The sequence below is a fragment of the Pseudomonas sp. 2(2015) genome, assembly GCF_000955865.1.
Classification (GTDB): domain Bacteria; phylum Pseudomonadota; class Gammaproteobacteria; order Pseudomonadales; family Pseudomonadaceae; genus Aquipseudomonas.
Genome location: NZ_JYOF01000002.1, coordinates 1 through 57,671 on the forward strand (window position 1 = coordinate 1; position 57,671 = coordinate 57,671).

51 protein-coding genes and 1 riboswitch (1 of these 52 running past the window's edge) are annotated in these 57,671 nt (G+C 63.2%); of the genes, 14 read left to right on the forward strand and 37 right to left on the reverse strand.

All coding sequences use genetic code 11. The annotated features are described in order from the left end of the window. Positions 1 to 58: 58 nt before the first annotated feature. The 12 genes from UB48_RS01635 to UB48_RS01690 form a co-directional block, all read right to left on the reverse strand. Positions 59 to 1,993: a methyl-accepting chemotaxis protein gene (locus UB48_RS01635; protein WP_045193979.1), complete on the reverse strand. Its 1,935-nt coding sequence runs from the start codon at positions 1,991 to 1,993 to the stop codon at positions 59 to 61. A gap of 138 nt (positions 1,994 to 2,131) precedes the next feature. Continuing rightward, positions 2,132 to 3,424, reverse strand: a complete 1,293-nt coding sequence (locus UB48_RS01640) for an adenylosuccinate synthase (protein ID WP_010221599.1) — start codon at positions 3,422 to 3,424, stop codon at positions 2,132 to 2,134. A gap of 54 nt (positions 3,425 to 3,478) precedes the next feature. Continuing rightward, on the reverse strand, positions 3,479 to 4,666 hold the full coding sequence (locus UB48_RS01645; RefSeq protein WP_045193730.1) for an ATP phosphoribosyltransferase regulatory subunit: 1,188 nt from the start codon (positions 4,664 to 4,666) through the stop codon (positions 3,479 to 3,481). 275 nt (positions 4,667 to 4,941) lie between these two features. Beyond that, positions 4,942 to 5,811, reverse strand: a complete 870-nt coding sequence (gene hflC, locus UB48_RS01650; RefSeq protein WP_045193732.1) for a protease modulator HflC — start codon at positions 5,809 to 5,811, stop codon at positions 4,942 to 4,944. Continuing rightward, a complete protein-coding gene (gene hflK / locus UB48_RS01655; RefSeq protein ID WP_045193733.1) occupies positions 5,811 to 6,971 on the reverse strand; it encodes an FtsH protease activity modulator HflK in 1,161 nt (386 codons plus the stop codon). Before hflK ends, hflC begins: the two co-directional genes overlap by 1 nt. 96 nt (positions 6,972 to 7,067) lie before the next feature. Then, a complete protein-coding gene (gene hflX / locus UB48_RS01660; RefSeq protein ID WP_045193735.1) occupies positions 7,068 to 8,369 on the reverse strand; it encodes a ribosome rescue GTPase HflX in 1,302 nt (433 codons plus the stop codon). Positions 8,370 to 8,381: 12 nt separating this feature from the next. Further along, entirely contained in the window at positions 8,382 to 8,642 is a 261-nt protein-coding gene (gene hfq / locus UB48_RS01665; RefSeq protein WP_010221594.1) for an RNA chaperone Hfq, read from the reverse strand. A 96-nt stretch (positions 8,643 to 8,738) separates the two neighbouring features. After that, positions 8,739 to 9,710 carry a tRNA (adenosine(37)-N6)-dimethylallyltransferase MiaA gene (gene miaA, locus UB48_RS01670; protein ID WP_045193736.1) on the reverse strand — a complete coding sequence of 324 codons (972 nt, stop codon included), beginning with the start codon at positions 9,708 to 9,710 and terminating at the stop codon, positions 8,739 to 8,741. Between the two features lies 1 nt (position 9,711). After that, a complete protein-coding gene (mutL, locus tag UB48_RS01675) occupies positions 9,712 to 11,613 on the reverse strand; it encodes a DNA mismatch repair endonuclease MutL (protein WP_045193737.1) in 1,902 nt (633 codons plus the stop codon). Next, entirely contained in the window at positions 11,610 to 13,034 is a 1,425-nt protein-coding gene (locus UB48_RS01680) for an N-acetylmuramoyl-L-alanine amidase (protein WP_213602626.1), read from the reverse strand. Before UB48_RS01680 ends, mutL begins: the two co-directional genes overlap by 4 nt. A gap of 3 nt (positions 13,035 to 13,037) precedes the next feature. After that, on the reverse strand, positions 13,038 to 13,508 hold the full coding sequence (gene tsaE, locus UB48_RS01685) for a tRNA (adenosine(37)-N6)-threonylcarbamoyltransferase complex ATPase subunit type 1 TsaE (protein ID WP_045193739.1): 471 nt from the start codon (positions 13,506 to 13,508) through the stop codon (positions 13,038 to 13,040). Next, on the reverse strand, positions 13,496 to 14,356 hold the full coding sequence (locus tag UB48_RS01690) for an NAD(P)H-hydrate dehydratase (RefSeq protein WP_045193740.1): 861 nt from the start codon (positions 14,354 to 14,356) through the stop codon (positions 13,496 to 13,498). The genes tsaE and UB48_RS01690 overlap by 13 nt, the downstream gene beginning before the upstream one ends. A 62-nt stretch (positions 14,357 to 14,418) precedes the next feature. Between UB48_RS01690 and queG the strand changes: the two genes are divergently transcribed. After that, positions 14,419 to 15,516, forward strand: coding sequence for a tRNA epoxyqueuosine(34) reductase QueG (gene queG, locus UB48_RS01695; RefSeq protein ID WP_045193741.1), 1,098 nt, complete (start codon positions 14,419 to 14,421; stop codon positions 15,514 to 15,516). Between the two features lie 46 nt (positions 15,517 to 15,562). Here queG and UB48_RS01700 read toward each other — a convergent pair whose 3' ends face one another. Together UB48_RS01700 and orn are read right to left on the reverse strand one after the other, a co-directional pair. After that, the gene (locus UB48_RS01700; protein WP_038997454.1) at positions 15,563 to 16,174 is read right to left on the reverse strand and encodes a trimeric intracellular cation channel family protein; all 612 of its coding nucleotides are present in this window, start codon (positions 16,172 to 16,174) and stop codon (positions 15,563 to 15,565) included. A gap of 100 nt (positions 16,175 to 16,274) precedes the next feature. After that, positions 16,275 to 16,817, reverse strand: a complete 543-nt coding sequence (gene orn / locus UB48_RS01705; RefSeq protein WP_045193742.1) for an oligoribonuclease — start codon at positions 16,815 to 16,817, stop codon at positions 16,275 to 16,277. A gap of 91 nt (positions 16,818 to 16,908) precedes the next feature. On the opposite strand from orn, the gene rsgA reads away from it, so the two are divergent. Together rsgA and UB48_RS01715 are read left to right on the forward strand one after the other, a co-directional pair. Then, positions 16,909 to 17,940 (forward strand): small ribosomal subunit biogenesis GTPase RsgA, encoded by a 1,032-nt coding sequence (gene rsgA / locus UB48_RS01710; RefSeq protein ID WP_045193743.1) that lies wholly within the window; start codon positions 16,909 to 16,911, stop codon positions 17,938 to 17,940. Positions 17,941 to 18,198: 258 nt separating this feature from the next. Beyond that, entirely contained in the window at positions 18,199 to 18,681 is a 483-nt protein-coding gene (locus tag UB48_RS01715; protein WP_045193744.1) for a TIR domain-containing protein, read from the forward strand. Between the two features lie 66 nt (positions 18,682 to 18,747). Here the strand turns inward: UB48_RS01715 and motB are convergent, their stop codons facing one another. Beyond that, entirely contained in the window at positions 18,748 to 19,770 is a 1,023-nt protein-coding gene (gene motB / locus UB48_RS01720) for a flagellar motor protein MotB (RefSeq protein WP_045193745.1), read from the reverse strand. A gap of 3 nt (positions 19,771 to 19,773) precedes the next feature. Next, positions 19,774 to 20,625: a flagellar motor stator protein MotA gene (motA, locus tag UB48_RS01725; protein ID WP_038997459.1), complete on the reverse strand. Its 852-nt coding sequence runs from the start codon at positions 20,623 to 20,625 to the stop codon at positions 19,774 to 19,776. A gap of 131 nt (positions 20,626 to 20,756) precedes the next feature. On the opposite strand from motA, the gene UB48_RS01730 reads away from it, so the two are divergent. The 3 genes from UB48_RS01730 to asd are packed head-to-tail and all read left to right on the forward strand — an operon-like array spanning position 20,757 to position 24,021. Then, on the forward strand, positions 20,757 to 22,292 hold the full coding sequence (locus UB48_RS01730; RefSeq protein WP_045193746.1) for an HDOD domain-containing protein: 1,536 nt from the start codon (positions 20,757 to 20,759) through the stop codon (positions 22,290 to 22,292). Between the two features lie 46 nt (positions 22,293 to 22,338). After that, on the forward strand, positions 22,339 to 23,148 hold the full coding sequence (locus UB48_RS01735; RefSeq protein ID WP_045193748.1) for a rhodanese-like domain-containing protein: 810 nt from the start codon (positions 22,339 to 22,341) through the stop codon (positions 23,146 to 23,148). 9 nt (positions 23,149 to 23,157) lie between these two features. After that, positions 23,158 to 24,021: an archaetidylserine decarboxylase gene (asd, locus tag UB48_RS01740; protein ID WP_045193749.1), complete on the forward strand. Its 864-nt coding sequence runs from the start codon at positions 23,158 to 23,160 to the stop codon at positions 24,019 to 24,021. Positions 24,022 to 24,077: 56 nt separating this feature from the next. Here the strand turns inward: asd and serB are convergent, their stop codons facing one another. Continuing rightward, positions 24,078 to 25,292 carry a phosphoserine phosphatase SerB gene (gene serB, locus UB48_RS01745; RefSeq protein ID WP_045193750.1) on the reverse strand — a complete coding sequence of 405 codons (1,215 nt, stop codon included), beginning with the start codon at positions 25,290 to 25,292 and terminating at the stop codon, positions 24,078 to 24,080. A gap of 135 nt (positions 25,293 to 25,427) precedes the next feature. Here serB and UB48_RS01750 point away from each other — a divergent pair, with 135 nt between their 5' ends. Continuing rightward, positions 25,428 to 26,930, forward strand: a complete 1,503-nt coding sequence (locus UB48_RS01750) for a HAMP domain-containing protein (RefSeq protein ID WP_045193751.1) — start codon at positions 25,428 to 25,430, stop codon at positions 26,928 to 26,930. 204 nt (positions 26,931 to 27,134) lie between these two features. Here the strand turns inward: UB48_RS01750 and UB48_RS01755 are convergent, their stop codons facing one another. From UB48_RS01755 to UB48_RS01795, 9 genes are all read right to left on the reverse strand, one after another. Further along, on the reverse strand, positions 27,135 to 27,842 hold the full coding sequence (locus UB48_RS01755) for a membrane integrity-associated transporter subunit PqiC (RefSeq protein ID WP_045193753.1): 708 nt from the start codon (positions 27,840 to 27,842) through the stop codon (positions 27,135 to 27,137). Between the two features lie 176 nt (positions 27,843 to 28,018). Beyond that, positions 28,019 to 30,277 carry a DNA topoisomerase IV subunit A gene (gene parC / locus UB48_RS01760; protein ID WP_045193754.1) on the reverse strand — a complete coding sequence of 753 codons (2,259 nt, stop codon included), beginning with the start codon at positions 30,275 to 30,277 and terminating at the stop codon, positions 28,019 to 28,021. Positions 30,278 to 30,287: 10 nt separating this feature from the next. Continuing rightward, positions 30,288 to 30,806 carry a TIGR02281 family clan AA aspartic protease gene (locus tag UB48_RS01765; RefSeq protein ID WP_045193755.1) on the reverse strand — a complete coding sequence of 173 codons (519 nt, stop codon included), beginning with the start codon at positions 30,804 to 30,806 and terminating at the stop codon, positions 30,288 to 30,290. Beyond that, complete coding sequence (locus tag UB48_RS01770; protein WP_045193756.1) at positions 30,803 to 31,789, reverse strand: esterase-like activity of phytase family protein; 987 nt, start codon at positions 31,787 to 31,789, stop codon at positions 30,803 to 30,805. Before UB48_RS01770 ends, UB48_RS01765 begins: the two co-directional genes overlap by 4 nt. Next, positions 31,786 to 33,690, reverse strand: a complete 1,905-nt coding sequence (parE, locus tag UB48_RS01775) for a DNA topoisomerase IV subunit B (RefSeq protein WP_045193757.1) — start codon at positions 33,688 to 33,690, stop codon at positions 31,786 to 31,788. The genes UB48_RS01770 and parE overlap by 4 nt, the downstream gene beginning before the upstream one ends. A 36-nt stretch (positions 33,691 to 33,726) precedes the next feature. Further along, positions 33,727 to 34,335: a YqiA/YcfP family alpha/beta fold hydrolase gene (locus UB48_RS01780; RefSeq protein ID WP_045193759.1), complete on the reverse strand. Its 609-nt coding sequence runs from the start codon at positions 34,333 to 34,335 to the stop codon at positions 33,727 to 33,729. 102 nt (positions 34,336 to 34,437) lie between these two features. Continuing rightward, positions 34,438 to 35,253, reverse strand: a complete 816-nt coding sequence (cpdA, locus tag UB48_RS01785) for a 3',5'-cyclic-AMP phosphodiesterase (protein ID WP_045193761.1) — start codon at positions 35,251 to 35,253, stop codon at positions 34,438 to 34,440. A gap of 84 nt (positions 35,254 to 35,337) precedes the next feature. Further along, positions 35,338 to 35,790: a DUF1249 domain-containing protein gene (locus UB48_RS01790; RefSeq protein ID WP_045193762.1), complete on the reverse strand. Its 453-nt coding sequence runs from the start codon at positions 35,788 to 35,790 to the stop codon at positions 35,338 to 35,340. Further along, the gene (locus UB48_RS01795) at positions 35,781 to 36,401 is read right to left on the reverse strand and encodes an NUDIX domain-containing protein (RefSeq protein ID WP_045193763.1); all 621 of its coding nucleotides are present in this window, start codon (positions 36,399 to 36,401) and stop codon (positions 35,781 to 35,783) included. The genes UB48_RS01790 and UB48_RS01795 overlap by 10 nt, the downstream gene beginning before the upstream one ends. A 186-nt stretch (positions 36,402 to 36,587) precedes the next feature. On the opposite strand from UB48_RS01795, the gene UB48_RS01800 reads away from it, so the two are divergent. Next, a complete protein-coding gene (locus tag UB48_RS01800) occupies positions 36,588 to 37,334 on the forward strand; it encodes an RsiV family protein (RefSeq protein WP_045193764.1) in 747 nt (248 codons plus the stop codon). Here the strand turns inward: UB48_RS01800 and cytX are convergent. Further along, a complete protein-coding gene (cytX, locus tag UB48_RS01805; RefSeq protein ID WP_045193765.1) occupies positions 37,303 to 38,595 on the reverse strand; it encodes a putative hydroxymethylpyrimidine transporter CytX in 1,293 nt (430 codons plus the stop codon). The genes UB48_RS01800 and cytX overlap by 32 nt on opposite strands. A gap of 135 nt (positions 38,596 to 38,730) precedes the next feature. Then, a complete protein-coding gene (gene thiC, locus UB48_RS01810) occupies positions 38,731 to 40,617 on the reverse strand; it encodes a phosphomethylpyrimidine synthase ThiC (RefSeq protein WP_045193766.1) in 1,887 nt (628 codons plus the stop codon). Positions 40,618 to 40,774: 157 nt separating this feature from the next. Beyond that, positions 40,775 to 40,879, reverse strand: a riboswitch (TPP riboswitch). A 141-nt stretch (positions 40,880 to 41,020) separates the two neighbouring features. Between thiC and UB48_RS01815 the strand changes: the two genes are divergently transcribed. After that, positions 41,021 to 42,454, forward strand: coding sequence for a TolC family outer membrane protein (locus UB48_RS01815; RefSeq protein ID WP_045193767.1), 1,434 nt, complete (start codon positions 41,021 to 41,023; stop codon positions 42,452 to 42,454). 88 nt (positions 42,455 to 42,542) lie between these two features. Here UB48_RS01815 and waaA read toward each other — a convergent pair whose 3' ends face one another. Then, complete coding sequence (waaA, locus tag UB48_RS01820) at positions 42,543 to 43,811, reverse strand: lipid IV(A) 3-deoxy-D-manno-octulosonic acid transferase (RefSeq protein WP_045193768.1); 1,269 nt, start codon at positions 43,809 to 43,811, stop codon at positions 42,543 to 42,545. A 14-nt stretch (positions 43,812 to 43,825) separates the two neighbouring features. After that, positions 43,826 to 44,716: a LysR family transcriptional regulator gene (locus tag UB48_RS01825; RefSeq protein WP_045193769.1), complete on the reverse strand. Its 891-nt coding sequence runs from the start codon at positions 44,714 to 44,716 to the stop codon at positions 43,826 to 43,828. A gap of 86 nt (positions 44,717 to 44,802) precedes the next feature. On the opposite strand from UB48_RS01825, the gene UB48_RS01830 reads away from it, so the two are divergent. The 4 genes from UB48_RS01830 (at position 44,803) to UB48_RS01845 (ending at position 48,194) form a co-directional block, all read left to right on the forward strand. Further along, a complete protein-coding gene (locus tag UB48_RS01830; RefSeq protein WP_028945643.1) occupies positions 44,803 to 45,135 on the forward strand; it encodes a multidrug efflux SMR transporter in 333 nt (110 codons plus the stop codon). 67 nt (positions 45,136 to 45,202) lie between these two features. Further along, the gene (locus tag UB48_RS01835; protein WP_045193772.1) at positions 45,203 to 46,378 is read left to right on the forward strand and encodes an FAD-binding oxidoreductase; all 1,176 of its coding nucleotides are present in this window, start codon (positions 45,203 to 45,205) and stop codon (positions 46,376 to 46,378) included. Continuing rightward, the gene (locus UB48_RS01840) at positions 46,375 to 47,184 is read left to right on the forward strand and encodes an aldo/keto reductase (RefSeq protein ID WP_045193774.1); all 810 of its coding nucleotides are present in this window, start codon (positions 46,375 to 46,377) and stop codon (positions 47,182 to 47,184) included. Before UB48_RS01835 ends, UB48_RS01840 begins: the two co-directional genes overlap by 4 nt. Positions 47,185 to 47,231: 47 nt before the next feature. Further along, positions 47,232 to 48,194, forward strand: coding sequence for a hypothetical protein (locus UB48_RS01845; protein ID WP_045193775.1), 963 nt, complete (start codon positions 47,232 to 47,234; stop codon positions 48,192 to 48,194). Between the two features lie 33 nt (positions 48,195 to 48,227). Here UB48_RS01845 and hldE read toward each other — a convergent pair whose 3' ends face one another. The 3 genes from hldE to UB48_RS01860 all read right to left on the reverse strand — a co-directional run bounded on the left by hldE (position 48,228) and on the right by UB48_RS01860 (position 52,780). Beyond that, positions 48,228 to 49,649, reverse strand: coding sequence for a bifunctional D-glycero-beta-D-manno-heptose-7-phosphate kinase/D-glycero-beta-D-manno-heptose 1-phosphate adenylyltransferase HldE (hldE, locus tag UB48_RS01850; protein WP_045193776.1), 1,422 nt, complete (start codon positions 49,647 to 49,649; stop codon positions 48,228 to 48,230). A gap of 131 nt (positions 49,650 to 49,780) precedes the next feature. Continuing rightward, on the reverse strand, positions 49,781 to 51,589 hold the full coding sequence (msbA, locus tag UB48_RS01855) for a lipid A export permease/ATP-binding protein MsbA (protein ID WP_045193777.1): 1,809 nt from the start codon (positions 51,587 to 51,589) through the stop codon (positions 49,781 to 49,783). Between the two features lie 15 nt (positions 51,590 to 51,604). Then, on the reverse strand, positions 51,605 to 52,780 hold the full coding sequence (locus UB48_RS01860) for an O-antigen ligase (protein ID WP_045193778.1): 1,176 nt from the start codon (positions 52,778 to 52,780) through the stop codon (positions 51,605 to 51,607). Between the two features lie 99 nt (positions 52,781 to 52,879). Between UB48_RS01860 and UB48_RS01865 the strand changes: the two genes are divergently transcribed. Further along, a complete protein-coding gene (locus UB48_RS01865) occupies positions 52,880 to 53,482 on the forward strand; it encodes a toluene tolerance protein (protein ID WP_045193779.1) in 603 nt (200 codons plus the stop codon). Positions 53,483 to 53,487: 5 nt separating this feature from the next. Here UB48_RS01865 and UB48_RS01870 read toward each other — a convergent pair whose 3' ends face one another. The 4 genes from UB48_RS01870 to UB48_RS01885 form a co-directional block, all read right to left on the reverse strand. Beyond that, entirely contained in the window at positions 53,488 to 54,582 is a 1,095-nt protein-coding gene (locus UB48_RS01870; RefSeq protein ID WP_045193780.1) for a glycosyltransferase, read from the reverse strand. A gap of 48 nt (positions 54,583 to 54,630) precedes the next feature. Further along, positions 54,631 to 55,404, reverse strand: coding sequence for a glycosyltransferase family 2 protein (locus UB48_RS01875; RefSeq protein ID WP_045193781.1), 774 nt, complete (start codon positions 55,402 to 55,404; stop codon positions 54,631 to 54,633). Positions 55,405 to 55,471: 67 nt separating this feature from the next. After that, positions 55,472 to 56,428, reverse strand: coding sequence for a glycosyltransferase (locus UB48_RS01880; protein WP_045193782.1), 957 nt, complete (start codon positions 56,426 to 56,428; stop codon positions 55,472 to 55,474). Positions 56,429 to 56,479: 51 nt separating this feature from the next. Next, positions 56,480 to 57,671, reverse strand: the 3' portion of a protein-coding gene (locus UB48_RS01885) for a PIG-L deacetylase family protein (protein ID WP_045193783.1). 209 nt of this gene lie beyond the right edge of the window; 1,192 of the gene's 1,401 nt are visible here — the last part of the coding sequence; its start codon lies off the right edge, out of view; it ends in the stop codon at positions 56,480 to 56,482.

Below are 57,671 nucleotides of genomic sequence, written 5' to 3' on the forward strand. Positions count from 1 at the left end.
ATTCCAACCTCAAGACACAAGCGGCGGTGCGACGACTCGACTTGCCCCGCGATTACTCTCACGCGCGGAACTGCCCCAGGCTGGCCTTGAGCTGCGCCGCCAGGTCATCGAGCACCTTGCTGCTGGCGGTGGTTTGCAGCACCACCTCGGCAGCCCGCTCGGCCTGGGCGTGAATGGTCTGCACCCGACCACGCACGGCCTGCGCGCCATGAGCCTGCTGCTCGGCCGCACGGGTAGCCAGGCCAATCGCCGCATGCACCTGCTCAACCGATGCCTGCACCGATTGCTGCAAGCGCGCGTTGTCGCGCAGCACCAGCAGGCCTTCGCTAGCCTGGCGCCCGGCCTGGCTGATCGCCGCCACTGCCTCTTTGGCACCCTGCTGCAATGCGCCGATGTGCGCCTGGATATCGCCGGTCGAGCTTTGGGTCTTGCTCGCCAGTGCTCGCACCTCATCGGCCACCACGGCAAAACCGCGCCCGGTTTCCCCGGCGCGCGCCGCTTCGATGGCAGCGTTGAGCGCCAGCAGGTTGGTCTGTTCGGCAATGCCGTGAATTACCGTCAGCACCACCTCGATCTGCTCACTTTGCTGGGCCAGGCGCTCGATGACCTTGGAGCCGGTCTCGACCTGCCCGGCCAGGTCTTCGATAAGCTTGGCCACCTGGGTGGAAGTGCGGCTGTTCTCGTCAGTGGCCTGGCGAATATCCACCACCTGCTGCAGGGCCGATTGCATCGCCTGGCTTTCGGCCTGGGCCTCATCGGCCATACTCGACAGGTCGCGCAGGCTGGCGGCAACTTCATCACGCTGCAGCTCGGCAGCAGCATCGGCGCCGGCATTGCGCTGGGTCATGGCGCCGATCTCGATGCCGGTACGCTGGGCCACTTCGCCAGCCTCACGCACAATAGGCTGCAGCTTGGCGACGAACTGGTTGACCGCCGCCGCCATGTCGCCGATCTCGTCGCGACTGTCGATGGAAACACGCTTGGTCAGATCACCCTCACCCGCCGCCAGGTCGTTCAGTGCCGCAATCAGCAGGCGCAGCTTGTTGACCACGCGCCGCCCCAGCACCACGGCGACCACCAGCAGCACGCCCAGGCCGACCAGGGCCAGCCCCACGCCGATGTTCCAGCGCAGGATCGCGGCCGCGTCCTGAACGCTTTGCGAGGTGTTGGCCTGCATACCGGCAGCACTGCCCTGCGCTGCTTCCAGGCGCGCGCGCAAAGCCTTGTTGCTGTCGGCGGCGGCACCCACCAGGCTGTCGCCGACCAACTGATCACCGCTGGCGATCAACGCCGAGAAGCGCTTGTCCAGCGCCACCAGCTCGTGGTCGACCACGGCCGTGGAAACGCCCATCAATACCTTGCCGATCTCGACCCCGTTAGGGTTGATCGAGGCCTCGACGAAGTACACCGAAGGGTCGTTGCGCGCGGCGTCCAGTACCTTGTCCAGCGCCCGCTCGCCCTGGCCCTTTTCCAGCAGCGCCTGGTTGATCGGGTTCTGCCGGTTGAGGTAGCGGGTCAAGTGCTGACCCTGGGCGTCGTCGTACACCACGAACAGCACGCTAGGGTTGCGCTGGGCCCGGCGGGAGAACTCCGACAGGGTCGGCACGTCGTTGTCCCACATGGCCCGTGGCGCCACCGAGGCGAGCAGTTCGGCCATGTCGTTGGCCGAATCCTTGAGGTTCTTTTCCAGGGTCGCGCGCAACTGCGCCTGCTCATCCTGCAAACGCGTGGACAAACCTGCGGTCAGGCGCTGGCGGGTACTGGCGGAGAGGCTGTCGAGCCCGGAGCTGACTTCGCGCCCGGCCTGCTCAAGCTCGGCGGAAAGTTGCTGGCTGTCGGCGGCCAGACGCTTGCCCAGATCGGCCTCAAGGGCTGTGACCGTGCTCCGGGTCAGCGCGACCGCGACCAGCACTTGCACCAAAAGAGCGATACCGAGGGCAACAAAGACAGGCCGCAACAGGCGGCTTCGTAACAGTGAGAGAACGGCGGACACGAAAGAACCCTCTACTTCTGGGGCCATTAAAGTGATGGCACCACTGGAGTGATTCTTACAGCAAAGGTTGTGCCGATCAGCCGACAGAAACGACAAAGGCCCCTATCAAGGGGCCTTTGTCTTTACATCAGTCGCGAATCAGGCGAACGGATGACGCAGCACGATGGTCTCGTTGCGGTCCGGGCCGGTGGAGATGATGTCGATCGGCGCGCCGACCAGCTCTTCCACACGCTTGATGTAGGCACGGGCGTTGGCCGGCAGTTCTTCCAGGGTCTTGGCACCCAGGGTCGACTCGCTCCAGCCCGGCATTTCTTCGTACACCGGCTCCAGGCCGATGTAGCTGTCGGCGTCGGTCGGGGCATCGATGACCGCACCGTTCTCGTTCTTGTAGCCAACGCAGATACGGATGGTTTCCAGGCCGTCGAGCACGTCCAGCTTGGTCAGGCACAGGCCGGAGATGCTGTTGACGTCGATGGCGCGACGCAGGATCACGGCATCGAACCAGCCGCAACGGCGGGCGCGACCGGTGGTGGCGCCGAACTCGTGACCACGCTTGGCCAGGAAGGCACCGACGTCATCGAACAGTTCGGTCGGGAACGGGCCCGAGCCAACGCGGGTGGTGTAGGCCTTGGTGATACCGAGGATGTAGTCCAGGTACATAGGGCCAACGCCCGAACCGGTAGCGATGCCGCCAGCGGTGGTGTTGGAACTGGTCACGAACGGGTAGGTACCGTGGTCGATGTCCAGCAGCGAGCCCTGGGCGCCTTCGAACATGATGTCCTTGCCGGCACGACGCAGGTTGTGCAGCTCGGCGGTGACGTCGAGCATCATCGGCTTGAGCAGCTCGGCGTATTCCATGCACTCGTCCAGGGTCTTCTGGAAATCGATTGCAGGTTCTTTGTAGTAATTGACCAGCACAAAGTTGTGGTAGTCCAGCAGCTCGCCGAGCTTGGCAGCGAAACGCTCGCGGTGGAACAGGTCACCGATGCGCAGGCCGCGACGGGCAACCTTGTCTTCGTAGGCCGGGCCGATGCCGCGACCGGTGGTGCCGATCTTCTGCTCGCCACGGGCTTTTTCACGAGCCTGGTCGAGGGCCACGTGGTAGGACAGGATCAGCGGGCAGGAAGGGCTGATGCGCAGGCGCTCGCGCACCGGTACGCCTTTCTCTTCGAGCTTGTTGATTTCACGCAGCAGGGCGTCCGGTGCTACCACCACGCCGTTGCCGATCAGGCACTGCACGCCTTCGCGCAGCACGCCCGACGGGATCAGGTGCAGCACGGTCTTCTCACCGTCGATCACCAGGGTGTGGCCTGCGTTGTGGCCACCCTGGTAGCGCACTACGGCGGCAGCATGTTCGGTCAGCAGATCAACGATCTTGCCTTTGCCCTCATCACCCCACTGGGTGCCCAGGACTACGACATTCTTACCCATAACACTTGTCCTCATTCGCGCAAACTTGGCGCCGGCTCGTGCCGGCGGGGAATCTCAAATGGCCAGCGGCAGAACCTGCCAAAGCCCGTTTTGCTGAATCAATTGCCGATCGCAATCCGCCTCTACGGCGGCAGTCAATGGCTGCCCAGGCAAGGCCTGAACCACCCGCTGACCTTCACTGCGCAATTGGCAGACCAACTGCCAGAGTGCCGCATCGCTGCTGTCGGGCATCCAGATCCCGCCAGACGGCAATACCACCTCGGCTCGCCCCAGTGTGACCAGGGTCTTCAAATCCGTGGAGAAACCGGTGGCCGGGCGTGCCCGGCCAAAGTCCGCTCCGATGTCGTCGTAACGACCGCCCTGGGCGATCGACTGACCGACACCCGGGACGAACGCGGCAAACACCACACCGGTGTGGTAGTGGTAGCCGCGCAACTCGCCCAGGTCAAAATACAGCGGCAGCCCGGGATAACGCGTGGCCAGCCGCTCGGCGATCGCCATCAGGTCATCCAGTGCCGCCAGTACCGCAGCCGGTGCACGACCCAGGCGCACGCGCGCCTCGGCCAGCACTTCACGGCCACCGCACAGCTCGGTGAGCGAGCGCAACATAGCGGCGAGGTCCGCTGGCAGCTTGGCAGTCAGCTCGATCACTTCGTCGACGGCCTTGCGCTGCAGGGCATCGAACAACTGCTGCTCGATTGCTCCGGACAGACCGGCGGCGCGGGCCAGGCCACGGTAGATACCGACATGACCGAGGTCCATGTGCACGTCCGGCACATCGGCCAGTTGCAGCATGGCCAGCATCAGGCTGATCACCTCGACGTCGCTGACCGGGCTGGCGTCGCCGTACAGCTCGGCACCGAGCTGGATCGGGCTGCGCGACGTCGACAGCGCCCGCGGCAAGGCGTGCAGCACGCTGCCGGCATAGCACAGGCGGCTCGGGCCTTCACGACGCAGGGTATGCGCATCGATGCGCGCAACCTGTGGAGTGATGTCGGCACGGAAACCCATCTGCCGGCCCGATTGCGGGTCGATGACCTTGAAGGTCCGCAGGTCCAGGTCCTGGCCGGCACCGGTGAGCAGCGATTCCAGGTACTCGATATGTGGGGTCACGACAAAGTCATAACCCCAGCTCTGGAACAGATCCAACACCTGCCGACGCGCGATCTCGATGCGCGCCGCCTCAGGTGGCAGTACTTCTTCGATGCCATCTGGCAGCAGCCAGCGGTCTACCGTTGCCATTACGCCATTTCCCCTATGGTCCGGGCGGCTTGCCCACGGGCGAGCCTTGAGTGAAGCAGGTATCGGCAAACAATGGCGCGCAGCACCGATTCCAGCGCTACCGCCGTGCCTATACCCTCGAATACCTTGGGCTGCTCTGTAGACCCGAACCGGGTTTGAACCGTTCGATCTTGCAGACGCAAAAAAGCCGGGAATTTCCCGGCTGCCGCATCATACACCCGTTTTCTCGCGGGATCACCCCGCCAGGCGTTTTAGCCGCCCGGCGGGGTAGATGCTTATGGCTTGGACTTGCCCATGAAGCGGAAGAAGTCGCTGCTCGGATCGAGCACCAGCACATCGCTCTTGTCGGCAAAGCTCTCGCGGTAAGCCTTGAGGCTGCGATAGAACGCGTAGAAGTCCTGGTCCTGACCGTAAGCCTTGGCGTAGATCGACGCCGCCTGGGCATCACCGTCACCGCGGGTTTCTTCCGATTCCCGGTAGGCTTCGGCCAGCAGAACCCGGCGCTGACGATCGGCGTCGGCACGAATGCCTTCAGCCAGCTCGTTACCCTTGGCACGGTGCTCGCGGGCTTCACGCTCACGCTCGGTGCTCATGCGCTCGAACACGCTGCGGTTGACTTCCTTGGGCAGGTCGATGGCCTTGACGCGAACGTCGACCACTTCAATACCCAGCTCCTTGCTGGCCATGCGGTTCAACGAGGCAGTGATGTCAGCCATCAGCGCGTCACGTTCACCGGAGACCACTTCGTGCAGGGTGCGTTTACCGAACTGGTCACGCAGGCCGCTTTCCAGACGGCGCGACAGACGTTCGTCGGCAATCTGCTTGAGGCCCGAGGTTGCAGTGTAGAAACGCTCGGCATCCTTGACCCGCCACTTGGCGTAGGCATCGACCATCACCGCTTTCTTTTCCAGGGTCAGGAAGCGCTGGGTCGGGGCGTCCAGGGTCATCAGGCGGGCGTCGAACTTGCGCACCTGGTTGACGTAAGGAACCTTCACATGCAGGCCGGGCTGGACATCTGCCTGGACCACACGACCAAATTGCAGGAGTACCGCACGCTCGGTCTGGGCCACGATGTAGAAGCTGTTCCAGGCCACGATCCCCAGCACCACGGCCACGATCAGGGCGATCAGCGATTTATTGCTCATCAGCGGCTCTCCCTAGTACGCAACTGTGTTTGCTGCTGTTGCAGTTCCGCCGCACGGGCCGCATCAGCGTTGGCCGAAGGCGCAGCGCTGGTGGTCGGCGCAATACGCGAACCACTGTTCTGGATCATCTTGTCGAGCGGCAGGTACAGCAGGTTGCTCTGACCGTCCTTGCCGGAGACCAGGACCTTGCTGGTGTTGCTGTAGACTTCCTGCATGGTGTCCAGGTACAAGCGCTGACGGGTCACTTCAGGGGCCTTGCGGTACTCGGCGACCAGCTTGGTGAAGCGGTCGGCCTCACCCTTGGCGCGCGAGACGACTTCGTCGCGGTAACCGTTGGCGTCCTCGATGATCCGCTGGGCCTGACCACGGGCTTCTGGCACCACGCCATTGGCGTAGGACTCGGCCTGGTTGCGGGCACGCTGCTCGTCTTCACGGGCACGGATCACGTCGTCGAAGGCTTCCTGCACTTCACGCGGGGCTGCCGCGCTCTGTACGTTGACCTGGGTGACGGTGATACCGGTACGGTAGGTATCGAGGAAACGCTGCAGGCGCTCCTTGATTTCCACGGCCATCTGCTCACGACCTTCGGTCAGTACCTTGTCCATTGCGGTGGAACCCACCACATGACGCAGGGCGCTGTCGGTCGCGTGCTGCAGGCTGACTTCAGGCTGATCGACGTTCAGCACGAAATCCTGCAGGTTGGTGATCTTGTACTGCACGGTCAGCGGCACCTCGACGATGTTCTCGTCTTCGGTCAGCATCTGCCCCTGCTTGGTATAGGCACGTTCGCGGGTAACGTTCTCCATGTACTTGCGATCGATCGGCGGGAAGTAGATGTTCAGGCCCGGCCCTACGGTTTCGTAGTATTTGCCGAAGCGCAGCACGACTGCCTGCTCCTGTTCGTCGACCACGTACACGGCGCTGTACAGCCAGATAGCTGCAAGCACGGCGAGACCGATGCCGAGCAGGCCGAAGCCACCGCCCTTGCCGATGCCGCCATCACCACCGCGTTTCTTGCCACTGCCGAACATGCCGTTCAGGCTGTCCTGCAGCTTGCGGAAGGCCTCGTCGAGATCCGGTGGCCCTTTCTTGTCGCCACCACGGCGCCCGCCCCACGGATCCTGATTGTTCGAGTTGCCACCCGGCTCATTCCAAGCCATAGCGCTCTCCATCTGATAAAGCAAAGACGCGCCCACGGCGCGCCGTCCAATGCTACAGAATGCCTGTCACGGCTGCCCGACCGCGTCGCCGGGCATTTATTGCAAAGTATGTTGCTCGATGAACTCCAGCGGCTGCAAACCTTCGCGGCTGACCAGGCGGTTCAACTCCACCCGCGGCAGTCGCACAGCCAGCAGGCTGCTGCCTTCATCGTCATGCTCTTCGCTCTGCACCGCGCCCAGTTCAAAGAACTGCGCGCGCAGCCGGGCAAAACGCTGCTCAAGGCGCAAGGTACCGACAAACAGGTCATCCCCCAGCAATTCGGCGACCGCCTGCCCCACCAGCTCCAACCCCCGACCATCGCGGGCCGAGACCCAGACCCGTTGCGGCTTGCCATCGGCATCGCGCTGAATCTGCGGCTCGACGCCTTCAAGCAGGTCGAGTTTGTTATAGACCTCGAGGATCGGCAAGCCTTCTGCACCGATCTCTCCCAGTACCGCCATGACCTGCTCGATCTGCGCCATGCGCTCGGGCTCATGGGCGTCGATCACGTGCAGCAGCAGGTCGGAGTTGCTCGACTCTTCGAGCGTAGCCCGAAATGCCTCGACCAGCTTGTGCGGCAGGTGACGAATGAAGCCCACGGTGTCGGCCAGCACGATCGGCCCGAGGTCGTCGAGCTCGAGCCGGCGCAGGGTCGGGTCGAGGGTCGCGAACAACTGGTCGGCGGCGTAGACGTCCGACTGGGTCAGGGCGTTGAACAGGGTCGACTTGCCGGCGTTGGTATAGCCGACCAGCGAAACCGAGGGGATATCTGCCCGTTTACGGCCACGGCGGGCCTGCTCACGCTGGCTACGGACCTTTTCCAGGCGCGCCTTGATCTGGCGCAGGCGTACCCGCAGCAGGCGGCGGTCGGTTTCCAACTGGGTTTCACCCGGGCCGCGCAGGCCGATACCGCCTTTTTGCCGCTCAAGGTGAGTCCAGCCACGCACCAGCCGCGTGCTCATGTGCTCGAGCTGGGCCAGTTCGACCTGCAGCTTGCCTTCATGGGTACGCGCCCGCTGGGCGAAGATATCGAGAATCAGACCGGTGCGATCAAGCACGCGACACTCGAAGACTCGTTCGAGGTTACGTTCCTGACTGGGGGTGAGGGTGTGATTGAAAATCACCAAATCTACCTGTTCGGCGTTGACCAGGTCGCGTAACTCTTCGACCTTGCCGCTGCCAATCAGGTATTTGGCGGTGGGCTGATGTCGCGCCACATTGGCGAACGCGACAATATCGGCCCCAGCCGACAGTGCCAGCTCCTGAAACTCCTGCGGATCTTCGCGCGCCTCAGGGTTCTGACCTTCCAAGTGAACGAGGACTGCCCGTTCACCACCACCGTGGCGCTCAAAGAACAAAGCAGACTCCTATCAGGCGTTACCTGGCTCAGCGTCGCCTTGCTCGGATTCGGTTGCGCTAGGCAGACGGATCGGACGCACAGGGACAACTGTCGAGATGGCGTGTTTGTAAACCATCTGGCTGACGGTGTTCTTCAGCAGAATCACGAACTGGTCGAAGGATTCGATCGTGCCTTGCAGCTTGATGCCGTTAACCAGATAGATCGAAACCCCAACTTTTTCTTTTCTCAAAGTATTCAAGTAAGGGTCTTGTAGCGAATGCCCTTTTGACATATGCCGCACTCCTGTAAGGATCAATAGTAAAAAAATCAAAGAAAAACTGATGGCTCAAGCCGCCCCACCCCAAGGATAGACGGCAATTGCAAGGACTCAGCTCAATATGGAGACCGATCCAAGGTATTTCAAGGTGCGAGACAGATTGTCGCAGTCCAGGCTGTCCAGCCAGTGCAGGTCAGCCCAACTACGCAACCAGGTGAACTGCCGCTTCGCCAGTTGGCGAGTGGCAATAATGCCGCGCTCCTGCATTTCAACTGAAGTCAACTTGCCATCAAGGTGATCCCAGACCTGGCGATAACCAACCGCCCGTATAGACGGCAGCCCCGCGTGCAAGTCACTTCTGGCTCGCAGCAATCGGACCTCGTCAACGAAGCCCTGTTCCAGCATTTGCCCGAATCGTAGCGCAATCCGCTCGTGCAGTATGTGCCGATCGGTTGGCGCAATGGCCAGGCTGGCGACAGTATAGGGCAATTGTCCCGCTGCGGACGCGCCTGCGGCGCTACTTTGCGCGGATTGACGCTGACGATGTTCGGTCATCGTCAGGCCGCTGACCCGGTAAACCTCCAGCGCGCGGATCAGCCGCTGCGGGTCATTGGGATGAATACGCGCCGCCGACTCCGGGTCGACCGCCGCCAGTTGCTGGTGCAGGGCGTGCAAACCCAGGCGCTGAACCTGCTCTTCGAGCTCGGCACGCACGTGCGGGTCGGCCGCTGGCATGTCCGCCAGGCCTTCGAGCAATGCCTTGTAATAAAGCATGGTGCCGCCGACCAGCAGCGGAATCTTGCCGCGCGCGGTGATCTCGGCCATGGCCTCCAGGGCATCACGACGAAAATCGGCGGCCGAATAGCTTTCGGCCGGGTCGAGGATGTCGATCAGCCGGTGCGGATGGGCGGCGAGGATCTCTTTCGACGGCTTGGCGCTGCCGATGTCCATGCCACGGTAAACCAGCGCCGAATCGACACTGATCAGCTCGCACGGCAACACCTTGGTCAGTTCGATGGCAAGGTCGGTCTTGCCCGCCGCAGTCGGGCCCATCAGGAATATCGCGGGGGGTTTGCCGCTCATGTCATCGACCGCGCAAAAACAGTTTGTCCAGATCGTCCAGGCCCATCTGGGTCCAGGTCGGCCGGCCATGGTTGCATTGACCGCTACGCTCGGTGTTTTCCATATCGCGCAGCAGGCCGTTCATTTCAGCGATGGCCAGGCGCCGGTTGGCGCGGATGGCGCCGTGGCAGGCCATGGTTCCGAGCAGTTCGTTCAGGTGCGCCTGAATGCGGTCGCTGGTGCCGTACTCCATCAGGTCGGCCAGTACGTCCTGGACCAGGCGATTGGCCTCGGCCTGCTTGAGCAGCGCCGGAATCTGCCGGATCGCCAGGCTTTCCGGGCCCAGGCGCTGCAACTCGAAGCCCAGGCGCTGGAACCACTCGGCGTGCTCTTCGGCGCAATCGGCTTCGCGCTGGCTCAAGGCCAGGGATTCGGGCACCAGCAGCGGTTGGCCGCTGAGGCCTTCGCTGGCCATGGCCACCTTGAGGCGCTCGTACATGATCCGCTCATGGGCGGCATGCATGTCCACCAGCACCAGGCCGACGGCGTTTTCAGCCAGGATATAGATGCCCTTGAGCTGGGCCAGGGCGTAGCCCAGCGGCGGGATGTCGCCCTGGCCTTCGGGCAAGGCTGGCGGTGCTGCCTCGGCCAGCGGCGCGAAAAATTCCCGGTACACACCCTGGGCCTCGGCCGCAGGCAATGCCTGGGTCGGCCTTGGCGTGTACTGGTATTGATAACCGGCGCCACTGCCATTGCTGCCCACGGACGGGCGCAGGCCCGGTTCAGCGGGCGGCTGCTCCAGCAGATTGGCGGCCAGGCGCATCTCGCCCTGGGGGCCGAATTCACCGGCCTGGATACCGCTCGGGCGGACGATCTCGCTGCTGGCAGCGGGCGCGGCCAGTTGGTCTTCCGGGCGTACATCGGCCAGGGCGCGGTGCAGGGTGCCGTACAGAAAGTCATGGACCATGCGCCCGTCACGAAAGCGCACTTCGTGCTTGGTCGGGTGCACGTTGACGTCGACACCGGTAGGGTCGACCTCGAAAAACAGCACGAAAGTCGGGTGCCGGCCGTTGAACAGCACATCACGGTAGGCCTGGCGCACGGCGTGGGCGACCAGCTTGTCGCGCACTGCGCGGCCGTTGACGAAGAAGTACTGCAGATCAGCCTGGCTGCGCGAGAAGGTCGGCAACCCGACCCAGCCCCACAGGTGCAGGCCGTTGCGCTCGACCTCGATCGGCAGTGCCTGCTCGAGGAAACCCGGGCCGCAGATTGCCGCGACACGGCGAGCGCGCGCGGTATCGTCATGGGCTTCATGCAGGCTGAGGATGCTCTTGCCGTTGTGGCGCAGGTGAAAACCCACATCGAAACGCGCCAGCGCCAGGCGGCGGATCACTTCCTGCAGGTGATCGAATTCGGTTTTCTCGGTCTTGAGGAACTTGCGCCGGGCCGGGGTATTGAAGAACAGGTCGCGCACTTCCACCGAAGTGCCGACCGGATGCGCCGCCGGCTGCACCCGCGGGGCCATGTCGCGGCCTTCGGTTTCCACCTGCCAGGCCTGTTCGGCGTCGCGGGTACGCGAGGTCAGGGTCAGGCGGGCGACCGAGCTGATCGAGGCCAAAGCCTCACCGCGAAAACCCAGGCTCATGACCCGCTCAAGGTCTTCCAGGTCGCGGATCTTGCTGGTGGCGTGGCGGGCAAGGGCCAGCGGCAGGTCGTCGGCGGCGATACCGCCACCGTCGTCGCGAACGCGCAGCAACTTGACGCCGCCCTGCTCGACTTCGACGTCGATGCGCTTGGCACCGGAGTCCAGGCTGTTTTCCAGCAGCTCCTTGATCACCGAAGCCGGGCGTTCGACGACTTCACCGGCGGCAATCTGGTTGGCCAGCCGCGGGCTGAGCAGCTCGATCCGGGCACTGCTGCTCATTGCTGGGCCGCCAGTGCCGTGGTCGGGATGTTCAGGTGCTGGCCGACTTTCAGTTCATCGGTCTTCAGGCTGTTGGCACTGCGCAGGCTGGCGACGCTGACCTGATAACGCACGGCGATCATCGCCAGGGTCTCGCCTGGGCGCACCGAGTGCTCGCGCGGGCCCTGGGCGATCTTGCCGCTGTCACGCAACCAGGCCACATAGGTGCCCGGCGGCGGGTTCTGCTGGAAGAACTGGCGTACGCCACTGTGAATCGAACGCGCCAGCGACTGCTGGTGGCTTGGGGTGGCCAGCTTGGCCGCCTCGTTGGCGTTGGAGATAAAGCCGGTTTCCACCAGGATCGACGGGATGTCCGGCGATTTCAGCACCATGAACCCGGCCTGCTCGACGCGCTGCTTGTGCAGCGGGGTGATGCGGCCCATGTTGCCCAAAACCTTCTGGCCGACGTTGAGGCTGGAGCTCAACGAAGCGGTCATCGACAGATCAAGCAGCACGCCGGCGAGCATGCGGTCCTTGTCATCGAGACTGACGTTACCGGCGCCACCGATCAGGTCGGAGCGGTTTTCGCTATCGGCCAGCCAGCGTGCGGTTTCCGAGGTAGCGCCGCGATCGGACAGGGCGAACACCGAGGCACCGAACGCGGCCTTGGACGGCGCGGCGTCGGCGTGGATCGAGATGAACAGGTCAGCGCCCTTCTTGCGGGCAATCTCGGTGCGTTTGCGCAGCGGGATGAAGTAATCGCCGGTACGGGTCAGCTCGGCGCGGAAGCCCTTCTCGGTGTTGATCTGGCGCTGCAACTCCTTGGCGATGGCCAGGACGATGTCTTTTTCATGCTGGCCGCGCGAACCGGAGGCACCCGGGTCTTCACCGCCGTGACCGGCGTCGATGGCGATGACGATGTCACGTTTGCCATTGGGCACCGGGGTCAGCTTGATCGCCGGTTGCGCCGGCGTGACCGGTACCGCAGGGGTGGTTGCCACCGGCGGTGTGGGCGGTGGCGGCGCGGCATCGGCTTCCTGGTCGAACAGGTCGACTACCAGGCGGTTACCGTACTGGGCATTGGGCGCCAGGGTGAAGCTCTTGGGCGTCACTGACTTTTTCAGGTCGACCACCACGCGCAGGTCGGTCGGCGTACGCTGGGCCGAGCGCACGCTGGTAATCGGGGTATTGGAGGTGGACACCGACAACGGCGCAGCCAGGGTCGCGCCATTGATGTCGATCACCAGGCGGTCCGGGGCGGTCAAGGTAAACACGCTGTGCTGCACAGGGCCCGAGAGGTCGAAGACCAGCCGTGTGTTATCGGGCGCTCGCCATAAACGCACACTTTTGACTTGCGTGACGGCCAGAGCGTTAACGGTCACTACCGTAAGCAGCAGTCCTACGACAGAAACCAGTGCGCGAATGCGCATACCTATCCCCATTTTCTATTTGAATTCCAAGGCCAGAGCGGCACACCAGGCTTCGCCACGTGCCCCCTGCGGCGACAGGTTGAGCGAACGACCGCCCGCCTGGGGGCTTATGGTAATGGTCAGGTCGGGCTTTGGCAAAATGCCTGCCCCTTTTTGCGGCCACTCGAACAGGCACAAGGCGTCACCTTCGAAATAATCGCGGATGCCCATGAATTCCAGCTCCTCCGGATCGACCAGGCGATAAAGGTCGAAGTGGAAGGCACGAACATCACCAATCTCGTACGGCTCAACCACAGTAAAGGTAGGACTTTTTACCGCACCTTGGTGCCCAAGGCCGCGAATAATGCCCCGCGACAGGGTGGTCTTGCCGGCCCCCAGGTCCCCTTCAAGAAAAATCACGCCGTGGCCTTTGGTCACTTCGGCAATACGCTTGCCCAAATTCACCATGGCCTCTTCATCGGCCAAAAACAGGGTTATGCCAGACACGCTGAATGTTCCTCCAATAACTGACGAATTGCCGGGACCATGTCGCTGGCGGCCAGGCCACGGCCCTGCGCGCCCAGGCGCTCGCCAGCGCAGGCATGCAGCCAGACGCCCAGGCAGGCCGCGTCCCAGGCTGACATGCCCTGGGCCAGCAAAGCACCGAGCACGCCGCTGAGCACATCGCCCAGACCGGCGCCGGCCATGACCGGATGACCGCGCGAGCATAGCGCCAACTGCCCGGCCGGATCGGCGACCAGGGTGCCGGCGCCTTTGAGCACGCATACGACCGCGTATTTGCGTGCGAGTTTGCGCGCCGCCCCGGGCCGGTCGGCCTGTACCGCTTCGGTCGATACACCGAGCAGGCGCGCAGCCTCGCCCGGGTGCGGGGTAATGATGCTGCCCTTGGGCAGCGGCAAGGGTTGGCGCGCCAGCAGGTTGAGGGCATCGGCGTCCCACACTTGAGGCAGTGGGCTGCTGGCCACCGCCGACAACAGGCTGCGCCCCCACGCCGCCTGGCCCAGGCCTGGACCTGCCACCAGCACCGAGGCCCGCTCGATCGGCGCCATCAGCTGGTTGGCCGAATGCACGCCCAGGCTCATCACCTCGGGCAGGCGGGCCATGGCCGCAGGCACATGCTCAGGCCGGCTGACCAGCGATACCAGGCCGGCGCCGCAGCGCAACGCCGCTTCGGCGCTGAGCAGCACCGCGCCGCCAGTGCCGCGATCACCACCCACCACCAGCACATGGCCGAAGTCACCCTTATGGGCGTCAGCAGAACGTGGCGCCAGGGGCGCAAGGGTGACGCTGGTGAGCCGATGGGACTCGTTTGCGGGGTGTTTGGTCTGAGGCATGGGTCAAAGGCTCTGATGTCTGGCAGAATTATACGCACCTGAGTCCGTATTGCCTTATTCCCATGTCTGCTTCTGCCCCCGATCTACCTGCGCTGGCCCAATCGATCAAGGATTGGGGCCGAGAGCTCGGTTTTGCCCATGTCGGCATCACCGGGGTGGACCTGGGCGAGCATGAAAAACATCTGGAACGCTGGCTCGAGGCCGGCTACCACGGCGAAATGGATTACATGGGCGCCCACGGCAGCAAGCGCTCGCACCCCGATGAGCTGGTGCCCGGCACCTTGCGCGTGGTGTCGCTGCGCATGGACTACCTGCCGGGCGATACGCGCATGGCTCAGCAACTGGCGCAACCAGAAAAAGCCTACATCTCCCGCTACGCCCTGGGCCGCGACTACCACAAGCTGGTGCGCAAACGCGTACAGCACCTGGCCGAGCGCATCCAGAAGGATATCGGCCCGTTCGGCTTCCGGGCCTTTGTCGACAGCGCCCCGGTGCTGGAAAAGGCCATTGCCGAGCAGGCTGGCCTGGGCTGGATCGGCAAGAACACCCTGCTGCTCAACCGCAAGGCCGGCAGTTACTTCTTTCTTGCCGAGCTGTTTGTCGACATGCCGCTGCCGGTCGACCCGCCGCAGGCCAGCGAACACTGCGGCCGCTGCAGCGCCTGCCTGGACATCTGCCCGACCCAGGCCTTTGTCGGCCCCTATGTGCTGGATGCCCGGCGCTGTATCTCGTACCTGACCATCGAACTGAAAAGCGCGATCCCGGAAGATCTGCGACCGTTGATCGGCAATCGGGTATTTGGCTGCGATGACTGCCAGATCGTCTGCCCATGGAACCGCTTCGCCCGACCGAGCGGTGAAAACGACTTCAAGCCCCGGCACAACCTCGACAGCGCCGGGCTTGCCGAGCTGTTCATGTGGGATGAACAGACCTTCCTCGACAGCACTGAAGGCTCGCCGCTGCGCCGTGCCGGCTATGAGCGCTGGTTGCGCAACCTGGCGGTGGGGCTTGGCAATGCGCCGTCGACCATCCAGGTACTGGAGGCGCTCAAGGCGCGGCAGGATTTTCCGTCGGAGCTGGTGCGTGAGCATGTGCAGTGGGCACTGGGGCAACATGCCATGAAAACAGCGGCAAGCACCAAGCCACAAGCGTCAAGCTGATCGCCTCGACTTGCAGCTTGTGGCTTGCCACTTGCCGCTTAAGCCTTCAATGCTCGTCGTTGTAATGAAACTTGGGCATTTCCCAGTGGAAGCGAATCGCCAGCAGGCGTAGCAGGAAGCCGCCGAACAGGGTCAGCAGAATCGCCTGCTCGCCTGGCACATTGAAGTACACGCAGCCCAGGTAAAACCAGGCCGCGGCGAACGACACACTGGCATACAGCTCCCGACGGAAGATCAGCGGAATATCGTTACAGAAGATATCCCGGAGGATCCCGCCGAACACCCCGGTAATCACCCCGCTGATCGATGCCACCAGCATGCCCTGGCCCATTTCCAGCGCGGTCATGCAGCCGATCAGGGTGAAGGCCACCAGCCCCAGGGCATCAAGCACCAGGAACAGCGAGCGCAAGTGGCGCATCAAAGGCGCGATAAAGATCGTCATCAGCGCTGCGAAACTGGTCAGCACCAGGTATTCCGGGTGCTTGACCCAGGTCAGCGGGTAATGCCCCAGCAGCACGTCGCGCACCGAACCACCGCCCAGGGCGGTGATGCAGGCGATCAGCACCACGCCGAACCAGTCCATGCCGCGGCGCCCGGCAGACAGCGCGCCAGTCATGGCTTCGGCAGTGATAGCAATGAGGTAGAGCATCAACAACATGGCGCAGATCCGTGCAAAGGGGCGCGCAGTCTAACCAGTTGCCACAGGCACCAAAAGGGGGCGCCGCGCGGATTGTCTGTACAAGCCGGCGGCGTTGCGATCAGAACTTGATGAAGTGCTGGCGATAGTGGCGCAGTTCGTTGATCGACTCGCGGATATCGTCCAGCGCCAGGTGGGTGCCGCCCTTCTTGAAGCTGTCACGCACTTCAGGGGCCCAGCGTGCTGCCAGCTCCTTGAGGGTTGAGACATCAAGGTTGCGGTAGTGGAAGTAGTTTTCCAGGCTGCGCATGTGGCGATAGAGGAAGCGGCGGTCCTGGCAGATGCTGTTGCCGCAGATCGGCGACTTGCCCTTTGGCACCCACTGTTCCAGAAAGGCGATGGTCTGCGCCTCGGCTTCGGCCATGCTGACGCGGCTGTCCTTGACCCGCTGGGTCAGGCCGGAGGCGCCGTGGGTGCGGGTGTTCCACTCGTCCATGCGCGCCAGCACCTCGTCACTGTGGTGAATGGCGATCACCGGACCTTCGGCCAGGGTATTGAGGTCGCTGTCGGTGACGATGGTGGCCATTTCGATAATGACGTCTTGATCCGGATCCAGACCGGTCATTTCCAGGTCGATCCAGATCAGGTTCTGTGGGTTCTGCATGATTCTGCTCCTCGGTAGGTGCGCAGTTTAGCCTAGTGGAGCGTGCTAAACTCCCCGCGGTTAAATATTGCCTCCCGAACACGGAACCTTCATGGCCAAACGCCAGCTCAATCGACGCCAGAACTGGCGCATCGAAAAAATCCAGGGTGAACGCGCTGCCCGCGCCGCCAAACGCGAACAACAGACCCTGAAGGAGCTCGAAGGCGGTGACCTCGGCCCGGAGCAAATGGGCCTGGTCATCGCTCACTTTGGCGTGCAGGTCGAAGTCGAAGCCCAGGACGGCGACGTTACCGGCCAGGTGTTCCGTTGCCACCTGCGGGCCAACCTGCCGGCGCTGGTCACCGGCGACAAGGTAGTCTGGCGCGCCGGCAACCAGGGCATTGGCGTGATTGTCGCGCAGATGCCGCGCCATACCGAGCTGTGCCGCCCGGACAGCCGTGGCCAGCTCAAACCGGTAGCGGCCAACGTCGACCTGATCGTGATCGTCTTCGCCCCGGCGCCAGAACCCCATGCCAACCTGATCGACCGCTACCTGGTCGCGGCCGAGCATGCCGGCATCCGCCCCTTGCTGCTGCTGAACAAGGCCGACCTGATCGACGAGCAGAACGCTCCGGCGCTCAATGCATTGCTGGCAGTGTACCGCCAGCTTGGCTACCCGTTGCTGGAAGTGTCGGCGCACCACGGCAACGGCATGGAGCAACTGCAGGCCCAGCTCGACGGCCATATCAGCGTGTTCGTCGGTCAGTCCGGGGTTGGCAAGTCGTCGCTGGTCAACAGCCTGCTGCCCGAGGTTCAGACCCGCGTCGGCGATCTGTCGGAATGGTCCGGCCAGGGTACTCACACCACCACCACCGCCCGTCTTTACCACTTCCCCGGTGGTGGCGAGCTTATCGACTCCCCGGGCATCCGCGAATTTGGCCTGGGCCACGTCAGCCGCGCCGATGTCGAAGCCGGCTTTATCGAGTTCACCGACCTGCTCGGCACCTGCCGCTTTCGCGACTGCAAGCACGACCGCGAGCCGGGTTGTGCGCTGCTCAAGGCCCTCGAAGACGGCCGCGTGCAACAGCAACGGATGAACAGCTACCGCTCGATCATCGCCAGCCTGCCGCAAGACACTTACTGAAACATCTGAGGCCCGGAAACGGGCCTCAAACAGTTCAAAGTAGGACGCATCCGTAGGATTTATTACCCAGCAAAGCAGGAAGCATCTGCTTTGCTGGTCGTACCTTGCTGTGCGAAAGACTTTCGCTGATTGTCACCTTTCAAGATTCGCCGCCATGAAGCGAATCGACCCCATGCCCTGCGTATGAAAGGAATCAACCATGACAATTCAGCTATTGCGCATCAACGCCACTCCCTCCAGCGTGGGAGGGCACTTCTGATGCCAGTCTTTATCAGTTATCGCCACAGCGAACGCCTGGACGCCTTCATCATCAATGAACGGCTCAAGCTTGAAGGCATCAATACCCAGCTGGACCTGTTCGACAGTGAGGCCCAGCAGACCACCGACGACATCAGCGGAATCATCCGCCGCAACATCAGCCAGTGCACCCACCTGATTGCCGTGCTCGCACCGGAAACCGCCGAGGCCTGGTGGGTGCCCTTCCAGCTTGGCGCCGCCACCCTGGTCAATCGCCGGGTAGCCTTTTACCAGTGCGGCGAGGCCACGCTGCCGGGGTATCTGGAGAAGTGGCCAACCATGACCAACCGCGAACACATCGACCTCTACGTGCGCGCCTACCATGACGAGCAGACCTTCAAGCGCTCGATCGACAGCGAAGCCTGCGAGGCCAATGCCACCAACCGCTCCAACGCCGACTTCTTCCATGCCGACCTCAAGGCCAAGATCCGCCGCGGCTTTTAGCCGGTAGCGCCAAGCAAAACGCCCGTGGGCATCGCTGCGCACGGGCGTTTTTTTCAGCTAGCAGGCTTACTGCTTGTTTTCGTCCATCTTCAACACACCGTCTTCGAAGATGTTCAGCTTCTGGCGCAACTCCCGTGGCTGCATCGGCTCTGGCTCGGCCGCCGGGGCTGGCTCCGGGGTCGTCCCTGGAGCCGGCGTCGCGGCGCCTGGCTGGCCGGCTTCGGGGGCGGCAGGCTGGGTCTGCTCGCCTTCGATGGTGCGCTGGGCCTTCTTGGTCAGGACAATGATGTCGATCCGGCGGTTGACCGGGTTGAGCGGGTTCTGCCGGTCGAACAGCGACGACGAGGCATAGCCGACCACCCGCGCCACCTGGGTATCCGGGTAGCCACCGGCGACCAGCGCGCGGCGTGCGGCATTGGCGCGGTTGGCCGACAGTTCCCAGTTGCCGAAGTCGCCGGTGCCGGCGTATGGCTTGGCATCGGTATGGCCACTGATGCTGATCTTGTTCGGCACCGCCTTGATGGTGTCGGCCATGGCCAGCAGGATGTCCTCGAAGTACGGCTGCAGGCGCGCGCTGCCAAGATCGAACATTGGCCGGTTCTCGGCATCCATGATCTGGATGCGCAGCCCGTCCTGGGTGATCTCGAAGAGGATCTGGTCCTTGAACTTCTGCAGTTGCGGGTTCTCTTCAACCTTGTTCTGCAGCTCCTGCAGGAGCAACTCGAGGCGCTCGCGCTCAACCTGCTCGGCCATGTTCTCGACCGTATTCTGGTCGATCGGGATGCTGGTCTCAGGCGTTGGCTCGGACTTTTCTTCCGGGTTGATGGTTTTTTCCGGGGCGAGCTGGGGCGAGCCGCCCAGGTCGATGATGTACGGCGTGCCGCTTTCGGAAAAACCGATCGGATCCTTGAAGTAGCCGGCAATGGCGATCTTCTGCTCCGGTGTGGCCGTCGACAGCAGCCACAGCACCAGGAAGAACGCCATCATCGCCGTAGCGAAGTCGGCGAAGGCAATCTTCCAGGCGCCACCGTGGTGGCCGTCGCCAAAGCGCTTGATGCGCTTGACGATAATGGGCTGATTGTTCTCCATGGCTTAGCGACCGCGAACTGCTTGTTCCAGCTCGGCGAAGCTCGGGCGGTGGGCCGGGAACAGCACCTTGCGCCCGAATTCCACGGCCAGCGATGGCGGCATGCCCGAGGCCGAAGCCACCAGCGAGGCCTTGATCGCCTCGTAGACGTTCAGCTCTTCCTTGGCGTCATGGCGCAGGGAAGTGGCCAGCGGGCCGAAGAAGCCGTAGGCGGCGAGAATACCGAAGAAGGTACCGACCAACGCCGCACCGACGTGCAGGCCGATCGACTTCTGGTCGCCATCGCCCAGCGAGGCCATGGTCACCACGATACCCAGTACCGCGGCAACGATACCGAAGCCGGGCATGCCGTCGGCGATGCCGGTCACGGCATGGGACGGGTGTTCGAGCTCTTCCTTCATGCTCAGCAGTTCCATGTCGAACAGGCCCTCAAGCTCGTGCGGGGCCATGTTGCCAGTGGACATGATGCGCAGGTAGTCACAGATGAACGCAGTCATGCGCTCATCACCCAGTACCGCCGGGTACTTGGCGAAAATCGGGCTGGCAGCGGCGTCTTCGATATCGGCTTCGATCGCCATCATGCCTTCGCGACGGGATTTGTTGAGAATCTCGTAGACCAGGCCCAGCACCTCGATATAGAAGGTGTGGGTAAAGCGCGTGCCGAACATCTTCAGCGACTTCTTGATTACATGCATGGTCATGTAACCAGGGTTGGCCTGGAGGAACGCACCGAAAGCAGCACCACCGATGATCAGCACTTCGAAAGGCTGGATCAGGGCCGCAATCTTGCCGTGGGAAAGTACATATCCGCCGAGCACACTCGCGAATACGACGATGATGCCGATAATTTTAGCCATAGATAGAAAGCACTTACTGTCGTGGTCAGGGTCGTGAGCGGAAGTTAAAAAAACTCTTCTTCTACTTATCGGCAGAACTGCGCCAGACTATAGTCAGTCAAGGCGAAAAGCCAGTTCGGCCTACCTCCAGCATGCCTATTGAAACCATCGTGCCAAGTCAAACACCAAAAACACTCGATGCCTGGGTCAAGCTCCTCGATAGCGTGCGCCTGCCGGTTCCGCTGGCCAGCTACGAACGGGTCAAAGCCGCCATTGGCGACAGCCGCCGCTCGTTGCGCGACATCGCTGAACTGATGCAGGACAGCCCGGCGCTGGTGCTCAGCGTCATGCGCGAGGCCAACCACCACAGCAATACCGGCCTGGGCGAACCGGCCGAGAGCCTGGAGATCGCCCTCAACCGCCTGGGGCTGGCGCGTACCGCAGAACTGCTGGAGCGCCTGCCGGCGCTGCCCGAAGCCGAAATTGCCCCGACCCTGCGTCAGCTGCAGCTGGTCAGCCAGCACGCCAGCCAGCAGGCCAATGGCCTGTTCGCCAGCCGCCTGGCGCGGCTGTGGCAGGAAATCCATTGGGGCAGCCTGCTGTTTCTGTCACCGCTGTGGCCCCTGGCGCTGACTCACCCCAAGCTCCTCGATGAGTGGGAGCTGCGTGTGGTGCACAAAGGCGAATCGGCACTGCGGGTGGAACAAGAGCTGTTCGGCGTGCGGGTCATGAGCCTGTGCAAGGCCCTGGCCGAACACTGGCGCCTGCCGGACTGGGTAACGCGCGGTTACCATTTACTTCAGGAGGAGCGCCGGCTACTGGCCCAGGCGATCCTCATCGCCCGTGACCAGGACAGCCTGCACCAGCAGCAGCGCCTGGACGATCAACCAAGCCTGCGCCGCTGGTTCAACCAGCCGGCCAATACCGTGCTGCTGGCCAACGGCCTGGCCCTGGCCTCGCAGGTTGGCTGGACCAATGCCCATGTGCAGCGCTGGCAACTGCTCACCAGCCTTTACCTGCAAACGCCGCTGGATGATGTCCAGCAACTGGTGCACCAACAAGCGGCAATCAGCGCCCGTCATCACGCCTGCCCTGGCCTGTTCCACCCGGCCGAGGCGCTGCTGTGGCCATGGCACCAGCAACGCCTGCATCAGGGCCAGATCGCCCCGCCAACGCCTTCAGCCCAGGCCCTGGGTACCTGGCGCAAACTCTGCGGGGAGCTGCTGACCGAGCCCAGCCCGTTCAGCAATGCTATCCACCTGACGACGTTGGCTCGCGACGCGCTGGTCGCCTGCGGCATGCAGCGGGTGATGCTGCTGATGACCGACAAGACCCTGAGCCAGCTGCGCGTCCACCAGATTGCCGGCCTGCCGGCGGAAGCCGCCAGCCTGGTGCTGCCGATTGAACAAAGCAAACTGCTGCAACGGTTGCTGAGCAAAGCGGCGCAACTGCGCCTGACCCCGGAAAACCACGCGCAGTTCTCAGCCCTGCTGCCGCCCAGCCTGCGCGCCCTGTTTCGCAGCGAACACGTGCTGCTGCGCTCGCTGTCGAGCAATGGCCGGGTGGTGATGCTGCTGGTCGCCGACCAGGGCGGCAAGCCGTTGGCGGACGTCAGCGTGCAAGCCTTCGGCAAAACCGCGCAATGCATCGAGCGGGCCCTGACCGCCTTCAGCAACCGCAGCGCCTGAGCCATGCGCTACAATCGCCCCCTCTGTTCCGCCCTGGAGACTCTGGATGACTGACTTTTCTGGCCTGCCCCTGGTTATCGAGCCGGCAGACCTGCTAACCCGCCTGGATGCGCCAGAGTTGATCCTGGTCGACCTGACCAGCCCCAACCGCTATGCCAGCGGGCATATTCCGGGGGCGCGCTTCGTCGACTTCAAGCGCACCCAGCTAGGCCAGCCTCCTGCGCCGGGCCTGTTGCCGGCCAAGGCCGACCTGGAAAAACTCTTCGCCGAGCTCGGCCATAACGCCAATGCGGTCTATGTGGTCTATGACGACGAGGGCGGCGGCTGGGCCGGGCGCTTCATCTGGTTGCTGGATGTAATCGGTCACTCCCGTTACCACTACCTCAACGGCGGTGTCCACGCGTGGCCAGCGAGCAACCTCAGCACTGAAGTACCCGACGCTGCCAGCGGCACGGTCAACCTGACCCTGCACGAAGAGCCTACGGCCACCCGCGAATACCTGCAAAGCCGCCTCGGCGCCGCCGACCTGGCGATCTGGGACGCGCGCAGCCCGGCCGAATACCGCGGCGAGAAAGTTCTCGCAGCCAAGGGCGGGCACATTCCCGGCGCAGTCAATTTCGAATGGACCGCCGGCATGGACCTGAACGATCACCAGCGCATCCGCAAGGACATGCCCGAGATCCTCGAGCAGCTGGGCATCAGCAAAGACAAGGAAGTGGTCACCCACTGCCAGACCCACCACCGATCCGGCTTTACCTACCTGGTGGCCAAGCATCTGGGCTACCCTCGGGTCAAAGCCTACGCCGGATCCTGGGGCGAATGGGGCAACCACCCCGACACCCCTGTCGAAGTTTAAGGAAACCCAATGAAATCCCGCTTGTTTATCATCAGCCAGTACCTGCTGCCCCACCACCTGCTCTCGCGCCTGGCCGGCTGCGTTGCCGAATGCCGCGTGCGCTGGTTCAAGAACGCCTTCACCAGCTGGTTCGCCAAGCGCTACCAGGTGGACATGTCCCAGGCCCTGGTCGAAGACGTTACCGCCTACGAGCACTTCAACGCCTTCTTCACCCGCGCCCTCAAGCCCGGTGCACGTCCGCTGGATGAAACCCCGGGGGCAATCCTCTGCCCGGCCGACGGTGCCGTCAGCCAGCTCGGCCCGATCGAGCACGGCCGCATCTTCCAGGCCAAGGGCCACAGCTTCAGCGCCCTCGAGCTGCTGGGTGGCGATCCGGCCAATGCCGCGCCGTTCATGGGTGGCCAGTTCGCGACCATTTACCTGTCGCCCAAGGACTACCACCGCGTGCACATGCCGCTGGCCGGCACCTTGCGCGAGATGATCTACGTACCGGGCCGGTTGTTCTCGGTCAACCAGACCACTGCCGAAAACGTTCCGGAGCTGTTCGCCCGCAACGAGCGCGTTGTCTGCCTGTTCGACACCGAGCGCGGGCCGATGGCCGTGGTACTGGTGGGTGCGATGATCGTCGCCTCGATCGAAACCGTCTGGGCCGGCCTGGTAACGCCACCCAAGCGTGAACTGAAGACGGTGCGCTACGACGAAGCCAGCCGCGCGCCGATCCACCTGGAAAAAGGCGCGGAGCTGGGCCGTTTCAAACTCGGTTCGACGGCCGTGGTGCTGTTCGGGCCAGAGCAGGTGAAATGGGCCGAAGAGCTCGGCGCCGGCTCTGCGGTGAGCATGGGCGAGCGCCTGGCACTGCCGGCACAGGCCTGAAACTGAAAAAGCCCGCAGCGATGCGGGCTTTTTTGTACCTGTGGGAGCCAGGTCCGTCAGGCGCGAGCGTCGCGATCGCGAAAACCCAGCAGGTAAAGCACACCATCGAGACCCAGGGTCGAGATCGCCTGTTTGGCCGACTGCTTGACCAGCGGCTTGGCCCGGAACGCCACGCCCAGGCCGGCGATCGCCAGCATCGGCAAGTCGTTGGCGCCATCGCCGACGGCAATGGTCTGCTCCATCTGCAGGCCTTCTTTGCGCGCCAGCTCACCCAGCAGGTCAGCCTTGCGCTGGGCGTCGACGATCGGCTCGACCGCCACGCCGGTCACCTTGCCATCCACCACTTCCAGCTCGTTGGCGAACACGTAGTCGATGCCCAGCTTGGCTTGCAGCTGCTTGGCAAAGTAGGTGAAGCCACCGGAGAGGATGGCGGTCTTGTAACCCAGGCGCTTGAGTTCGGCGAACAGCGTTTCGGCGCCTTCGGTCAGGCGCAGCGACGCACCGATCTGGTCCAGCACGCCAACGTCCAGGCCCTTGAGCAGCGCCAGGCGCTCCTTGAAGCTGGCACGGAAATCCAGCTCGCCACGCATGGCCCGCTCGGTGATTTCCGATACCTGCTCACCGACCCCGGCAGCCTTGGCCAGCTCGTCGATCACTTCGGCTTCGATCAGTGTCGAGTCCATGTCGAACACCGCCAGGCGGCGGTTGCGGCGGAACAACGAATCCTGCTGGAAGGCGATGTCGACGTTCAGCTCCTGGGCGACGCTGAGGAACTCGGCGCGCAGGGCTTGCGGATCAGCCGGCTCGCCACGTACCGAGAACTCGATGCAGCCTTTGCTCTGCTCGGCCGGGGTGTCCAGCGCGACACGACCCGAGAGGCGATCGATATGGTCGATGTTCAGCCCGTACTTGGCGGTGATCGAGCTGACCCGCTGCAGTTGCTCGGCAGTCACCCGCCGGGTCAGCAGGGTGACGATGTGCCGGGCTTTGCCCTGGCCTTCGACCCAATTCTGGTAGTCGGCCTCGGAAACCGGGGTAAACCGCACCTGCTGGTCGAGTTCGTTACCCGCAAACTGGATGTTCTTGAGCACCGACGAGGCCTTCTCGGTATCCGGAATTTCGACCAGGATGCCAAAGGACAGGGTGTCGTGAATCACCGCCTGACCGATGTCGAGGATGTTCACTCCACCCTGGGCCAGGACGCCGGTGATGGCGGCGGTAAGACCCGGGCGGTCTTCACCGGTGATGTTAATCAGAACGATTTCGCGCAAGACGGGCTCCGACTCGTTGAAAAAAAGCGCATTCTACCGATTTTCGCTGACCATCGGGCGCAGTCGATACTTTGCCCGCCCCTGAGCGCTCGCTATACTGCGCAGCAACTTCTCCGACATAAAGAGCCGCGCTCTGTGAACCGGCCCACGCCCGTTAAGACCGACAACTTCTTCCTGCTGATCTTCCACGCCCTGCGCCAACGCCGAATACCGCTGGCGCTGCGTATCGCCTGCCATAACGTGTTCCTGGTGGCACTGGCGCTGGTGATCTACGCCTGCGTGATGGGCCTGCAGTTCAAGGAAGCCATGCATGAGCAGGCCGATGCCCTCGGGCAGAGCCTGACCACCCAGACCGCCACCTCGGCCACCGAGCTGCTGGTGTCCAACGACATCCTCAGCCTCAACGTGCTGCTGGGCAACCTGGTGAAGAACCCGCTGGTGGCCCATGCGGCGATCTACAGCGTCGACAACCGGATCCTCGCCGAAGCCGGCCAGCGCCCGAAAAACGGCCTGCTGGGTGAAGCCGAAGGCCTGTACCAGACCAAGATCACCTTCCAGGACGTGACCGCCGGGCAACTGCGCATCAGCCTGGACATGAGCCAGTTCCAGCAGCCGCTGACCATCAGCCTGCAGAGCATGGGCATCCTTGCCGGTATCCTGCTGGCCCTGGCGCTAGCCATGAGCCTGCGCCTGGGCCGCTACATCTCCACGCCGCTGTTGCAGCTGCGGGTCTGGCTGCGCGACATCAACGAGTTCACCCCGGCCATCGAACGCCAGGATGAAATCGGCGACCTGGCGCGTCAGCTGCACACCCGCCTGGCCCCGCCGCCACGGGAAATCGAGCCGGAAGAAGAAGAGTCCTTCGATGAGGATGAGGATGAGCCGGAGTTCGAAGTGCGCAACCTGCGCGACCCGAGCTTCGACGAACAACCGGCTGTGGCCAAGGCCGCCAAACCGGTCAAGCCTGTAACGGACGACGACAGCGATGACGCCTTCGCCGACCTGCTCGACGAGGACCACAGCCCCGCCCCTGCCCCGGCAGCCCCGGTCAACCGCGAGCCACAGGCCAGCGCCGTGCTGGCGGTGCAACTGGGCTCCCAGGAGCAACTGCGACGCCTGCCGCGCACGCGCCTGACCGAGCTGCTGGAACGCTACCGCGACTGCCTCGACCAGGCAGCTTCACTGTATGAAAGCGAAGTGCATACCCTCAACGACGGCAGCACCCTGCTGTTGTTCCACAGCCAGGACAGCGGCGAGGACTACCTCACCAATGCCATCTGCTGTGGCGAGCTGCTGCGTGCCCTGGGCCATGAGCTGCAAATCGAAGTGGCCGACAGCGGCATCACCCTGCAACTGCAGCTGGGCCTGGCCCTGGGTGAAGACCTGCACGGCCTGAGCCAGATCGACCTGCTGCTGACCGAAAAAGCCCAGGACGCCCTGGCCCTGTCGCAGCACAGCCGCAACCTGCTGCTGGTCGAGCGCAAGATCAGCGACGACGCCCTGGTTCGTCAGCGTGCGCGGATTCGCCCGATCGCCAGCCCCGAAGGCGCTTGCTGTGTCGAGCGTCTGATGGAGCCGTACCCATCGATGCTGGAGCGGCAACTGGCGCGGATGCATGAGCGCCGGGTCAAGAGCTGACCCCTTGGCAGAGCAAAAGCCCGCAGTGATGCGGGCTTTTTTATTGCTGACCTGTGGGAGCTGGCTTGCCAGCGATGAGGACAGACCGGTGCTGGCTGACTTACGACCGCTTCACGGCCGATCGCTGGCAAGCCAGCTCCCACAGGCAGGATCAGCGGGCACAAAAAAGCCCGCATCGCTGCGGGCTTCTTGTAAGTCCTCGACTTAGAAGCGGAACACTTCCAGGTCGGTACGAATCGGCGTAGCCAACGGGATCTTCGGCTTTTCCGGCTCTTTGCGCACTTGTACCGGTGCAGCTTTCTTCGGTTGTTGTTCTTCCACCACTGCCGGCTGGTTGGCCAGCGGCTTCAAGGCAATGCTCAACTGCTCGGCGAGCTTTTGCAGCAACTGGCCCTGGGCTTGTACCTGGGCGCTCTCGCTACCCTGGTGCTGCTGCTCCAGGTGCACGATGCGGTTGTCACGGACCTGGCCACGGCGATCGAGCAGGCGCCACTGGGCGTCGAGAATCGCTGGCTGGTTGGTGCCGGAGTCCAGCCGGGTAATCGACAGCAGCACTTGTACATCCGGGGTGAAACCGGTGCTGGCCGGGGCCAGGACCACACGTTGACTGTCCAGACGCCAGGCCAGCTGACGGACCAGCAACTGGTCGATGTCGGCCGACAGGCTACCGGCCCAGCGGCCATCGGTGGCTGCCGTCAGGCTGCCATCGGCCTGGCGTTGCAGCAGGGTCTCGCGTTGCAGGTAGTCGGCAATCGACACAGGGCCGAGAACCACTGCCATACCCGCGCTTTGCTTGGGTTGGCCAGGCTCACCGCTGTCGAGCTGATACAGGGATACCGGTTGGTGCATGCTGCAACCAGCCAGTCCGAGCACGCCACACAGCAGAACCAACGGAAGGCGCAGAAATTTCATCATCCCATCCAGGCGGTCGCCACAAGGCAAACCGCAGTGATACTCATATAGATTCGTTCGGATACACAGCCACGCTGGTACCGCAAGGGGCCTATCATCCGCGAAATAGCGGCTCGACTCCAGTGTTTCAACCGCGAACGGGCACGAAAATACCCGTTCAGGCTGTCTAACCCGGCTTATCCGGGAATTTCGACCAACAGCGCGTCAACCCGCTGGAAGCCACGGGGCAATTTGTTGCCCCGGCGCCCACGTTCGCCCTTGTAATGCTCAAGGTCGTCCGCCTTCAGAGACAGGGTACGCTTGCCGGCCTGCAATACAAGGGTCGCGCCGTCGGGAATGACCGCCAGATCAGTGACAAATTCTTCACGCGAGGCCACCCGGTCGCCCGGGATGCCGATGATCTTGTTGCCCTTGCCCTTGCCCAGTTGCGGCAGGTCGCTGACCTTGAAGATCAGCAGGCGGCCTTCGGTGGTCACCGCCGCCAGCCAGTTGTGCTCGCGATCGGCGACCGGGCGCGGGGCAATGACCTTGGCACCGTTGGGCAGGCTGAGCAGGGCTTTACCGGCCTTGTTCTTGGCCTGCAGGTCCTCGCCCTTGACCACGAAGCCGTAACCGGCGTCGGAGGCGATCACATACAGGGCGTCGTCTTCGGGCAGCAGCACGCAGTCGAAGCTTGCGCCCGGTGGAGGCGTCAGACGGCCGGTCAGCGGCTCGCCCTGGCCACGGGCCGATGGCAGGGTATGGGCGGCCAGCGAGTAGCTGCGGCCGGTGGAGTCGATCAGCACGGCAAACTGGTTCGAGCGCCCGGCAGCGGCGGCCTTGAAGCCATCGCCAGCCTTGTAGGAAAGGCCCGTGGCGTCGATATCGTGGCCCTTGGCGCAACGCACCCAGCCCTTCTCCGAGAGCACCACGGTGACCGGTTCGGTCGGCATCAGCTCGTTTTCCGACAGGGCCTTGGCTTCGGCACGGGCGACGATTGGCGAGCGGCGGTCGTCGCCGTAGGTTTCGGCGTCCTTGATCAGCTCGGCACGCACCAGCTTGCGCAGCTTGGTTTCGCTGCCCAGCAGGGCAATCAGCTTGGCTTGTTCCTTGGCCAGTTCGTCCTGCTCGTTGCGGATCTTCATCTCTTCCAGGCGCGCCAGTTGGCGCAGGCGGGTCTCGAGGATGTACTCGGCCTGGGTTTCAGTAAGGTCGAAGCGGGCAATCAGCGCAGCTTTCGGCTGGTCCTCGGTGCGGATGATGTGGATAACTTCATCCAGGTTGAGGAAGGCTACCAACAGGCCTTCGAGCAGGTGCAGGCGGCGCTCGACCTTGTCGAGGCGGAACTTCAGCCGGCGGCGCACCGTCTGCACGCGGAATTCCAGCCATTCGACCAGCAGCGCCCGCAGGTTTTTCAGTTGCGGGCGGCCATCCAGGCCGATGATGTTGACGTTGACCCGGTAGCTGGACTCAAGATCGGTGGTAGCGAACAGGTGCTGCATCAGCTCGTCGAGGTCAACCCGGTTGGAGCGGGCGATGATGACGATACGGCACGGGTTCTCGTGGTCCGATTCGTCGCGCAGGTCGGCGACCATCGGCAGCTTCTTGGCCTGCATCTGCGCGGCGATCTGCTCCAGCACCTTGGCCCCGGAGACCTGGTGCGGCAGCGCGGTAACGACGATATCGCCGTCCTCAATGCGGTAAACCGCGCGCATGCGCACCGAGCCACGGCCACTTTCGTAGATTTTCAGCAGTTCGGCACGCGGGGTGATGATCTCGGCTTCGGTCGGGTAGTCCGGGCCCTGGATGTGCTCGCAAAGCTGCTCGACCGTGGCCTTGGGCTCATCGAGCAGGCGTACGCAGGCCGAGGCGACTTCGCGCAGGTTGTGTGGCGGCACGTCGGTGGCCATGCCCACGGCGATACCGGTGGTGCCGTTGAGCAGGATGTTCGGCAGGCGCGCCGGCAGCACCGCAGGCTCATCGAGGGTGCCGTCGAAGTTCGGCACCCAGTCCGCAGTGCCCTGGCCCAGCTCGCTGAGCAGTACTTCGGAGTAGCGCGACAGGCGCGCCTCGGTGTAGCGCATGGCGGCGAAGGACTTCGGATCGTCCGGCGCACCCCAGTTACCCTGGCCGTCGACCAGGGTGTAGCGGTAGCTGAACGGCTGCGCCATCAGCACCATGGCTTCATAGCAGGCCGAGTCGCCATGGGGGTGGAACTTGCCGAGCACGTCACCGACGGTACGCGCCGACTTCTTGTGCTTGGAGTCGGCGTCCAGGCCCAGTTCGCTCATGGCATAGACGATGCGCCGTTGCACCGGCTTCAGGCCGTCGCCGATATGCGGCAAGGCGCGGTCCATGATCACGTACATGGAGTAGTTGAGGTAGGCCTGTTCGGTGAAGTCAGCCAGTGACCGGCGCTCTACGCCATCGAGGCTGAGATCAAGGGAGTCGCTCATGCGGGCCTCATCATTTCAGGTTCTGGCGCAGCAGCAAGGTGCCGCCACGCTGGGTAAATTCGAGTTGTTTCAGGGCACTCATGCCCAGTAATACCTGTTCGCCATCGAGCCCCGGCACCACCAGCGCGCGCACATTGCGCAGGAGGATATCGCCCAGCTGCAGTTGGTCCAGGCGCGTGCGGTAGCCCTGGGTGCGGCCATTGGCGGTGCTCAACATCACCGGCGCACCACGCTCCAGGCCTAGCTTGCCGGCCAGGGCTTCGGGGATCGCCACATCGGTCGCCCCGGTATCGAGCAGAAAATGTACCGTCTGGCCGTTGATCCGGCCATCGGCGACGAAATGCCCCTGGCCGTTGCCGGCCAGTTGCACTTCGATGTAACCCTCGCCGTGTTGCGAGGTGACCACGGCATTGGGGTTGGCCTGACGCTGCTCCCACTCGCCGAAAAAGCGCGTGGCCAGGAACAATCCGGCCGCCCAGGCCAGAATCAGCAGTACCCGGCCAGCACGCTTGCCCGGCGGCTGGCTCACGATTTGCCACTCCAGCCGCCGGCCGGCGCGGCAAAGCGCCAGACAATCGGTCGCGATTCGCCGTCCTGGCGGGTCGCACCGTTGTTGTCCAGGCCAATCCAGGCGCCCTTGTCATCGATCACCAGCGCCTCGGCCAGGCCGAATGGCTGCGAGTAACGCCGGGGTTCGGCCAAGGCATCGGCGGCAAACGACCAGCAGCGCTCGACCTTGGCTGTCTGCGCATCACGCCGGCAAATGCGATAGGCGTTGCGCTCCAGGGTAAAGAGCTTGTCGTTGAACAGGGCCAGGTCGGCAAAGTCGCGCGACACCGGGCGCGGCCTGGGCATCTGCGGCGGCTGCATCTCGACCCCGGCTTCGCTGAGCAGCACGCAACCGTTGCCGCAGTTCCAGGTGGTCTGCTGGCGGTTGATCAGCAGCAGGCCGCGGCGCTCGCGCTCGGCCGCCAGCCAGATACGGTCACCGGCCGGGCTTACCGCCAGGCCTTCGAACAACGCATTGAAGTGCAGCAGCATGCCGCTGGCGCGCGCCTGGCGGACCATGCTCGGGTCGATTTTCAGCCAGTTGGGCGCGCCTTCCATTGGTACCTGCAGCACGGCCGCATGGGCTTCACTGACCAGGTAATGGTTGCCGGCGGCATCACAGCTGATGCCTTCGAAGTCCAGCTCGCCGCCGCGCACCTGCGCGGCAGCCCAGGTGCGCGAGCGCAAGCCCCAGGGCAAACCGCTGTCCGGTACCGGCGGTACCTCCATGTGCAGCGCTTCGGCTTGCCAGACGGCAGCCGAGGTATCCAGGCGGTAAAGCAGCTCGTCATCGCGGTCGGAAACCGCCCACAACCCGCCTCGGCATTCGCTCAGGCCAGACAGATTGCCGCCACGCATGCCCTCGACCGGGTGTTCGGCGACCAGCTTGAGCTCCGGCCACGGCGCGGCCAGTGCCGGAAGCGTCAACAGCGCCAGAGCCGCAGTCAGGGCCACACGTATCAAGCCAGGACCTCGGCCAGGTTGCCTTTGGATTCCAGCCAGCTCTTGCGATCGCCGGCGCGCTTCTTGGCCAGCAGCATGTCCATGATTTCGCGGGTGCCGTCCAGGTCGTCGAGGGTCAGCTGGACCAGGCGTCGGGTATTCGGGTCCATGGTGGTTTCCCGCAGTTGCGGCGGGTTCATCTCACCCAGGCCCTTGAATCGGGTGACCTGCGGCTTGCCGCGCTTCTTCTCGGCCACCAGGCGGTCGAGGATGCCGTCGCGTTCGGCTTCGTCGAGGGCGTAGTAGATTTCCTTGCCCAGGTCGATGCGATACAGCGGTGGCATGGCCACATAGACGTGGCCGGCTTCGACCAGCGGGCGGAAGTGCTGGACGAACAGCGCGCAGAGCAAGGTGGCGATGTGCAGGCCGTCGGAGTCGGCGTCGGCAAGGATGCAGATCTTGCCGTAGCGCAACTGGCTCATGTCGGCAGCGCCGGGATCGACGCCAATGGCCACGGCAATGTTATGCACTTCCTGGCTGGCCAGGACTTCGCCGCCATCGACTTCCCAAGTGTTGAGGATCTTGCCGCGCAGCGGCAGGATGGCCTGGAACTCTTTGTCCCGCGCCTGCTTGGCCGAACCGCCGGCCGAGTCACCCTCGACCAGGAACAGCTCGGCGCGCATCGGGTCCTGGCCGGCGCAGTCGGCCAGCTTGCCCGGCAGTGCCGGCCCCTGGGTGACGCGCTTGCGCTCGACCTTCTTGCTCGCCTTCAGGCGCCGGCCGGCGTTGTTGATCGCCAGCTCCGCCAGCTGCATGCCCACCTCCGGGTGAGCGTTGAGCCACAGGCTGAAGGCATCCTTGACCACGCCAGAAACGAACGCGGCAGCCTCGCGCGAGGACAGACGCTCTTTGGTCTGCCCGGAGAACTGCGGCTCCTGCATTTTCATCGAAAGCACGAAGCTGATGCGCTCCCAGACGTCTTCCGGCGCCAGCTTGACGCCGCGCGGCAGCAGGTTGCGGAACTCGCAGAACTCGCGCATGGCATCGAGCAGGCCCTGGCGCAGACCGTTGACGTGGGTACCGCCCTGGGCCGTGGGGATCAGGTTGACGTAGCTTTCCTGGACACTGTCGCCGCCTTCGGGCAGCCACAGCAGGGCCCAGTCGACCGCCTCCTTGTTACCGGCCAGGCTGCCGCAGAATGGCTCGTCGGGCAGGCGCAGGAACTCGCTGACCGAGTCGACCAGATAGGAGCGCAGGCCGTCTTCGTAGTGCCACTCGACCTTCTCGCCGGTGCCTTTGTCTTCGAAGCTGACCAGCAGCCCCGGGCACAATACGGCCTTGGCCTTGAGCACGTGCTTGAGGCGGCTGATGGAGAATTTCGGCGAATCGAAATACTTGGGGTCCGGGGCGAAGTACACGCTGGTGCCGGTGTTGCGCTTGCCAACGCTGCCGACTACTTCAAGCTCGGTGGCCTTGTAGCCATCGGCGAAGGTCATCTGGTACTCGTTGCCGTCGCGCTTGACCTTGACCCGCACCTGGCTGGACAAGGCGTTGACCACCGAAATACCCACCCCGTGCAGGCCGCCGGAGAACTGGTAGTTCTTGTTCGAGAACTTGCCACCCGCGTGCAGCTTGGTGAGGATCAGCTCGACCCCGGACACGCCCTCTTCAGGGTGGATGTCCACCGGCATGCCGCGACCATCGTCGGACACTTCCAGGGAATGGTCGGCGTGGAGGATCACCTGCACCGACTTGGCGTGCCCGGCCAGGGCTTCGTCGACACTGTTGTCGATCACTTCCTGGGCCAGGTGGTTCGGCCGGCTGGTGTCGGTGTACATGCCCGGGCGCTTGCGCACCGGGTCAAGGCCGGAGAGGACTTCGATGGCGTCTGCGTTATAGGCACTAGCGCTGGGAATGGCCATGGGTTCTCGTCGTCAGTCGTGGGTGAAAATAGGTTATCAAAATACAGAAAAATCGAGTGTTTGATACTGCTGCGGGGCAATGCCGGCAAAGCTCAGCAGGGCTGGCAGGCGTTCGGCAAAGCCCTGGAAGCTGTGATCGCCACCGGCCTGGATGCGCAGTGCACAGGCACGGTAGAACTGCTCGGCCTGGCGGTAGTCCAGGGTTTCATCGGCGGTCTGCAGCCACACTTGAAAGCGCCCGGCATCGGTCGGCGCCGGCACTTCCAGCTCGGCCAGAGCCTGCACGTGGTCCAGGGTCAGTTCCCAGGTTTCGCCGGTATAGAGGTTCTGCTGCGGCCCCAGGTAGCCGTCGAACAGCCGGTGCGGGTTGATCGCCGGGTTGACCAGCAGGGCCTTGAGCCCGTGGCGCTCGGCCAGATGGGTGGCATAGTAGCCGCCGAGCGAGCTGCCGACCAGTAATGGCGATTCGAGCTCGGCAATCGCCGCCTCAAGCTGGGCGATGGCCTGGCGCGGGTGATGATGCAGGGCCGGCACGCGCAGGCGCTCGGCCAGCCCCAGCTGGGCCATGACTGCTACCAGCTGGCTGGCCTTCTTCGACGACGGCGCGCTGTTGAACCCGTGAATATAGAGAATCGAACCCGACATGCCGCCCCCGATGCGCCTTGAATGCCTGGATCGCCAGGCAGGAAAGCGCGCATTTTAGCCTGTTAGACGGCAGATGCAGCAGTTTCAGCGATTTGGCAACACTTAATAGCCGTCGCCTTCGTAGTCGACGGTGAATTCGAAGTCGCTGACCCGTGACACGCCGGTGTCGATCGAGCCGTCCGCCTGCAGGCGCAGCCAGCGGTAGCCGGGGGCCTGCTCGCCGACTTTGAAGTCTTCGCTGCGCGGCTCGAACTGGATGCAGGTCGAGGGTGAGGCCAATAGCCGCACGCCGTCGCGAACCTGGTCCCACTCCTGGTGAATATGGCCCCAGAGCAAGGCCCGTACCTGTGGATAACCTTGCAGCACAGCAAACAGTGCGTCGGCGTTGCGCAAGCCGATCGGCGCCATCCAGGCGCAGTCGATAGATACCGGTTGGTGATGGAAACAGATCAGGTAATGGCGCTCGGGCGCTTCGTCCAAGGCGCTCTTTAGCAACCTGAGCTGGCCGTCATCGAGCAAGCCCGGCACCGAACCGGCCACCGCCGAGTTGAGCATGAGGATTCGCCAATTGCCGATATCCACCTGCGGATCAAGCAAATCAGTGCCCTGCGCCGCCTGCTCCATTGGCAGCGGCTCGTCATGGTTGCCGGCGAGCCAGCGCGCGGGGGCCTCAAGGCTCGCGGTCAGGTCACGAAAACAGCGGTAGGACTCGACCGAACCATCCTGGGACAAATCGCCGGTGGCCAGCAGCAGGTCGATCCGCGGCTGCTCGTCGCGTACCCGCTCGATCACCCGCTGCAGGCTGTCGCGGGTATTCATGCCCAGCAGCGTGCCTTGCGCGTCGGCAAACAAATGACTGTCGGTCAGTTGCACCAGGTACACCGGCGCGTCGCTAGGGGGGATCGATGGTTGCGGCAAGGGCCGACTCCTTGAACGGATTCAGCGCGATTATGGCGGCTGGCGGGCGTTGAGCAAATACTCGAAAACGACCGTCATCACATTTCAGCGAACGACGGCCAACTCATGGCCACAGGCCAGGCAATGGCTCAGCCATTCACCGAGGAACAGATTGAGCTGGGCCTTTTCGTCCGGCTGGTGCATGGCCGCATTTGGGTACGGATAGATACTGCGAAAACGCCGGGCGTGCTCGGCGCTGACCACTTCGGCCATGCGCGCGTCGTGGTAGACCTGCACCTCCAGCTGCGGCACCGGCAGCCAGGGCAGGCTGTGCTCCTGGCGCACGCGCAAGGTGGTGGTGTAGGGACAGGCGAGCACTACATCGAGGACCAGCACGCCAAGCATCTGGTCGCCCTGGGTCATGCCGATCCGGCGCGAGCTCTGGGTGCTGCGCATGTCGGGCAGCAGGCGCATCAGGCGCGCATAGTTGGCCTCGCAGGCAGCCTGCAACCCGACCAGATCTACCCGGTAGCGCTCGCGCAGCAGATTCACGACCATAGCCCCCTGACTTCAGCGCGGTTCAAGGCCAGCCATTGCAAGGCAATGATGGTTGCCGCGTTGGCAATTTTGCCGTCGCGCACGGCCTGCAGCGCATCCTCGAACGCCCAGACCTTCACGCGAATATCCTCGCCTTCTTCTTCCAGCCCGTGCAGGCCACCGGCCCCAACGCTGCTGCAACGGCCCAGGTAAAGATGCACAAACTCGTCGCTGCCGCCCGGTGACGGGAAATACCGGGTCATCGGCCACAGCGTACTGAACACCAGCCCAGCTTCCTCCTCGGCCTCACGGTGTGCAACTTCTTCCGGTTGTTCGTCCTTGTCGATCAGACCGGCGACCAGTTCGATCAGCCAGGGGTTGTCGACCTTGCCGATGGCGCCGACGCGAAACTGCTCGATCAGCACCACTTCGTCGCGCTGGGCATCGTAAGGCAGCACACACACCGCATCATGGCGCACGAACAGCTCGCGGCTGATCTCGCGCCCCATGCCACCGGCGAACAGCTCGTGGCGCAGGCGCACCTTGTCGAGGCGGTAGAAGCCCTTGTAGCAAGTGGCCCGATCGACGATCTCGACCTGGCCGGGCACAGCGTTGTTGAACGTGTCAGACATGGGAATCCTCATTACCTCATTTACCGCATCGCGCCATCCTAACCTGCGTACCGCTGCGTTTCACCTCTTTAAAGATACCGTCCAGGCTGCGAGGATAGGCACCCCGCTGGTCTATTCAGCTTAGTGGCGAACTGACGGCCTTGCCGACGGTCCAAGTCCGATCACCTTTGCCTTACAAGGATCATCATGACGCTTGTGAAACTGACTTCCGTGGCCGTGCTGGCCCTGGCCCTTGGCGCTTGTCAGAGCCTGTTCCAGCCCAATATGCGCACACCGCTGGAGGTCAAGCGCGACCGTTGGGAGCACATCAAGCCCGGTTGCAGCAATGCCGATTGCCCGCTGGTCAACATCGACACCATCCACTTCCCGGCCAACCCCAAGCTGGACGGGATCGTCGAGAAACGCCTGCTGCAACTGACCCAGGACAACGAGCGCAGCGCCCTGCCCAGCTCGCTCAAAGCCTACGAAGAGCAGTTCATGGCCAGCGCGCAAAGCCGCAACAGCAGCTACCTGCAAGCCAAGGTACGCGAGCAGCATGACGGACTGGTGATCATCGAACTGTCCAGCTACCTGGACACCGGCGGCGCCCACGGCATGCCCGGACGCGGCTTCATCAACTATTCGCGCCAGCAGGACAAGGTGCTGAGCCTGCAGGACATGCTGGTGCCGGGCCAGGAAGCGACCTTCTGGAAGACCGCCGAAGAAGCCCACAAAGGCTGGCTGATCAGCACCGGCATGGACAAGGACGCCGAGTTCGTCAAGACCTGGCCGTTCCGCCAGACCCCGCACATCGCCCTGACCTACGGCGCGGTGGTGCTGAAGTACGAGGTCTATGCCATCGCCCCGTACTCCATGGGCCATATCGAGCTGAAAATCCCCTACCCGCGCCTGAACGGCGTGATCAGGCCGCAGTTGTTTCCCGGTCGCGGCTGACTGCCGGCGCGGCGGCCCAATAGACCACCCCTGCCAGCAGCAAGGCCGGCAGGGTCGAGCCGACGTTCGGCGCATAGTGCGCCAGCAAATGGTAAGCCGCTACGCCAATCGCCCAGGCCAGCAATGCCGGCCAGTGCAGGCTGTGGATCGGGCTTGAGTCGCTGCGCCGGCGGCGGACGATGAAGTGATCGACCAGCACCACGCCGAACAGCGGCGCGAACACCGAGCCGATCAGCAACAGGAAGTTCTGGTACTGCGCCAGCGGCGCCAAGCTGGCGATCAGGGTGCACAGCACGCCAATGGCCAAGGCCAGGTGCTCGACCTTCAAGCGCAGCAGAAAACCTGTGGAGACCGCCGCCGAGTGAATATCGGCAAAAGCTTTTTCCGACTCATCGAGCAGGATCAGCAGCAACGGAATGCCCAGGCCGGCGCCAGCCAGGGCCAGCAGCAAGGTATTGACCTCGCCCGCCGGAGCAAAGGCCAGGGTGTAGGCCACGCCCAGGCTCATCATCCACACGTTGCCGATGAAATAGCCCAGCGCCGTGCCGGCAAACACCCGGCTGGCGCGCTGGCTGAAGCGTGAGTAGTCGGCAATCAATGGCAGCCACGACAGCGGCATGGCAATGGCGATATCTATGCCAATCGCCAGCGGCATCGAACCATCACCGGCGCGCGCCCACAGCGCAGCCAGGTCGGCCTTGGCAAACAGGTTCCAGGTCAGCCACAGGCAGGCGCCGATCAGCAGCCAGATGCCCCACTTGCGCAAAATCTTGCGCACGAAGGTCAACGGCCCGCTGACCGCCAGCAAGGTGGCCAGCGCGCCGAAGCACAAGGTCCACAGCAACGGATTGGTCAGCACGCTGCCTTCGCCGAAGGCGCGCTCGCCAAGCAGGCTGGCGGCATCGCGCATGACGATGATTTCGAACGAGCCCCAGCCGATCAGTTGCAGGAGGTTGAGCATGGCTGGCAGACGCGCGCCATTGCTGCCCAGGCTGCGGCGCAGGGCGGCCATCGACGACAGGCCGGTATCACTGCCGATGACCGCGACCGCGGCGAGCAGCAGCACGCCGACGCTGGTGCCGACGATGATCGCCAGCACAGCATTGGCCAGGCCCAGGCCGGGGCCGAGCAAAGCACCGGTCTGCAGCACCATCAGGCCGATGCCGAGGGAAAACCACAAGGAACAGAGGTCGCGGCCGCTGAGCACGCGTTGCTCGGCGCTGACCGGGTGATCGGGGGAAAACTGGCTGGGTGTGCTCACGAGTGTGGTCTCGACAGGAGGTAATTTGTTGTTCTTCAGGGCCCTATCGCTGGCAAGCCAGCTCCCACCGGTACCTTGTGGGAGCTGGCTTGCCAGCGATGCGGTGTGCACCAGCACACCGCCTGAACAGCCCGATCAGACCTTCTTGTACAACTGGCTGCCTTCCTGGCGGAACCGCTCGGCCTGCTCGCGCATGCCATCCTCGAGCGCCACGTCCACCGTTTCGATGCGCTGGTTGGCAGCGTATTCACGCACTTCCTGGGTGATCTTCATCGAGCAGAACTTCGGCCCGCACATCGAGCAGAAGTGCGCGACCTTGGCCGAATCCTTGGGCAGGGTTTCGTCATGGAAGCTGCGTGCGGTGTCCGGGTCCAGGCCGAGGTTGAACTGGTCTTCCCAGCGGAATTCGAAGCGCGCCTTGGACAGTGCGTTGTCGCGGATCTGCGCGCCGGGATGGCCCTTGGCGAGGTCGGCGGCATGGGCGGCGATCTTGTAGGTGATGATGCCGGTTTTGACGTCATCCTTGTTCGGCAGGCCCAAGTGTTCCTTGGGCGTCACGTAGCAGAGCATGGCACAACCGAACCAGCCGATCATCGCCGCACCGATGCCCGAGGTAATGTGATCGTAGCCCGGGGCAATGTCGGTGGTCAGCGGGCCAAGGGTGTAGAACGGCGCTTCGTCGCAGCATTCGAGCTGCTTGTCCATGTTCTCCTTGATCAGCTGCATCGGCACGTGGCCCGGGCCTTCGATCATGCACTGGACGTCATGCTTCCAGGCGATCTTGGTCAGCTCGCCGAGGGTTTCCAGTTCGCCGAACTGCGCTTCGTCGTTGGCGTCGGCAATCGAGCCCGGACGCAGGCCATCGCCGAGCGAGAAGCTGACGTCGTAGGCCTTCATGATTTCGCAGATTTCGTCGAAGTGGGTGTAGAGGAAGTTCTCCTTGTGGTGCGCCAGGCACCACTTGGCCATGATCGAGCCACCGCGGCTGACGATGCCGGTGACGCGCTTGGCGGTCAGCGGCACATAGCGCAGCAGTACGCCGGCGTGGATGGTGAAGTAGTCAACGCCTTGCTCGGCCTGTTCGATCAGGGTGTCGCGAAACAGCTCCCAGGTCAGGTCTTCGGCCACGCCATTGACCTTCTCAAGGGCCTGGTAGATCGGTACGGTACCGATTGGCACTGGCGAGTTGCGGATGATCCACTCGCGGGTTTCGTGGATGTGCTTGCCGGTGGACAGGTCCATCACCGTGTCCGAGCCCCAGCGGATGCCCCAGGTCAGCTTGGCCACTTCTTCTTCGATGGACGAGCCCAGGGCGCTGTTACCGATGTTGCCGTTGATCTTCACCAGGAAGTTGCGGCCGATGATCATCGGCTCCAGCTCCACGTGGTTGATGTTGGCCGGGATGATCGCGCGGCCGCGGGCGATTTCTTCGCGGACGAATTCGGCGGTGATTTCTTTCGGGATGCTCGCGCCGAAGCTGTGCCCGGCATGCTGTTGGTCAAGCAGGCCGGCGGCACGGGCTTCTTGAAGCTTCATGTTTTCGCGGATGGCGACGTATTCCATCTCGGCGGTGATGATGCCCTGGCGGGCGTAGTGCATCTGGCTGACGTTGGCGCCAGCCTTGGCCCGGCGCGGATTGCGCACGTGGGCAAAACGCAGCTTGGTCAGCTCGGCATCGGCCAGGCGCTGCTGGCCGAAGTCCGATGACAGGCCGGCCAGGCGCTCGGTATCGCCACGGGCGTCGATCCAGGCCGAGCGTACGTCGCCCAGGCCCTTGCGCACGTCGATGATAACGTTAGGGTCGGTGTAGGGGCCGGAAGTGTCGTAGACCAGTACCGGGGCGTTGGCTTCGCCGCCGAAGTCGGTCGGGGTGTCGTCGAGGCTGATTTCACGCATGGGCACGCGGATGTCCGGGCGCGAGCCTTCGACATAGATTTTGCGCGAGCGGGTGAATGGCTGTACGGATTGTTGATCGACCCGGGCCGATTCACTCAGATTGGTATATTTTTCTTGTTTACTCATCACAGGCTCTCCAGACGGCTTCCTAGCAGTGGAATGTCGGGGAGAACCTGAAAGGCACGGACGCACCATGGGTGGTGCTGTGCCAAATGCGCGGTGATGCCTGCAGCTGTGGTGGCTGACTCGACATTCCCGGACCTGGCACAAGAGACTCGCCGGGAAAGCGAGAAATCTTGTTCCCTACGCAGGCGCTAACCTGATCAGGTTCAACGGGATCCGGATTATCCGATCTCAGCCTCAACACAAGGCACCCCGACAAGAACGCGGCCAGTCTAAGCTGGAGTGGCATACAAAGCCAAGCACCTGGACATGGACACGATAAATGGCGCAAATAGCGGATTGTTGCAAAATGGCTGCGCAACTACACTCACCAGTTCAGAAATTCTCACCGTTCAAGGATTGCCCTATGCTGCGCAAACTTTCACTGGCCCTTGCCGTGTCTTGTGCTACCAACGGAATGGCCTGGGCAGCGGACGTGCCCCTGTCGGCGAAGACCGACCTGGTCAGTGTCTATCAGGAAGCCGTGAACAATAACGCCGACCTGGCGGCTGCCCGCGCCAACTACGGCGCCCAGAAGGAAGTGGTGCCCCAGGCCCGCGCCGGCCTGCTGCCGAACCTTTCGGCCGGCGCCGAAATGATGAACAACCGCACCAAGATCGACAGCCCTTCGATTACCGCCAACCGCAGCGGCAACTCCTGGTCCGCGACCCTGGCCCAGCCGGTCTTTCGCGCTGATCGCTGGTTCCAGTTGCAGGCGGCCGAAGCGGTCAACGAACAGGCGGCACTGGAGCTGTCGGCCACCGAGCAGAACCTGATCCTGCAAAGCGCCGAAAACTATTTCGCCGTGCTGCGCGCCCAGGACACCCTGGCCTCGACCAAGGCCGAGGAAGCCGCGTTCAAGCGCCAGCTCGACCAGTCCAACGAGCGTTTTGACGTTGGCCTGTCGGACAAGACCGACGTGCTGCAGTCCCAGGCCAGCTACGACACCGCCCGGGCCAACCGCATCGTTGCCCAGCGCCAGGTCGACGACGCCTTCGAGGCGCTGATCACCCTGACCAACCGCGACTACAACTCGGTGCAGGGCATCGTCCACACCTTGCCGGTGCAACTGCCGGTGCCGAACGACGCCAAAGCCTGGGTCGAGACTGCCGGCAAGCAGAACCTCAACCTGCTGGCCACCAACTACGCGGTGAGCGCCGCCGAAGAGACCCTGCGCCAGCGCAAGGCCGGGCACGCGCCGACCGTCGATGCGGTAGCGCGCTACCAGAAGGGCGACAACGACAGCCTGGGCTTTTCCAACCCCAACCTCACCGGGCAGAACTACAGCGGCGATGTCGAGCAGACCAGCATCGGCCTGCAGTTGAACATTCCGATCTACAGTGGCGGCCTGACCAGCTCGCAGGTACGCGAGGCTTACCAGCGCCTGAGCCAGAGCGAACAGCAGCGCGAAAGCCTGCGCCGCCAGGTGGTGGAAAACACCCGTAACCTGCACCGTGCAGTAAACACCGACGTCGAACAGGTGCAGGCGCGCAAGCAGTCGATCATCTCCAACCAGAGCGCCCTGGAAGCCACCGAAATCGGCTACCAGGTCGGTACCCGCAACATCGTCGACGTACTCGATGCCCAGCGCCAGCTGTACACCTCGGTGCGTGACTACAACAACACCCGCTACGACTACATCCTCGACAACCTGCGCCTGAAGCAAGCCGCTGGCACCTTGAGCCCGCAGGACCTGAGCGATTTGAGCCGCTACCTGAAACCGGACTACAACCCGGACAAGGACTTCCTGCCGCCAGACCTGGCAGCAGCGGCCAAGGCCAACTTCGAAGCCCGGCCCTGAAAAGCATCGCGGGTCAAGTCGAGGCGTCGCACCGCCGCTCCTACTGTGGGAGCGGCGGTGCGACGCCTCGACTTGACCCGCGATGACGTCAGAGCAAGCGCCCCAAGCCTTCAAGCAAGCGCTGCAAGGCCCCCTGGTTGGCCTTCATCACCGCCAACCCCGCCGCGCCCATGCGCTGCGCATCCCGCGGCAACTCAATCAGGCGGCGAACTTCGGCCGCCAGCCCCTGGGCATCATCGACTTCCTGCAAGGCGCCGGCCTCGCGCAACATTGCCGCAATTTCCAGGAAGTTGAACAGATGCGGGCCACTGAGTACCGGCAGCGCCAACGCCGCCGGCTCCAGCAGGTTGTGCCCGCCATTGGCCACCAGGCTGCCGCCTACAAAGGCGATATCGGCCAGGGCGTAGAGAAACAGCAACTCGCCCATGGTGTCGCCAAGCAGCACTGCGGTCTCGGCCGCGACCGCTTCACCACTGGAACGGCGCACGGTCGGCAATTGCCCGCGGCACAACTCGAACACGCTGCTAAAGCGCTCCGGGTGACGCGGCACAAGGATCAGCAAGGCGTCGGCATGGTGTTCGCGCAACTGCCGGTGGGCGGCGAGAATGATCGGGTCCTCGCCTTCATGGGTACTGGCCGCGATCCATACCGGCCGCTGGCCGGCCTGCCACCGCTCACGCAGGGCTCGGGCGCGCGGCAACAGCTGCTCGTCAATGCTCAGGTCGAACTTGATCGAGCCGGTTACCTGCACGCATTCCGGTCGCGCGCCCAACTGGCGAAAGCGCTGGGCTTCGGTTTCGGTCTGTACCGCGATCAGGCTCATCTCGGCCAGCATCGGCCGGGTCAGGCCAGCAAAGCGCGCATAGCCCCGCGCCGAACGCTCGGACAACCGCGCATTGGCCAGGGCCACCGGAATACCGCGCTTGGCGCACTGATGAATGTGGTTAGGCCACAGCTCGGTCTCCATGATCACCGCAAGCCTGGGCTGCACGTGATCGAGAAAGCGCCCGGCGGCCCAGGGCAAGTCGTAGGGCAGGTAGCAGTGCTGGATGCGCGGCTCGTCGGCGAACATCGCCCGCACCCGCTCGGAACCGGTCGGGGTCATGCAGGTGATGGTGATCGGCAGCTGTGGATAAGCCTGCAGCAAGGCGCGAATCATCGGCGCGGCGGCAATGCTCTCGCCCACCGACACCGCGTGCACCCAGATGCCGCCCCTGGCCATGGCCGGCAGCTTGCAGGCAAAACGCTCGGCGATGCGCTGCCCATAGGCCGGCGCCTTGCGCGAACGCAGGAACAGGCGCAGCGCAACCAGCGGCAGGCCCAGGTGAAACAGCAAGGTATAGAGGGTTCTGTTCATGGCGCCGAAGTGTACTAGCCAATGGCGCGCAAGTGCACTGCGAAGCGTTCGGCCAACCACTGCGCGGCGGGCCCCAGTGGCTCGTCACGGCGCCACACCAGCTCGACCACCAGTGCCGGCGGTGTCCATTCGCTGGCAAGCTCGACCATCTGCGCCTGGTAGGTGGGATACTGCACCACATGCCGCGGCAACCAGGCCCAGCCCAGGCCACGCATCAGCAATTCGGCCATGGCGTAGAAGCTGTCGGCGCGCCAGATCTGCGGGCTGATCGGCTCGCCACCGGGGTAGCCGCTTTCCTGCGGGGTGATCAGCAACTGGCGGTGGCGGGCCAGGTCCTGACGACTGACGCGCTCAAGACGGGTCAAGGGATGATCCACGGCGCAGGCAGTAACCATCTCGATCCGCCCCACCGCCCGGCGCTCAAGAGACACCGGCATCTGGTCATGGTGGAACAGCAGGCCAAGATCGGCGCGCCGCTCGATCAGCTTGCGCGCCACGTCGCCCTGGGCGCCGCTGGCCATCTGTACTTCGAGCAAGGGAAACTGCCGGGCCAGCTCATCGAGGCTGTCGATCACCGGTTGATAGGGCATGGCCTCATCCTGGGCCACCCGCAATTGCGCCTCTTGCCCGCGCATCAGGGCCAGGGCCCGGCCATCCAGGCGCTCGCACTGGCGCAGCAGCTCGCGGGCATCTTCCAGCAAGGTTGCGCCGGCTTCGCTCAGGCGCGGCTGGCGGCCGCTGCTACGCTCGAACAGGGTCACCCCCAGGTCAGCCTCAAGCAAAGCGATGCCGTTGCTCACCGCCGATTGCGCCTTGCGCTGTTCACGGGCTACTGCCGAGAACGAGCGCAGCTCGGCGACCCGCACGAACATGCGCAACTGCTCCAGATTCCACTGCTCGGCCATCAACCTATCTCCAGAAAAGATAGGTAATGACTTTACCCCATTCAGGCTTGCTCTAGAATGCCCAGCCAGAACAGAGGATCACCGTCATGAATGCCTACACCTACCTGGCTATCGCCATCTGCGCCGAAGTCATCGCCACCGCCTCAATGAAAGCCGTCAAGGGCCTGAGCACGCCCCTGCCGCTGCTGCTGATGGTCTGTGGCTATGCCGTGGCGTTCTGGATGCTGACCCTGGTGGTGCGCAGCATTCCGGTGGGCATTGCCTATGCCATCTGGTCGGGCCTGGGCATCGTCCTGATCAGCATCGCCGCGCTGGTGATCTACGGCCAGAAGCTGGACCTGCCGGCAATGCTCGGCATGGCCATGATCGTCGGCGGCGTGGTGGTGATCCAGGTCTTCTCGAAAACCGCCGGGCATTGATCGGCAACAGGTGCAATGGCTCACAGGCTGTATACTGGGCGTCTGTCCACGCTTGTGAGGTTCATGCATGCCAACCGTAATTTCCACCGATGTGCTGATCGTCGGCGCCGGGGTCGCAGGCCTCTGGCTCAATGCCCGCCTGCGCCGGCTCGGCTATTCGACAGTTCTGGTGGAACGCGCCAGCCTCGGTGGCGAGCAGACCCTCAAATCCCAGGGGATCATCCACGGTGGCGCCAAGTACGCGCTGCACGGCGCCCTGACCGGCGCCTCGGAAGCCATCGCCGACATGCCCCGGCGCTGGCGCGAGGCCCTGGCCGGCAATGGCGAGCTGGACCTGTCCGGCGTACGCCTGTTGTCCGAAGCCCACTACCTGTGGTCGCCCGGCACCCTGGCCGGCAACCTCACCAGTTTCTTTGCCAGCAAGGCCGTGCGCGGCCGGGTCGATCAGGTCAAGGGCGAGCAGTTGCCACCCGCCCTGCAGGACCGTGCATTCAAGGGCAAGGTCTATCGCCTGGCCGAATTGGTCGTCGATGTGCCAAGCCTGCTCAACAAGCTCGCGGAACTGGCCGGTGACAGCCTGCTTGCCGGGCAAAGCATCGAACTGTTTGAAGAGAATGGCGAACTGGCCGGCCTGCGCGTCGATGGCCGCGAAATTCGCGCCCAGCGCGTGGTGCTCAGCGCCGGTGCCGGCAACGCCGCCTTGCTCGAAGCCTTGGGCCAGAGCCAGCCAGCCATGCAGCGCCGGCCGCTGCACATGGTCATGGCCAAGGGCGCCAGCCTCAAGCCGCTCTACGCCCATTGCCTGGGCGGCGGGCCGAAGCCGCGCATCACCGTCACCAGCCACCCGGGCGCCGATGGCCAGTGGGTCTGGTACCTGGGCGGCGACCTGGCCGAAGCCGACGGCGTAGCCCGCGAGCCTGAAGCGCAGATTGCCGCGGCGAAAAAAGAAGTCAGCAACCTGCTGCCCTGGATCGACCTCAGCCAGGTGCGCTGGGCCACCGTGCGCATCGACCGCGCCGAGCCTGCGCAATCGGGCCTGGTGCGCCCCGACAACGCCTTCCTCGCCGAGCAGCAACGCCTGCTGGTGGGCTGGCCGACCAAGCTGGCCCTGGCGCCGGACTTCAGTGACCGGGTGCTGGCCAACCTTGAGCGCGACGGCATCAAGCCAGGCGGCCAGCCGGCCCTGCCCGAATTGCCGCGACCGCCCATGGCCCTGCCGGTGTGGGAGCAACTGCTGCCATGAGCCTGCCGAGCCTGCACGATTTGCATCGGCCCCTCGGCAGTACCGGTCTGACGGTTTCGCCACTGGGCCTGGGCACGGTCAAGCTTGGCCGCGACCAGGGCGTCAAATATCCCAGCGGCTTCACTATTCCTGACGACCACGAAGCACGGATGCTGCTGGCCCAGGCTCGCGAGCTGGGCATCAACCTGATCGATACCGCACCCGCTTATGGCCGCAGCGAAGAACGCCTCGGCCCGCTATTACGCGGCCAGCGCCACCAGTGGGTGATCGTCAGCAAGGTCGGCGAGGAGTTCGAGGACGGCCAGTCGCGATTCGACTTCAGCGCAGCGCACACGCGCTTTTCCATCGAGCGTAGCCTCAAGCGCCTGGAAACCGACTGCATCGACCTGGTACTGGTGCATTCCGACGGCAACGACTTGCACATCCTTGAGCACGAGGAGGTTTACCAAACCCTCGAAGCCCTCAAGCAGGAGGGCAAGATCCGTGGTTTCGGGCTGTCCGGCAAAACCGCAGCGGGCGGTCTCAAGGCGCTCGAGCGCGGCGATTGCGCCATGGTCACCTACAATCTGAACGAGCAGGCCGAACGGCCGGTGATTGATTACGCCGCCAACCACGGCAAGGCGATCCTGGTGAAAAAGGCCCTGGCCAGCGGCCATGTGTGCCTTAGCCCCGGTGTCGACCCCGTGCGTGCCAGCTTCGAACTGCTGTTCGCCCACCCCGGAGTCAGCAGTGCTATTGTCGGCACCATCAATCCGCTGCACCTGGCCCATAACGTGGCAACCGTTGCCAAGGTGCTGCGCCGCTGACACTCACGCCGCCGCCGCGGCCGACCCCAACGCAAGACGGAGCCGACATGCCGCGAACGCTGATCCGCAAGAACCCGAGCAACTTCAAGACCCTGCCCTTGCACGTCGAGGCCAGCCCCGAAGGGCTGGTGTACCAGAGCATCGGCATGCCGCTGAACTTCGCCCAGACCCTGCAACGGCGCAAGCCGATCCAGGTTGCCGACAGCCAGCACTTTGCTGTCGAACTGGCCAACCTCGGCGTCTCGGTGCGCCTGACCCTGCGCTGGCAGAACCGCGATTACTGGGTGCTGGTACGCCAGCGCCGCCAGGACCGTGGCGATGTCGTGCTGAAACTGATTTCAGGCTATGTGCCGGCCCAGGAGCTGAACCTGCCGCTGCATACGGCAATTCAGGAGGTGGCCGAGGAATGCCTGCTGGAAACCCCGGAAGGCTGGCTGGGCGGGCGCTTCAACGATACCTGGCTGCCGGCGCCCTACGCCGACGCCCTGCACTACCGCGAAGCCCTGCCCTTTGTGCTGACGCCGCAGTCCGGCGCCGCACGGCCGGTACGCTGCGCCAACCTGCAATTGCTGGAACGGCCACGGGCATATGTGCACTTGCCAACTGCCTCGCTGCAACTGATCTACGACCTGTGTCTGCAAGTACCACGCGAGGCCAAGTCACTGAGCCTGTTCCACGTCGACGAACGCCTTGAAGGCGACCAACTGGTCGCGCGCCTCAACCGTAAACGCCCCGACCTGTACCTGATGCCGCTGGAAGACGGCCAGCCACGCGCCGAGCTCTACACCCTGAGCAAGGATCGCCTGGTGCCGGCCAGCACCCGCGGGCTGTACCTGGCAGAAAGCTTTGCCCAACAGGATGGCTGGCTGGTCAGGGATGAGCGGATTCGCTGGAAGGATTGGGTCAGGCAGCAAGGCCTGACACCCGCAAAACCGGACAGCGGCTTGAAGCGGCTGACCGGCAGGGCACGGGAGTTGTTGCAGATGGCGCGTGGCGGGCTGCGCAAGTAGAACCGAGTGCGGGGCGACTTGCCCCGCGATGCTTCAGTTCTTGCGGATCTTCTCGACGATGGCGGTGGTCGAGCTGTTTTCCACCAGCCCCAGCACCTTCACGGTACCGCCGTAGGCCTTGACGATATCGGCGCCGACCACCTGGTCGATGCCATAGTCACCACCCTTGACCAGCACATCCGGCTTGACCTGGCTCAGCAGGTTTTCCGGGGTGCCCTCAGGGAAGCTGATCACCCAGTCCACGGCGCCGAGGCCAGCGAGTACGGCCATGCGCCGGTCAACGCTGTTGATCGGCCGGCCCGGGCCTTTAAGGCGGCTGACCGAGGCGTCGTCGTTGACCGCGACGATCAGGCGATCGCCCTGGGCCCGGGCCTGCTCCAGGTAGGTCACGTGGCCGGCATGGAGAATGTCGAAGCAGCCGTTGGTGAAGACGATCTTCTCGTTGTGCGCGCGGGCATCGTCGATGGCCAGCAGCAACTGGTCGAGGCTCAGTACGCCACGCTCGGAACCCTCTTCGCGCTGGATCGCGCGGCGCAGCTCGGGGGCACTGATAGCTGCAGTACCCAGCTTGCCCACCACGATACCGGCGGCAAGGTTTGCCAGGCCGACCGCATGAGGCAGCTCTTCACCAGCGGCGATGGCGGCGGCGAGGGTCGAGATCACCGTGTCACCGGCACCGGTCACGTCGAACACTTCACGGGCCCGGGCCGGCAAGTGCAAGGCCGGGTGATCGGGGCGCAGCAGAGTCATGCCGTGCTCGCCACGGGTCACCAGCAAGGCGCCCAGTTCCAGCTCGCTCATCAGCTGGGCACCCTTGGCCACCAGCTCGGCCTCGTCGGCACAACGGCCAACGATGGTTTCGAACTCGCTGAGGTTCGGGGTGATCAGGCTGGCGCCTCGGTAGATCGAGAAATCCTTGCCCTTGGGGTCGGCCAGCACCGGAATGCCTTTGGCGCGGGCGGCCTGGATCAGGCTCTGGTGGTTTTTCAACGCGCCCTTGCCGTAGTCCGACAACACCAGCACCTTGACGCCGTCGAGCAAGGTATCGACCTCGGCGCCCAGGGACAGCGGGTCGGTGGCGAAGGGTTCTTCGAAATCGATACGCAGCAACTGCTGGTGGCGGCTCATGACCCGCAGCTTGACGATGGTCGGCTGATGGGCGATGCGCTGGAAGATCGAGCGCACACCGGCAGCCTGCAGGCTGTTGGCCAGGCTGTCGGCAGCCTCGTCCTGGCCGGTCACCCCGACCAGCGCCGCCGGAGCCCCCAGGGCTGCAATGTTCAAGGCGACGTTGGCAGCACCGCCCGGACGGTCCTCGATCTGTTCGACCTTGACCACCGGCACCGGCGCTTCAGGTGAAATCCGTGAGGTACCGCCATGCCAGTAGCGGTCGAGCATGACATCGCCCACCACCAGTACCGGGGCTTGATCGAAACGCGGCATGGACAACTTCATGGGCAACCCATATACAAAATAATTAACAGGGGCAGGATATTAGCACAGGCAAAGCGACGGCTTGTTTACCGCCTTGTTGCCAGGCATTCCAGGGAAACGCTGCCGGGGCACAAGGCCCCGGCGCGGTTGACTCAGGTGATGTCGACCTTGGCCGGCTCGTCCAGGCCCATGGCGTGCAGCCTGGCGTAAAAGCCGTTGGCTGCCAGCAGCTCGGTATGGGTGCCACGCTCGACCAGCTTGCCCTGGTCCATGACCAGGATCATGTCGGCCTTCTCGATGGTCGACAGGCGGTGGGCGATCACCAGGGTGGTGCGGCCTTTCATCACATGATCCAGGGCTGCCTGGATGTGTCGCTCGGACTCGGTATCCAGGGCCGACGTGGCCTCGTCGAGAATCAGCAATGGCGCATTCTTGAGCAACGCCCGGGCAATCGCCAGGCGCTGGCGCTGGCCACCGGAGAGCAGCACGCCGTTTTCACCGACCTGGGTGTCGAAGCCTTGCGGCAACTGCTCGACGAACTCCTTGGCATAGGCATCGGCGGCAGCGGCTTCGATCTCGGCCCGCGGCGCCCCGGCCAGGTCGCCATAAGCGATGTTGTTGGCCACGGTGTCGTTGAACAGGGTCACGTGCTGGGTCACCTGGGCGACGTGCTTGCGCAGGTTGCGCAGGCGGTAGTTCTCGATCTCCACGCCGTCGAGGAGGATCTGTCCGTCATCGTGGTGATAGAAGCGTGGTATCAGTGCCGCGAGGGTCGACTTGCCGCTACCTGAACGCCCCACCAGGGCGATCATCTGCCCGGGCTCTGCGGTAAAGGAAATATCGGTCAGCACCTGGCGGTCAGTACCCGGATAGGTAAAGTTCAGGTTGCGCACCTCGAGACGCCCGACCACACGGTCCAGCTCGACGGTGCCGCTGTCGACCTCCGGCGCCTCGTCCAGTTGCTCGAAGATGCTTTCGGCACCGGCCAGGCCTTTCTGGATGGTCGAGCTAACCTCCGACAACTGCCGAATCGGCTTGGGCAACAGGCCCGCTGCGGTAATGTAGGCTACCAGGTCACCGGCAGTAGCCTCGCCGCGCAGGAACAGCACCAGGAACATCAATGCCGCCATGGCGGTGTAGATCACCAGTTGCAGCATCGGCGTGTACACCGCGCCGGTCTTGGTCATGCGCAGCTGCTTGTCAGTGTTGCTCTGGCTGGCGTTGGCAAAGCGCTGCTGCTCGTAGCTCTCGCCACCGAAGCTGCGCACCACGCGGTAGCCCTGGATGGTTTCCGAGGCAACATGGGTGACATCACCCATGGCCACCTGGATCTTCTTGCTCTGCTTGCGGAATTTCTTGCTCGCGGTACCGACCATTACGGCGATGATCGGCAGGATCGCCAGCATCACCAGGGTCAGTTTCCAGTTCATCCACAGCAGGTAGATGAACAGGAAGACCACGGTCAGGCCTTCGCGGATCACCACCTTGATGGCATCGGTCGCAGCACCGGTGACCATGGTCACGTTGAAGGTGATGCGCGAAATCAGGTGGCCGGAATTGTGGCTGTCAAAGTAGCGGTTGGGCAGCACCAGCAGCTTGTTGAACAACTCGACCCGCAGGTCGTGAACCAGACCCAGGGAAACCTTGGCCAGGAAGTAGTTGCCCAGGAACGAGCCCAGACCCTGCCAGGCGGCGATCAGCACGATCAGCAGCGGCACGGCCTGCAGCAGTTGCAGGTCCTTGAGATACGGCACGTTGGGGAACAACACCGCCTGCGGGTTGCTCAAGCCATCGACGAAGTACTTGAGGATGCCGGCCAGCATCGGCTGGGTCGAGGCAAAGATCACGAAGCCGATGATACTCAGCAGAAAAATGCCGATATACGGCTTCACGTAGCTCAGCAGCCGGAAGTAGATTTTCAGGCTGGAGCTCTGCTCCGCCTCTCGCGGTGTTTCGGCCATCGTCGAGCTCGCTGTTCAGATAGAACCGGAAATTTTATCACAGCCTGGCGCCCGGGCACGTACCCAGACCAGGACAGTGGCCAGGCCGACCGGCAGCCAGCTGATGAACCACTCTGCACGCGGGGTGCCGGTCAGGCTTGCGGCGTCGAACTGCATGGCCAGGGTCGAGAACAACCACAGGCCCATCAGACCTTTGCCAAAGGCTGTATCGCGGGCTTTCCAGATTTCGCGCAAGGTGCACAGCCACACCGCCAGCCACAACAGCATGCCGGGGATACCCAGTTCGATGGCAATGTGAGTGAACATGTTGTGGGTGTGGTCGAACTGCATACCGGCGGCGCTGATGGAGTAGAACGACCCCAGGCCCAGGCCGGTCCAGGGATGTTCACCGATCATCTGCAGGCTTACCTCGAAGATCTCCGGCCGGTAGGACGCCCCTCGGTACATGACCAGCGAGTACAACAGCGCAAAACCAATGGCAGCGCCTACCAGCGCTGTTGCAGCAATCACCCGGCTTCTGCGGTCACGGCACCAGAGCGGCATGGCCAGCATCGTGATCAGCAAGCCCAAGGCCGCACCACGACTCTGGCACAACAACACGAACGCCCCCAGGCAGAGCAGGGCAACACCCCAGAGCAACTGCATCAGGCGTTGTTTAACTGGCCAATGGATCATCCAGACAATCGCTGCGCCGATGACGTAAGAACCAAGGATTGGGTGGGAAATTTCACCGATGCCATACAGCCTGGATGCCCACTCCTCGCCGCGGACCAGATAAAACTGCACGATCGACAATACGGCACCGATAGCCAGCCCCGCCCCACCCAGAAGCATCAGCAGGCGAATGCGCTGCTCCCCGAGTTGGGCCAACAGGGGGAAGAACAGCAGGAATACCGCTATGTACAGCAGGCGCTTGAGTTCACGCCCGGGCTCCTCTGTGGCGGCCCACGACAAGCTCAAAGCGGTCCAGCCGAGCATCAGCAGCAACGCCAGGCACAGTGCCTTTTGTGCATGCCAAAGCTCGACCAGCAATGCGCGGGCAGACCACAGCATGACCAGCGTAGGCAGCCACAGAAACGCAACCAGCCCTTGCTGGTAAAGCTTGTTGCTTGGCGCCAGGGCAATGCCCACCAAAAACCAGAAAAAGCCAATTGCCAGCCAGGCCTGCGCCCAGCGCCTCGAATACATCATGCACTTCCCCATTGATTCAACAACACCGGCATGGTGCAACCCTGAACTTTTCGGCATTATTGCCGGTCATTTTGCTTGCCCGCTAACAAGGCCCCTACCATGCAATGTTCCCGGCTCCCCCAAGTCGACTTCAATCAGCTGACGCTTGGTGCCCAGATACTGGAGGCCGACAGCTACGGCGCTAAAGTCTACCTGTTAACAGACGGCAATATCCTCAAGCTCTTCAGGCGCAAGCGGTTAATTTCATCTGCGCTGCTGCGACCTTACTCCCGACGCTTTATCGATAACGCGGTGATGCTAAAGAAAAAGGGAATTCCTACGCTTGAGGTGCTGGAGTACTACAAGCTGGACGCACCTGGAATGACGGCGGTACTGTACCGTCCACTGCCCGGCAAAACCTTGAGCCAGCTGTCTCGCGAGCCCGGTTTCAGCTGGCAGGAACGCCTTCCGGATCTGATCGGACTGGTGCGCCACCTGCATCAGGCGGGTATTTACTTCCGCTCACTGCACCTTGGCAACATTGTTGTTACGCCTGAGCAGCAACTTGGCTTGATCGATGTCGCCGACATGCGTTTCCTGCGAGCCCCGTTGTCCAGCCGAATGATTCGACGCAACGTGCAACATTTTGCCCGGTACATTGCCCGGGAACAGTTGGCTGACCAGTTTCCCCTGGCTGAGCTTGAGCGCGCACTGCTGCCGTAAAGAACTCAGGCCCTGCCCAGTAACGCCCTGGAAGCCTGACTGAAGCGTTGCCAGGCCTGCTCGGGCTGCAGGGCCTGGTATTGAGCGTTGGCAACAGTGCTTGCCTGAAGATCCGAGCACGCGGCAATCGCGTTGCTCCAGGCGCCGACATCACCCGCCGGCGCATAGTAGCCTGCGATTCCCAACTGCTCGCGAAACACCGGCAACTCGCTGCACAGGACAGGCACATCGGCCATTACCGCCTCTTGCAGCACCAGGCCCAACCCTTCGGAGTGCGAAGGAATCAACAGCCAGTCAAATGCCCTGTAGAGCTTTTCCAGCCCGACACAGTGCCCTGGCATCGAGACTTTCTGAGCCAGATCAAGCGCCTGGATCCGCGCCTGCAACTGTGAGCGCAAGCCGCCCTCACCGAGGATCACCAGGCGCAGATCAGCTTGCTGCCGAGCAGCCTGGGCAAAGGCATCGAGCAAGTAGTCAAAACCCTTGCTATCGACCAACCGGCCGACTGCGCCCAGGACACGTACGCCGTGCTCCGCGAGCCCCAGCGCCTGACGTGCCTGTTGCCGGCCTAGCAAGTTGCGACGAAAGCCATCTGGTTCAAGGGCGGTACGCAACACCTGCACCGGCACCCCGAGGTCTTGCTCCAATGCATCGGCAAGGGTTTGTGAGACGGCGACAAACGTCAGCCGAGAGGCAGGAAAAGCGCGCAACAAGGCAATATCGGCCCGGCGCAGGCGGGTCTTGCCATGAAACACGACGGTTGCCCGCAAGTCCGGCATGACCTTGAGCAGCGGCAGTATCAAACGCGACACGCCCAACCCGTCAAGCAACAGCACCTGAGCATTGGCTTGTTCCAGCGCATCGCGAAACCGCCCCCGCAACCAGGGGCGCAATGCGCGCCAGACATGCCGCCCCTTGAGCAGGCGATGGGACAAATGCCACTCGCGCGTTGACTCACCGCCATAGCAGGCACCCTGCCCCTGCAGCAGCCAACTGCTGATTTTCGCCCCAGGCCCGGCCTGGGACAGAATTTGTTGATGCACCTTGTGCACCGAGACATACGGCGAACCGCCAGCCCACATAATGTTGACGATATTCACGGGGATGTACCCCTTGTATCGGACTGGATCACTGGCAAGCCAGTTGAATCAATTCGCAAGAAAGCCAATAGCCACTCCCACTGCCAAACCGATCAACAAGGCAGCAGCCAGCTTGACCCGCTCGCGCTGACGCCGGCGTGCTTTGCGCTGACGCTCTTCAGGCAGGCTGACGTGCATGCCAAAGCCGGTATGCAACACGGCATCACCTTCCAGGCTCACGCCGGTCAGGTTCAATTCTGCATAGCGCTTTGACAGTGCCTTTTCACCAGCATAGGCGGCGAACGGCGCACAGCGCTGATAATCGCTCAAACGGCGCAACCCCGGGTTCAGAGAAAAGCTCTGCCACTCAGGCTTGTCCGACAACAACGGGTAGCAGGGCACACCGGCAATCACCTGGCGCTCACCAAGGTGAATGTAGGGGCTATGCAACTTCAGGTCATAGACATAACTGCGCAACCAGACCTGAAGCAGCTCAGGGCTGACCGCCAGGATCGCTTGCGAGTCTTCGATGAAGCCAGGACGGTAGAACTCCCAGTCATCTTCACAATGGAAAATGTAAGAGGTTTTTACATGGCTGTAAGCGAGATCGATCGAGGCCAGCTGACCCAGTTTCGGACGATTGACGAAGACCTTGCAGTGCGGCTTCCAATGCTCGGGCACAGCCTGGTGAACAGCGTCATCTCCCGAATCTTCGGTGATGAACACTTCACGAATAGGCGCGGTATTGAAGCGGTCAAAGCTTTCCAGCGTAAGTTTTAGCAAATCGAAGCGTCCGCAACTGGTGACAACCAGTGTTACGTCGCTATCTTGGCAGAATCGCACCGGACTCCCTCCCCATAAACTGTATTCAAATGTTCGAGACTACTTGCCTGGTTTCAGGACAGCCGGCTCATATGCCCAGTCTCAAACGCAAGCGTTGCCAGCCGGTCAGGGCTGGGCGGGGACGAAGAGGTGGCTGCATTTTTTCCACGATGCTACGACCTACCTGGGCGAAGCTGAATTGCGAGACGGCCAGATCACGGCCGTTGTTGCCGATACGCTCGACCAGCCCGGGGTCGGCACGCAATACTTTCAGCTTCTCTTGCAACTGGGCAATGCTGTCATAGAGCACCACGTTATGCATGTCTTTCAAACCCAGGGCGCGATTTTCCGCCTCACCCTGGTCAAAGGCCAGCAAAACGCAGCCACAGGCCATCGCCTCGAAATTCTTGATCATGTATTCGCCCATGCCGACATCCGCGCTAACAAAAAAACGGATGCGGTTGAGCGTGTCGCAATACTCTTCACCGGACTTGGTACGGGTTACCAGCAGGTTTTCCACCTGCGCCAACTCATCGAGCAACGCCTTGCGGCCACTGTAGGCAACGCTGTTGGTGCTGCCGACAAAAGCCAGCTCGATATCCCGTTCACGACCCTGGTCGGCCAACAGCTGCTGGTCGTAGCCCTTGGGTACGAACTCGGCATCGAAACCCTCCTGACGCAGGCGCTCACTGACCATGTAACCGGAACTGATGACCCGCGCCCAAGGCAGTTGGCGGTAATGGGCACTGAACTTGCCGGTGTACTTGCAGGGGATGTAGTTCTGGTAGGCATCATGTTCGAGGATGACCAGATTGGGCACCGTACGAATGAAACCGACCTGGCGAATCTCTTGCTTGAAGCGCAGGAAAAACACGATCCGGTCGTACTTGTCGACGTCGACTTCGCGGCGGAAGTAGCGGCGCAGGTTGCGCTGCTCGTCACTGCTCAGCCAGCGCAGGTCGCAGTCGCTGTGCGCAGCAACGCCGTCATACAAACGGTCGAGGATCGCCCGTTGTTCTTTCTGCACCAGAAATAGAACTTTCATTGTCTTCCTTGCGGCGCTCAGGCCACAGCTTTCAATCTTGTAGCATCGTGATCAGAGCTCACGACGCCAGAACAATTCGTGTCGACGCACAGCCTTGCGAAAGAATTCGTTCTCGCCATAGGGCGAAGGACGACGCCCGGCCAGCCAGCGTTGCAGCAGGCGGCGCAGGCGGCGCTTGAACGGCGCAGGCGGCTGCAGGTCGTGCATCATGCCCAGGGCCATGGCTTTGTCGCGCTGGGCGGGCAGGCCCAGCACCAGGCAGTAGGGAGACCAGGCCTGGGCTGCTTGCAGTTGCGGCGGCAAAGCAATGCCTGCACCGCTATCACCCATGGGCCAGCGGTCGTTGTCATGCAGGTGATTGGCATAGCACAGCAGGGTTTCAGGCTGCCACTCAAGGCCTTGCAGCGCTTCGAGCACAGCAGCCTGGGCGCAGATATGATCAGGGTGCGGATCGAGGGTCGGGTGCGGCATCACCAGCACCTGCGGCCGGGCCCTGAGCAACAGTGCACGCAGATCGGCCAGCAGGTTGTTCCAGGTTGGCGCGCCGTCTTCATCACCCGGCAGGGTCAGCGGGTTGAACTGGCGAAACAGGCGGGTATCGGCAAGCCCGGCCTCGCGCGAAGCCATTGGCTCTGCAGGCGCGGCCTGCATGGCCGGGAGTTGCAAGCAGAAATACCCCAGCTGCACGCAGCGAGACTCGGGCACCCCGGCCCAACGCGGCACAGCGATGCTGTCCCAGGCTCGTAAACGGCCTTTCAGGCGCGCAGCATCGGCCTTTTCCAGGCCCATTTGCTGGTAGTGTTCGGCTTCGATTTCACCGGCAGTCAAGGTCACCACCCAGGTCTCCTCGGCCTGGCTGTAGAAGCCAAAGGCTGCGAGCTCGGCATCATCGGCATGGGGCGCAATGACCATGACCCGGCGCTGGCGAAGATCGGCTTCTGGTGCAACCCATAGCGTTGCCTCGCCCACCAGGCGGCAATGCCGGCCACGCAGGCGCAACTGTCCAGCCATCAACGCCTCGGCCAGCCCAGTGAGGTTCAGGTAACGCAGGCCGTTCACGCCCCGCTCGAACGTCTGAACGTCGTCACTGCCCAGGCTTACCGCAGGATCAAGAAACCGCCCCAGCCAATTGCTCTTGAGGCGCAACTGCAAAATCAGCGTTTGCTCGGCGCCAAGCGGCAGCGGCGATGGCAGACGCAGCAAGCCGTCGACCAACTCGAGCGGATAGGCCAGGCAGTCTGGA

Coding starts and splice junctions, on each gene's coding strand:
- UB48_RS01640 (WP_010221599.1), bottom strand. CDS start 3,424: ATGGGTAAGAATGTCGTAGTCCTGGGCACCCAGTGGGGTGATGAGGGC.
- UB48_RS01645 (WP_045193730.1), bottom strand. CDS start 4,666: ATGGCAACGGTAGACCGCTGGCTGCTGCCAGATGGCATCGAAGAAGTA.
- hflC (WP_045193732.1), bottom strand. CDS start 5,811: ATGAGCAATAAATCGCTGATCGCCCTGATCGTGGCCGTGGTGCTGGGG.
- hflK (WP_045193733.1), bottom strand. CDS start 6,971: ATGGCTTGGAATGAGCCGGGTGGCAACTCGAACAATCAGGATCCGTGG.
- hfq (WP_010221594.1), bottom strand. CDS start 8,642: ATGTCAAAAGGGCATTCGCTACAAGACCCTTACTTGAATACTTTGAGA.
- miaA (WP_045193736.1), bottom strand. CDS start 9,710: ATGAGCGGCAAACCCCCCGCGATATTCCTGATGGGCCCGACTGCGGCG.
- mutL (WP_045193737.1), bottom strand. CDS start 11,613: ATGAGCAGCAGTGCCCGGATCGAGCTGCTCAGCCCGCGGCTGGCCAAC.
- UB48_RS01680 (WP_213602626.1), bottom strand. CDS start 13,034: ATGGGGATAGGTATGCGCATTCGCGCACTGGTTTCTGTCGTAGGACTG.
- UB48_RS01690 (WP_045193740.1), bottom strand. CDS start 14,356: ATGCCTCAGACCAAACACCCCGCAAACGAGTCCCATCGGCTCACCAGC.
- queG (WP_045193741.1), top strand. CDS start 14,419: ATGTCTGCTTCTGCCCCCGATCTACCTGCGCTGGCCCAATCGATCAAG.
- UB48_RS01700 (WP_038997454.1), bottom strand. CDS start 16,174: ATGTTGTTGATGCTCTACCTCATTGCTATCACTGCCGAAGCCATGACT.
- orn (WP_045193742.1), bottom strand. CDS start 16,817: ATGCAGAACCCACAGAACCTGATCTGGATCGACCTGGAAATGACCGGT.
- rsgA (WP_045193743.1), top strand. CDS start 16,909: ATGGCCAAACGCCAGCTCAATCGACGCCAGAACTGGCGCATCGAAAAA.
- UB48_RS01715 (WP_045193744.1), top strand. CDS start 18,199: ATGCCAGTCTTTATCAGTTATCGCCACAGCGAACGCCTGGACGCCTTC.
- motB (WP_045193745.1), bottom strand. CDS start 19,770: ATGGAGAACAATCAGCCCATTATCGTCAAGCGCATCAAGCGCTTTGGC.
- motA (WP_038997459.1), bottom strand. CDS start 20,625: ATGGCTAAAATTATCGGCATCATCGTCGTATTCGCGAGTGTGCTCGGC.
- UB48_RS01730 (WP_045193746.1), top strand. CDS start 20,757: ATGCCTATTGAAACCATCGTGCCAAGTCAAACACCAAAAACACTCGAT.
- UB48_RS01735 (WP_045193748.1), top strand. CDS start 22,339: ATGACTGACTTTTCTGGCCTGCCCCTGGTTATCGAGCCGGCAGACCTG.
- asd (WP_045193749.1), top strand. CDS start 23,158: ATGAAATCCCGCTTGTTTATCATCAGCCAGTACCTGCTGCCCCACCAC.
- UB48_RS01755 (WP_045193753.1), bottom strand. CDS start 27,842: ATGAAATTTCTGCGCCTTCCGTTGGTTCTGCTGTGTGGCGTGCTCGGA.
- parC (WP_045193754.1), bottom strand. CDS start 30,277: ATGAGCGACTCCCTTGATCTCAGCCTCGATGGCGTAGAGCGCCGGTCA.
- parE (WP_045193757.1), bottom strand. CDS start 33,690: ATGGCCATTCCCAGCGCTAGTGCCTATAACGCAGACGCCATCGAAGTC.
- UB48_RS01780 (WP_045193759.1), bottom strand. CDS start 34,335: ATGTCGGGTTCGATTCTCTATATTCACGGGTTCAACAGCGCGCCGTCG.
- UB48_RS01790 (WP_045193762.1), bottom strand. CDS start 35,790: ATGGTCGTGAATCTGCTGCGCGAGCGCTACCGGGTAGATCTGGTCGGG.
- UB48_RS01795 (WP_045193763.1), bottom strand. CDS start 36,401: ATGTCTGACACGTTCAACAACGCTGTGCCCGGCCAGGTCGAGATCGTC.
- UB48_RS01800 (WP_045193764.1), top strand. CDS start 36,588: ATGACGCTTGTGAAACTGACTTCCGTGGCCGTGCTGGCCCTGGCCCTT.
- thiC (WP_045193766.1), bottom strand. CDS start 40,617: ATGAGTAAACAAGAAAAATATACCAATCTGAGTGAATCGGCCCGGGTC.
- UB48_RS01815 (WP_045193767.1), top strand. CDS start 41,021: ATGCTGCGCAAACTTTCACTGGCCCTTGCCGTGTCTTGTGCTACCAAC.
- waaA (WP_045193768.1), bottom strand. CDS start 43,811: ATGAACAGAACCCTCTATACCTTGCTGTTTCACCTGGGCCTGCCGCTG.
- UB48_RS01825 (WP_045193769.1), bottom strand. CDS start 44,716: ATGGCCGAGCAGTGGAATCTGGAGCAGTTGCGCATGTTCGTGCGGGTC.
- UB48_RS01830 (WP_028945643.1), top strand. CDS start 44,803: ATGAATGCCTACACCTACCTGGCTATCGCCATCTGCGCCGAAGTCATC.
- UB48_RS01835 (WP_045193772.1), top strand. CDS start 45,203: ATGCCAACCGTAATTTCCACCGATGTGCTGATCGTCGGCGCCGGGGTC.
- UB48_RS01840 (WP_045193774.1), top strand. CDS start 46,375: ATGAGCCTGCCGAGCCTGCACGATTTGCATCGGCCCCTCGGCAGTACC.
- UB48_RS01845 (WP_045193775.1), top strand. CDS start 47,232: ATGCCGCGAACGCTGATCCGCAAGAACCCGAGCAACTTCAAGACCCTG.
- hldE (WP_045193776.1), bottom strand. CDS start 49,649: ATGAAGTTGTCCATGCCGCGTTTCGATCAAGCCCCGGTACTGGTGGTG.
- msbA (WP_045193777.1), bottom strand. CDS start 51,589: ATGGCCGAAACACCGCGAGAGGCGGAGCAGAGCTCCAGCCTGAAAATC.
- UB48_RS01860 (WP_045193778.1), bottom strand. CDS start 52,780: ATGATGTATTCGAGGCGCTGGGCGCAGGCCTGGCTGGCAATTGGCTTT.
- UB48_RS01865 (WP_045193779.1), top strand. CDS start 52,880: ATGCAATGTTCCCGGCTCCCCCAAGTCGACTTCAATCAGCTGACGCTT.
- UB48_RS01880 (WP_045193782.1), bottom strand. CDS start 56,428: ATGAAAGTTCTATTTCTGGTGCAGAAAGAACAACGGGCGATCCTCGAC.